The 53618-nt window shown below is 68.4% G+C and carries 60 protein-coding genes (2 of these 60 cut by a window edge); 26 read left to right on the forward strand and 34 right to left on the reverse strand.

What is annotated here, in order from left to right; all coding sequences use genetic code 11:
- The 3 genes from gcvPA to BGP17_RS09230 all read left to right on the forward strand — a co-directional run.
- Nucleotides 1–604, forward strand: the 3' portion of a protein-coding gene (gene gcvPA, locus BGP17_RS09220) for an aminomethyl-transferring glycine dehydrogenase subunit GcvPA (protein ID WP_286711766.1). The gene continues 755 nt to the left of window position 1, outside the view; the window shows 604 of its 1359 coding nt (coding positions 756–1359); the start codon falls outside the window, past its left edge; it ends in the stop codon at nt 602–604.
- On the forward strand, nt 601–2175 hold the full coding sequence (gcvPB, locus tag BGP17_RS09225) for an aminomethyl-transferring glycine dehydrogenase subunit GcvPB (RefSeq protein ID WP_286711767.1): 1575 nt from the start codon (nt 601–603) through the stop codon (nt 2173–2175). The genes gcvPA and gcvPB overlap by 4 nt, the downstream gene beginning before the upstream one ends.
- 206 nt (nt 2176–2381) lie before the next feature.
- Complete coding sequence (locus tag BGP17_RS09230; RefSeq protein WP_167301075.1) at nt 2382–2717, forward strand: phage tail protein; 336 nt, start codon at nt 2382–2384, stop codon at nt 2715–2717.
- Nucleotides 2718–2726: 9 nt separating this feature from the next.
- Here the strand turns inward: BGP17_RS09230 and BGP17_RS09235 are convergent, their stop codons facing one another.
- Nucleotides 2727–3200, reverse strand: coding sequence for a methyltransferase family protein (locus tag BGP17_RS09235; protein ID WP_167301074.1), 474 nt, complete (start codon nt 3198–3200; stop codon nt 2727–2729).
- 131 nt (nt 3201–3331) lie between these two features.
- Here BGP17_RS09235 and BGP17_RS09240 point away from each other — a divergent pair, with 131 nt between their 5' ends.
- Nucleotides 3332–3850: a CcdC protein domain-containing protein gene (locus BGP17_RS09240; protein WP_286711768.1), complete on the forward strand. Its 519-nt coding sequence runs from the start codon at nt 3332–3334 to the stop codon at nt 3848–3850.
- Nucleotides 3847–4428: a DUF938 domain-containing protein gene (locus tag BGP17_RS09245; RefSeq protein WP_286711769.1), complete on the forward strand. Its 582-nt coding sequence runs from the start codon at nt 3847–3849 to the stop codon at nt 4426–4428. Before BGP17_RS09240 ends, BGP17_RS09245 begins: the two co-directional genes overlap by 4 nt.
- 35 nt (nt 4429–4463) lie before the next feature.
- On the opposite strand, the gene BGP17_RS09250 is transcribed toward BGP17_RS09245, so the two are convergent.
- Nucleotides 4464–5369, reverse strand: a complete 906-nt coding sequence (locus BGP17_RS09250) for a DMT family transporter (RefSeq protein ID WP_167301072.1) — start codon at nt 5367–5369, stop codon at nt 4464–4466.
- A 39-nt stretch (nt 5370–5408) separates the two neighbouring features.
- Nucleotides 5409–6071 (reverse strand): hypothetical protein, encoded by a 663-nt coding sequence (locus BGP17_RS09255; RefSeq protein ID WP_286711770.1) that lies wholly within the window; start codon nt 6069–6071, stop codon nt 5409–5411.
- A 104-nt stretch (nt 6072–6175) separates the two neighbouring features.
- Here BGP17_RS09255 and BGP17_RS09260 point away from each other — a divergent pair, with 104 nt between their 5' ends.
- From BGP17_RS09260 to BGP17_RS09275, 4 genes are all read left to right on the forward strand, one after another.
- On the forward strand, nt 6176–7708 hold the full coding sequence (locus BGP17_RS09260; RefSeq protein WP_286711771.1) for an aminoacyl--tRNA ligase-related protein: 1533 nt from the start codon (nt 6176–6178) through the stop codon (nt 7706–7708).
- A gap of 62 nt (nt 7709–7770) precedes the next feature.
- Entirely contained in the window at nt 7771–8373 is a 603-nt protein-coding gene (locus tag BGP17_RS09265; RefSeq protein ID WP_286711772.1) for a TIGR02466 family protein, read from the forward strand.
- A 95-nt stretch (nt 8374–8468) separates the two neighbouring features.
- Nucleotides 8469–9044, forward strand: a complete 576-nt coding sequence (locus BGP17_RS09270) for a hypothetical protein (RefSeq protein ID WP_286711773.1) — start codon at nt 8469–8471, stop codon at nt 9042–9044.
- Complete coding sequence (locus tag BGP17_RS09275; RefSeq protein ID WP_286711774.1) at nt 9041–10042, forward strand: pectinesterase family protein; 1002 nt, start codon at nt 9041–9043, stop codon at nt 10040–10042. Before BGP17_RS09270 ends, BGP17_RS09275 begins: the two co-directional genes overlap by 4 nt.
- Nucleotides 10043–10115: 73 nt before the next feature.
- On the opposite strand, the gene BGP17_RS09280 is transcribed toward BGP17_RS09275, so the two are convergent.
- The 3 genes from BGP17_RS09280 to glpD are packed head-to-tail and all read right to left on the reverse strand — an operon-like array spanning nt 10116 to nt 12288.
- Nucleotides 10116–10448 (reverse strand): PilZ domain-containing protein, encoded by a 333-nt coding sequence (locus BGP17_RS09280; protein ID WP_086131100.1) that lies wholly within the window; start codon nt 10446–10448, stop codon nt 10116–10118.
- A gap of 47 nt (nt 10449–10495) precedes the next feature.
- Complete coding sequence (locus BGP17_RS09285; RefSeq protein WP_286711775.1) at nt 10496–10843, reverse strand: hypothetical protein; 348 nt, start codon at nt 10841–10843, stop codon at nt 10496–10498.
- Nucleotides 10840–12288 carry a glycerol-3-phosphate dehydrogenase gene (gene glpD / locus BGP17_RS09290; RefSeq protein ID WP_286711776.1) on the reverse strand — a complete coding sequence of 483 codons (1449 nt, stop codon included), beginning with the start codon at nt 12286–12288 and terminating at the stop codon, nt 10840–10842. Before glpD ends, BGP17_RS09285 begins: the two co-directional genes overlap by 4 nt.
- 54 nt (nt 12289–12342) lie before the next feature.
- On the opposite strand from glpD, the gene rnr reads away from it, so the two are divergent.
- Together rnr and BGP17_RS09300 are read left to right on the forward strand one after the other, a co-directional pair.
- Nucleotides 12343–14574 (forward strand): ribonuclease R, encoded by a 2232-nt coding sequence (rnr, locus tag BGP17_RS09295; RefSeq protein ID WP_167301063.1) that lies wholly within the window; start codon nt 12343–12345, stop codon nt 14572–14574.
- 141 nt (nt 14575–14715) lie between these two features.
- Nucleotides 14716–15033, forward strand: coding sequence for a hypothetical protein (locus BGP17_RS09300; RefSeq protein ID WP_286711777.1), 318 nt, complete (start codon nt 14716–14718; stop codon nt 15031–15033).
- Here the strand turns inward: BGP17_RS09300 and BGP17_RS09305 are convergent, their stop codons facing one another.
- Both BGP17_RS09305 and BGP17_RS09310 read right to left on the reverse strand, forming a co-directional pair.
- Entirely contained in the window at nt 15034–16203 is a 1170-nt protein-coding gene (locus BGP17_RS09305; protein WP_167301061.1) for a saccharopine dehydrogenase family protein, read from the reverse strand.
- A gap of 219 nt (nt 16204–16422) precedes the next feature.
- The gene (locus BGP17_RS09310; protein WP_286711810.1) at nt 16423–16860 is read right to left on the reverse strand and encodes a MarR family winged helix-turn-helix transcriptional regulator; all 438 of its coding nucleotides are present in this window, start codon (nt 16858–16860) and stop codon (nt 16423–16425) included.
- A 137-nt stretch (nt 16861–16997) separates the two neighbouring features.
- Between BGP17_RS09310 and BGP17_RS09315 the strand changes: the two genes are divergently transcribed.
- Nucleotides 16998–17423, forward strand: a complete 426-nt coding sequence (locus BGP17_RS09315; RefSeq protein WP_167301059.1) for an organic hydroperoxide resistance protein — start codon at nt 16998–17000, stop codon at nt 17421–17423.
- Nucleotides 17424–17533: 110 nt separating this feature from the next.
- Here BGP17_RS09315 and BGP17_RS09320 read toward each other — a convergent pair whose 3' ends face one another.
- Nucleotides 17534–19333: an ABC transporter transmembrane domain-containing protein gene (locus BGP17_RS09320; RefSeq protein WP_286711778.1), complete on the reverse strand. Its 1800-nt coding sequence runs from the start codon at nt 19331–19333 to the stop codon at nt 17534–17536.
- A gap of 274 nt (nt 19334–19607) precedes the next feature.
- Between BGP17_RS09320 and BGP17_RS09325 the strand changes: the two genes are divergently transcribed.
- Nucleotides 19608–20840, forward strand: coding sequence for a polyhydroxyalkanoate depolymerase (locus BGP17_RS09325; protein ID WP_167301057.1), 1233 nt, complete (start codon nt 19608–19610; stop codon nt 20838–20840).
- A gap of 43 nt (nt 20841–20883) precedes the next feature.
- On the opposite strand, the gene BGP17_RS09330 is transcribed toward BGP17_RS09325, so the two are convergent.
- Both BGP17_RS09330 and BGP17_RS09335 read right to left on the reverse strand, forming a co-directional pair.
- Nucleotides 20884–21258 carry a YkvA family protein gene (locus BGP17_RS09330; protein ID WP_167301190.1) on the reverse strand — a complete coding sequence of 125 codons (375 nt, stop codon included), beginning with the start codon at nt 21256–21258 and terminating at the stop codon, nt 20884–20886.
- 76 nt (nt 21259–21334) lie between these two features.
- Nucleotides 21335–22285: a glucokinase gene (locus BGP17_RS09335; RefSeq protein WP_286711779.1), complete on the reverse strand. Its 951-nt coding sequence runs from the start codon at nt 22283–22285 to the stop codon at nt 21335–21337.
- A gap of 241 nt (nt 22286–22526) precedes the next feature.
- Here BGP17_RS09335 and BGP17_RS09340 point away from each other — a divergent pair, with 241 nt between their 5' ends.
- Complete coding sequence (locus BGP17_RS09340) at nt 22527–23006, forward strand: hypothetical protein (protein ID WP_286711780.1); 480 nt, start codon at nt 22527–22529, stop codon at nt 23004–23006.
- Between the two features lie 479 nt (nt 23007–23485).
- Here BGP17_RS09340 and BGP17_RS09345 read toward each other — a convergent pair whose 3' ends face one another.
- The 4 genes from BGP17_RS09345 to BGP17_RS09360 form a co-directional block, all read right to left on the reverse strand.
- Nucleotides 23486–24664, reverse strand: coding sequence for an acetyl-CoA C-acyltransferase (locus BGP17_RS09345; protein WP_167301054.1), 1179 nt, complete (start codon nt 24662–24664; stop codon nt 23486–23488).
- 14 nt (nt 24665–24678) lie between these two features.
- A complete protein-coding gene (locus tag BGP17_RS09350; RefSeq protein WP_286711781.1) occupies nt 24679–25230 on the reverse strand; it encodes a carboxymuconolactone decarboxylase family protein in 552 nt (183 codons plus the stop codon).
- Nucleotides 25227–25682 carry a MaoC family dehydratase gene (locus BGP17_RS09355; RefSeq protein ID WP_380925246.1) on the reverse strand — a complete coding sequence of 152 codons (456 nt, stop codon included), beginning with the start codon at nt 25680–25682 and terminating at the stop codon, nt 25227–25229. The genes BGP17_RS09350 and BGP17_RS09355 overlap by 4 nt, the downstream gene beginning before the upstream one ends.
- A 172-nt stretch (nt 25683–25854) precedes the next feature.
- A complete protein-coding gene (locus BGP17_RS09360) occupies nt 25855–26466 on the reverse strand; it encodes a TetR/AcrR family transcriptional regulator (protein WP_286711782.1) in 612 nt (203 codons plus the stop codon).
- 101 nt (nt 26467–26567) lie between these two features.
- On the opposite strand from BGP17_RS09360, the gene BGP17_RS09365 reads away from it, so the two are divergent.
- Nucleotides 26568–27050, forward strand: coding sequence for a hypothetical protein (locus tag BGP17_RS09365; RefSeq protein WP_167301051.1), 483 nt, complete (start codon nt 26568–26570; stop codon nt 27048–27050).
- Nucleotides 27051–27054: 4 nt separating this feature from the next.
- Here the strand turns inward: BGP17_RS09365 and BGP17_RS09370 are convergent, their stop codons facing one another.
- From BGP17_RS09370 to BGP17_RS09395, 6 genes are read right to left on the reverse strand one after another with little or no spacing between them, the layout of a single operon-like run.
- The gene (locus BGP17_RS09370; RefSeq protein WP_286711783.1) at nt 27055–27456 is read right to left on the reverse strand and encodes a VOC family protein; all 402 of its coding nucleotides are present in this window, start codon (nt 27454–27456) and stop codon (nt 27055–27057) included.
- A gap of 12 nt (nt 27457–27468) precedes the next feature.
- Nucleotides 27469–28617 carry a mechanosensitive ion channel family protein gene (locus tag BGP17_RS09375; RefSeq protein ID WP_286711784.1) on the reverse strand — a complete coding sequence of 383 codons (1149 nt, stop codon included), beginning with the start codon at nt 28615–28617 and terminating at the stop codon, nt 27469–27471.
- Nucleotides 28614–29633 carry a DNA topoisomerase IB gene (locus BGP17_RS09380; RefSeq protein WP_286711785.1) on the reverse strand — a complete coding sequence of 340 codons (1020 nt, stop codon included), beginning with the start codon at nt 29631–29633 and terminating at the stop codon, nt 28614–28616. The genes BGP17_RS09375 and BGP17_RS09380 overlap by 4 nt, the downstream gene beginning before the upstream one ends.
- A gap of 58 nt (nt 29634–29691) precedes the next feature.
- Nucleotides 29692–30795, reverse strand: coding sequence for an acyltransferase family protein (locus tag BGP17_RS09385; RefSeq protein ID WP_286711786.1), 1104 nt, complete (start codon nt 30793–30795; stop codon nt 29692–29694).
- Nucleotides 30792–32144: a putative O-glycosylation ligase, exosortase A system-associated gene (locus BGP17_RS09390; protein WP_286711787.1), complete on the reverse strand. Its 1353-nt coding sequence runs from the start codon at nt 32142–32144 to the stop codon at nt 30792–30794. The genes BGP17_RS09385 and BGP17_RS09390 overlap by 4 nt, the downstream gene beginning before the upstream one ends.
- Nucleotides 32137–32289 carry a hypothetical protein gene (locus BGP17_RS09395; protein WP_167301045.1) on the reverse strand — a complete coding sequence of 51 codons (153 nt, stop codon included), beginning with the start codon at nt 32287–32289 and terminating at the stop codon, nt 32137–32139. Before BGP17_RS09395 ends, BGP17_RS09390 begins: the two co-directional genes overlap by 8 nt.
- An 87-nt stretch (nt 32290–32376) precedes the next feature.
- On the opposite strand from BGP17_RS09395, the gene BGP17_RS09400 reads away from it, so the two are divergent.
- Together BGP17_RS09400 and BGP17_RS09405 are read left to right on the forward strand one after the other, a co-directional pair.
- Nucleotides 32377–33621, forward strand: a complete 1245-nt coding sequence (locus BGP17_RS09400) for a TIGR04063 family PEP-CTERM/XrtA system glycosyltransferase (protein ID WP_286711788.1) — start codon at nt 32377–32379, stop codon at nt 33619–33621.
- Nucleotides 33618–34718: a hypothetical protein gene (locus BGP17_RS09405; protein ID WP_286711789.1), complete on the forward strand. Its 1101-nt coding sequence runs from the start codon at nt 33618–33620 to the stop codon at nt 34716–34718. The genes BGP17_RS09400 and BGP17_RS09405 overlap by 4 nt, the downstream gene beginning before the upstream one ends.
- 64 nt (nt 34719–34782) lie before the next feature.
- On the opposite strand, the gene BGP17_RS09410 is transcribed toward BGP17_RS09405, so the two are convergent.
- A complete protein-coding gene (locus tag BGP17_RS09410; RefSeq protein WP_286711790.1) occupies nt 34783–35100 on the reverse strand; it encodes a hypothetical protein in 318 nt (105 codons plus the stop codon).
- Complete coding sequence (locus tag BGP17_RS09415; protein ID WP_286711791.1) at nt 35097–35303, reverse strand: hypothetical protein; 207 nt, start codon at nt 35301–35303, stop codon at nt 35097–35099. The genes BGP17_RS09410 and BGP17_RS09415 overlap by 4 nt, the downstream gene beginning before the upstream one ends.
- Nucleotides 35304–35397: 94 nt before the next feature.
- Here BGP17_RS09415 and BGP17_RS09420 point away from each other — a divergent pair, with 94 nt between their 5' ends.
- Entirely contained in the window at nt 35398–36018 is a 621-nt protein-coding gene (locus tag BGP17_RS09420) for a S24 family peptidase (protein ID WP_286711792.1), read from the forward strand.
- A gap of 27 nt (nt 36019–36045) precedes the next feature.
- On the opposite strand, the gene BGP17_RS09425 is transcribed toward BGP17_RS09420, so the two are convergent.
- Complete coding sequence (locus tag BGP17_RS09425) at nt 36046–36231, reverse strand: hypothetical protein (protein WP_167301039.1); 186 nt, start codon at nt 36229–36231, stop codon at nt 36046–36048.
- A gap of 157 nt (nt 36232–36388) precedes the next feature.
- On the opposite strand from BGP17_RS09425, the gene BGP17_RS09430 reads away from it, so the two are divergent.
- The 4 genes from BGP17_RS09430 (at nt 36389) to BGP17_RS09445 (ending at nt 39869) form a co-directional block, all read left to right on the forward strand.
- Complete coding sequence (locus BGP17_RS09430; RefSeq protein WP_208413739.1) at nt 36389–36601, forward strand: hypothetical protein; 213 nt, start codon at nt 36389–36391, stop codon at nt 36599–36601.
- Nucleotides 36602–36677: 76 nt separating this feature from the next.
- Complete coding sequence (locus BGP17_RS09435; protein ID WP_286711793.1) at nt 36678–38450, forward strand: SLC13 family permease; 1773 nt, start codon at nt 36678–36680, stop codon at nt 38448–38450.
- A 14-nt stretch (nt 38451–38464) separates the two neighbouring features.
- The gene (locus tag BGP17_RS09440; RefSeq protein ID WP_167301037.1) at nt 38465–39439 is read left to right on the forward strand and encodes a quinone oxidoreductase family protein; all 975 of its coding nucleotides are present in this window, start codon (nt 38465–38467) and stop codon (nt 39437–39439) included.
- 16 nt (nt 39440–39455) lie between these two features.
- Nucleotides 39456–39869, forward strand: coding sequence for a VOC family protein (locus BGP17_RS09445; protein WP_286711794.1), 414 nt, complete (start codon nt 39456–39458; stop codon nt 39867–39869).
- Nucleotides 39870–39947: 78 nt separating this feature from the next.
- Here BGP17_RS09445 and BGP17_RS09450 read toward each other — a convergent pair whose 3' ends face one another.
- From BGP17_RS09450 to BGP17_RS09475, 6 genes are all read right to left on the reverse strand, one after another.
- Nucleotides 39948–40778: a hypothetical protein gene (locus BGP17_RS09450; protein ID WP_286711795.1), complete on the reverse strand. Its 831-nt coding sequence runs from the start codon at nt 40776–40778 to the stop codon at nt 39948–39950.
- Nucleotides 40775–42199 (reverse strand): aldehyde dehydrogenase family protein, encoded by a 1425-nt coding sequence (locus BGP17_RS09455; protein WP_286711796.1) that lies wholly within the window; start codon nt 42197–42199, stop codon nt 40775–40777. The genes BGP17_RS09450 and BGP17_RS09455 overlap by 4 nt, the downstream gene beginning before the upstream one ends.
- Before the next feature lie 77 nt (nt 42200–42276).
- Nucleotides 42277–43764, reverse strand: coding sequence for a PQQ-dependent sugar dehydrogenase (locus BGP17_RS09460; RefSeq protein WP_286711797.1), 1488 nt, complete (start codon nt 43762–43764; stop codon nt 42277–42279).
- A gap of 246 nt (nt 43765–44010) precedes the next feature.
- A complete protein-coding gene (locus tag BGP17_RS09465; RefSeq protein ID WP_286711798.1) occupies nt 44011–44463 on the reverse strand; it encodes a hypothetical protein in 453 nt (150 codons plus the stop codon).
- 153 nt (nt 44464–44616) lie between these two features.
- Entirely contained in the window at nt 44617–46029 is a 1413-nt protein-coding gene (gene glnA, locus BGP17_RS09470; protein ID WP_167301031.1) for a type I glutamate--ammonia ligase, read from the reverse strand.
- A gap of 93 nt (nt 46030–46122) precedes the next feature.
- The gene (locus BGP17_RS09475) at nt 46123–46461 is read right to left on the reverse strand and encodes a P-II family nitrogen regulator (RefSeq protein WP_086131131.1); all 339 of its coding nucleotides are present in this window, start codon (nt 46459–46461) and stop codon (nt 46123–46125) included.
- Nucleotides 46462–46739: 278 nt separating this feature from the next.
- Between BGP17_RS09475 and BGP17_RS09480 the strand changes: the two genes are divergently transcribed.
- Nucleotides 46740–46952: a hypothetical protein gene (locus BGP17_RS09480; RefSeq protein ID WP_086131132.1), complete on the forward strand. Its 213-nt coding sequence runs from the start codon at nt 46740–46742 to the stop codon at nt 46950–46952.
- A gap of 296 nt (nt 46953–47248) precedes the next feature.
- Here BGP17_RS09480 and map read toward each other — a convergent pair whose 3' ends face one another.
- Both map and BGP17_RS09490 read right to left on the reverse strand, forming a co-directional pair.
- Nucleotides 47249–48073: a type I methionyl aminopeptidase gene (gene map / locus BGP17_RS09485; RefSeq protein ID WP_167301030.1), complete on the reverse strand. Its 825-nt coding sequence runs from the start codon at nt 48071–48073 to the stop codon at nt 47249–47251.
- Complete coding sequence (locus BGP17_RS09490; RefSeq protein WP_167301029.1) at nt 48070–49017, reverse strand: MBL fold metallo-hydrolase; 948 nt, start codon at nt 49015–49017, stop codon at nt 48070–48072. Before BGP17_RS09490 ends, map begins: the two co-directional genes overlap by 4 nt.
- A gap of 46 nt (nt 49018–49063) precedes the next feature.
- Between BGP17_RS09490 and BGP17_RS09495 the strand changes: the two genes are divergently transcribed.
- Both BGP17_RS09495 and BGP17_RS09500 read left to right on the forward strand, forming a co-directional pair.
- A complete protein-coding gene (locus tag BGP17_RS09495) occupies nt 49064–49819 on the forward strand; it encodes a competence/damage-inducible protein A (RefSeq protein WP_286711811.1) in 756 nt (251 codons plus the stop codon).
- Nucleotides 49820–49838: 19 nt separating this feature from the next.
- Nucleotides 49839–51131, forward strand: a complete 1293-nt coding sequence (locus BGP17_RS09500; RefSeq protein WP_286711799.1) for an APC family permease — start codon at nt 49839–49841, stop codon at nt 51129–51131.
- Here the strand turns inward: BGP17_RS09500 and BGP17_RS09505 are convergent.
- The gene (locus tag BGP17_RS09505) at nt 51093–52682 is read right to left on the reverse strand and encodes a phytoene desaturase family protein (protein ID WP_286711800.1); all 1590 of its coding nucleotides are present in this window, start codon (nt 52680–52682) and stop codon (nt 51093–51095) included. The two genes, BGP17_RS09500 and BGP17_RS09505, sit on opposite strands and share 39 nt — an antisense overlap.
- 123 nt (nt 52683–52805) lie before the next feature.
- Here BGP17_RS09505 and BGP17_RS09510 point away from each other — a divergent pair, with 123 nt between their 5' ends.
- Nucleotides 52806–53213, forward strand: a complete 408-nt coding sequence (locus BGP17_RS09510; protein WP_167301026.1) for a VOC family protein — start codon at nt 52806–52808, stop codon at nt 53211–53213.
- A 50-nt stretch (nt 53214–53263) separates the two neighbouring features.
- Here the strand turns inward: BGP17_RS09510 and BGP17_RS09515 are convergent, their stop codons facing one another.
- Nucleotides 53264–53618 carry the end of an ABC transporter permease gene (locus tag BGP17_RS09515; protein ID WP_286711801.1) on the reverse strand. It continues 494 nt past the right edge of the window, so only the last 355 of its 849 coding nucleotides appear in the window; its start codon lies off the right edge, out of view — the gene reads right to left on this strand; it ends in the stop codon at nt 53264–53266.

Genomic DNA, 53618 nt, shown 5'->3' on the forward strand with positions numbered 1-53618 from the left:
GCCGGGCGAGATGGGCGCGGACATCGTGGTGGGCGAGGGCCAGTCGCTCGGCGTCGGCCTCCAGTTCGGCGGGCCCTATGTCGGCCTGTTCGCCTGTTCGGAGAAGCTGGTCCGCCAGATGCCGGGCCGCCTCTGCGGCGAGACGGTCGATGCCGAGGGCAAGCGCGGCTATGTGCTGACGCTCAGCACCCGCGAGCAGCATATCCGCCGCGAGAAGGCGACTTCCAACATCTGCACCAGCTCGGTGCTCTGCGCGCTCGCCATGTCGGTGCACATGACTTTGCTGGGCGAGAAGGGCCTGCGCCAGCTCGCCATGCTCAATCATGCCGGTGCGGATCAGGCTGCCGGCCGCTTGGCCCAGGTGCCGGGCGTCGAGCTGGTCACCCCGACCTTCTTCAACGAGTTCACGCTGAAGCTGTCGAAGGAAGCACGCCCGGTTGTGCGTCAACTCGCGGACCAGGGCATCCTCGCCGGCGTCTCGCTCGGCCGCCTCTATCCGGGCGCCGACGCACTCCAGAACGGCCTGATCGTCGCCGTCACCGAAACTACTACGCGGGAGGACGTCGAGACGCTTGCCTCCGCACTCGAGGAGGTGCTGGCATGAGCACGATCAACCAGTCCGGCTGGCGCCCCACCACCCCGGAAGCGGGCGAGGCCAGCGATATCTCGACCTTCACCGGCAACCGCGCACTGATGCTCGAAGAAGCGCTGATCTTCGAGATCGGATCGAGCGAGACCACCGGCGTCGATTTCGATTCGGTGCCGATCGGTAAGCCGCGCTTCGGCGATCTCTATCGCGACAGCGAGATCGGCCTGCCCGGCCTGTCCGAGCCCGAGACGGTGCGTCACTATACGCGTCTGAGCCGCCAGAACTATGCGATCGACCTGGGCCTGTTCCCGCTCGGCTCGTGCACGATGAAGCATAATCCGCGCCTCAACGAGCGCATGGCGCGGCTGCCGGGCTTTGCCGACATCCACCCGCTCGCGCCCGTCGACACGGTGCAGGGCGCGCTGGAAGTCATCGACCAGCTCGCGCACTGGCTGATCACGCTCACCGGCATGCAGGCGGTGGCGATGAGCCCCAAGGCCGGCGCGCATGGCGAGCTCTGCGGTATCCTCGCGATTCGCTCGGCGCTCGACGCGCAGGGCCAGCAGGACCGCAAGATCCTGCTCGTCCCGACCAGCGCGCACGGCACCAACCCGGCCACTGCGGCGTTCGCCGGCTTCTCGGTCGAGGACATCCCCGCCACCGAGGACGGCCGCGTCGACCTAGAAGCGCTCAAGGCGCGGCTGGGGCCGGACATCGCCGGCGTGATGATCACCAACCCCAATACCTGCGGCCTGTTCGAGCGCGACATGAAGGCGATCTCGGACGCGGTCCATGCGGCGGGCGGCTATGTCTATTGCGACGGCGCCAACTTCAACGCGATCGTCGGCCGGGTCCGCCCGGGCGATCTCGGCGTCGATGCGATGCACATCAACCTGCACAAGACCTTCTCGACCCCGCATGGCGGCGGCGGCCCGGGTTCGGGCCCGGTCGTGCTGTCGGCGGCGCTGGCGCCCTATGCGCCTTTGCCCTTCGTCGAGAAGCAGGGGGACAAGTTCCACCTCGTCGAGGAAGAGACCGCAGGCGAGCATCATGCCGGCACCTTCGGCCGCATGACCGCCTTCAACGGCCAGATGGGCATGTTCACGCGTGCGCTGACCTATATCCTCAGCCACGGCGCCGACGGCCTGCGCCAGGTCGCCGAGGATTCGGTGCTCAACGCCAACTATATCCTGCGCTCGATGGAGGACGTGCTCGACGCGCCCTTCGCCAAGTACGGGCCGTGCATGCACGAGGCGATCTTCAGCGACAGGGGCCTGCCCGAAGGCCTGTCGACCATCGACATCGCCAAGGGGCTGATCGACGAGGGCTATCACCCGATGACGGTCTATTTCCCGCTCGTCGTCCACGGCGCGATGCTGGTGGAGCCGACCGAGACCGAGAGCAAAGCGACGCTCGACCAGTTCATCGGCGCCTTCCGCAGCGTGGCCGCCCGCGCCAAGAACGGCGACCCGACGATCCGCACCGCGCCGCACTTCGCCCCGCGCCGCCGCCTCGACGAGACGCTCGCCGCGCGCAAGCCGGTGCTGGCGTGGAAGGCGCCGGCCGCAGCCGAAGCGGCGGAATAGTCCCCGGCATCCTCTTGCCTCGGGGGAGGGCCGAATAGCGAAGGGCCGGGGCTTCATGCCTCGGCCCTTTCTCTTGGGTGTCTGCTGCCGATAGGATATTTTCCTTTGCGCCGCAGACCGATAGCCCCGAAACCGTGCAAATGCGGTTTGCCCTGTCGCGTGCCGCCGGGGCAGCGTGCCGCGAAACGGACAAAGGGGAATCCGACATGAAGACCGCGCTGCTCGCCGCCACCGCCATCGCCGCCGCCACGTTTTCCGCGCCGATGCCGGCCTATGCGGGCAACGACCCCTTTGTCGGCGAGATCATGCTCTTTCCCGTCCGCTATTGCCCCGATGGCTGGGTCGAAGCCGATGGCCGGCTCCTGCCCATCCGCAACTATCAGGTGCTCTTCACGCTGCTGGGCAACAGCTATGGCGGCGACGGCAGGACGGACTTCGCGCTGCCCGACCTGCGCAAGGTGATCCCCGCCGCGGCGACCGACCCGCAGAAGCAGCTGCGCTATTGCATCGCGGTGCGCGGCGATTACCCCCGGCACCCCTGAGCGCCGGGCTCAGATCCAGCGGCGCACTGCGGACTTGTAGCTGAGATAGCGCTCGCCGAACTTGCGCGCGAGATAGCTTTCCTCGCGCTCGATCACTTCGCGCTGGATCACGATGATCAGCGGGAAGAGCAGCAGCAGGGCGATCAGGCTGTCCATCCAGATCGCCACGCCGGCATAGGCCAGCGCCATGCCGAAATACATCGGGTTGCGCGACCAGCGATAGACGCCGTCGGTGACGAGTGCGGTGGAGCGCTTCCACGGCTTGTGATCGGTGCCCGCGGCCCGGAACAGCCCCAGGGCGGAGAGCATGATCCCGATGCCGAGCAGGGTCGCCAGCGAGCCCAGGCCGCGCTCGGTCGAATGGGCGAGCGGCAGGTCGGGGCTGCCCAGCAGCTTGCCCAGTGCCAGCCCCACCACCAGCGTGCCAAGGAAAGCGGCCGGCGGTGCGAACTTCACCCCCGCGCTATCGTGATCGACGTCCATGAACCCTCCGGGCGCCCTGATGGACCGGCGTGGCCGCATGCGCAATCCTCTTGCCTTTGCCAACCAGTTCGGCTGGCATAGATGCTGTATTACTTGTATAGATCACTTGCAAGTTCCGGGGGTCTCGATCGATGCACACGCAGCCCGTCCATCCCAATCCGCTCTACCAGCTCATCCCGATCGCGATCATCCTCGTCGTGCTCGCGCTGCGCTTCCGCCGGCTCACGCGCGAACGGCCGTTGCGCATCGAGCGGCTGTGGATCGTGCCCGCGCTCTATCTGGCGATCACCGCTTTCACCTTCTGGAACATCCCGCCGGCGCCGATGACCTGGGCCGCGGCGGCGGCCGCCCTGCTCGCCGGAGCTGCGCTGGGCTGGCAGCGCGGCCGGATGATGCACATCCAGGTGAATCCGGAGACGCACGAGATTTCGCAAAGGGGCTCGCTTGCCGCGATGGCGTTCATCCTTGCGCTGGTCCTCATCCGCTCGCTGGCCCGCAACGCCGACTCGCTGGGCATCCCCGGCATGCATTTCGACGTGATGGCGATGACCGACGTGCTGATCGCCTTCGCGCTCGGCATGCTGACGGTGCAGCGGGTGGAGATGTTCCTGCGCGCCCGCCGCCTGCTCGAGCAGGCGCGCGGCGGGTGAGGCGTCACGCCCCCGCCACCGAACGGAACCGCGATCCGATCGCCGCGGTGCTGGCGGAGGAACTGCCCGCGCGCGGCCATGTGCTCGAGATCGCGAGCGGCAGCGGCGAGCATTGCGCCTTCTTCGCCGGGCGCTTTGCCGACCTGGTCTGGCAGCCCAGCGACCCCGATGCCGATGCGCTGGCCTCGATCGCGGACTGGTGTGCCGGGCTGGCCAATGTCCGCGCGCCGCTGGAGATCGATGCGGCGACGGGCGCCTTCCCGGCGGCGGACGCGATCCTGTGCGTCAACATGGTCCATATCAGCCCCTGGGAAGCGACGCTCGGGCTGCTCGCCGGGGCGGGCACGGCGCTGGCCCCGGGGGCGCCGCTGATCCTCTATGGCCCCTATCGTCGCGAAGGGGTGGCGACGGCGCCGTCGAACGAGCAGTTCGAGCTGTGGCTGAAGGACAGGGATTCCCGCTTCGGGTTACGTTTCGTGGAAGCCGTGACCGCGGCGGCCGCGCCGCACGGCCTGTCGCTGGAACGGCTGGTCGAGATGCCGGCGAACAATCTGATGCTGGTGTACCGGCGGGCCTAGGGCGCTCCGCCCTGGAGCGGAGGGGAGCGGCAGGATCACACCGGTTCCATCTCCGCGCTGGTGACCGCCGGGCCCACGCCGCGCTTGCGCTCCCGCCACACGATGTAGAGCCCGCTTGCGATGATCACCGGCGCGCCGAGCCAGGTCCAGGCGCTCGGCCACATGCCGAAGATCGCCCAGCCATAGAGCGTGCCCCAGATCAGGCTCGAATAGTCCATCGGCACCACCGCGCTCACCGGGGCGTGCTTCACCGATCCGGTCAACGCCAGCTGGCCGACTCCGCCGATCAGCCCGATTCCCACCAGCATCGCCCAGGTCACCGGGTCATGCGGCTTGAACGAGAAGGCATAGGGGATCGCCAGCACCGGCACGGAGAGGACCGAGAACCAGAACACCGTCGTCCCCGTCGCTTCGGTCTTGCCGATCTGGCGCAGCAGGATCGCCACGATCGCCACGAAAAGCGCGGCGAGCAGCCCCACCATCGCCCCGAACGCCGGAATATGTGCGCTCCCCGGCTGCGCAACGATCAGCACGCCGACGAATCCCGCGATCACCGCGCCCCAGCGATGCCAGCCGGTCGGCTCCTTGAGCAGCAGCGCGCCCAGGATCGTCGCGAAGATCGGCACGGTGAACTGGAAAGTCACTGCCTCGGCCAGCGGCAGCAGCAGCACCGCGCCGAAGGTGAAGACCATGCCGGTCAGTCCCACGGCCGTGCGCGAGACGTGTGCGCCGAAGCGCCGCGTCCGGATCGATCCCAGGCCAGGGCCCGCTGCCACCCAGGCGGTCACCAGCGGCACTGCCCAGAGCTGGCGATGGAACATCGTCTCGACCAGCCCGGCGCCGCGCATCTCGGCCAGCTTGATCAGCGCCGACATCGTAGCGAGGCAGGCGACTGCGAAGAGCCGCAGCAAGATGCCCTTCAATATCTGATCGCCCTGCACCTGTCCGCCTTTGCGGCAGGGGCGCGCGGGCGGCAACCCTCAATGGCCGGTGGCGAGCAGTTGCGGATAGACCTGTTCGAACCGCGCCGGAGGGAGCGCCGCGATCGCTTCGAGCGCGGCCAGCCCCGCGTCGCACGAAGCCGCCGGCCTCGCTTCCGCCGGTGAGGCCGCCCGGCCGGCGGGGTGATCGCGCGCCTCCCCCGCGGCTTCCCACAGCGCGATATTCTGCCGGAGATACAGTTCGCGCAGGTCGGGCGCGAACCAGCCGGCATCGTCCAGCGGGTCCGCGAAATAGGCGTCGCACCGCTCCGGCGATGTCGCAGCGAGCTTGCCGACCAGCGCGATCTCCGCCGCCAGATAGGCGCGCAGCTGCGGCGCCGGCGCCTGGATCAGGCCGGCGCGGTGGCGCCGCGTCGCCTCGCCGACGAACGCGCCTGCCGCCTGCTGGATGTCCTGCGGTCCGCCGCCGGCCCGGGCGCGCTCGGCCACCACCGTCTTCAGCGCCTCGAAATCCTCGGGGAAGGTCCGCTTGATGGTCGCGCTCAGCAGCCCGCCGGGCCGGTCGGCGAGCAGCTCGCGTTCCACCGAGGCCGGATCGGTGAGGGGGTTCTGCGGGCCCGCGGGTCGAACCTGGGTGATCGCCCAGGCCATCGCGCCGAGCACCACCAGCACCAGTGCCAAGGTCCGCCACCGTCCGCTCACTGCATCCCCCAAACCATCGACCCGTCCAACTGGCGCGGGAAGGGCTGCACAATCAAGTGTGTCTCCTCTTTGCCGCGCCAAGCTTTGCCGCTATCCGCCCGATCATGATCAAGCATGCGCTCAACGTCACCCGCGAAGCCAATTTCGCCGAATGGTACCAGACCGTCATCACCGAGGCCGACATGGCCGAGGAAAGCGGCGTGCGCGGCTGCATGGTCATCCGGCCGTGGGGCTATGGCATCTGGGAGCGGATCCAGCGCCTGCTCGACGATCGCATCAAGGCGACCGGCCACGAGAATTGCTATTTCCCGCTGTTCATCCCGCTCTCCTATTTCGAGAAGGAGGCCGAGCATGTCGACGGCTTCGCCAAGGAGATGGCGGTCGTCACGCATCACCGGCTGATCCACAAGGACGGCAAGATGATCCCCGATCCCGAGGCGAAGCTGGAGGAGCCGCTGGTGGTGCGCCCCACTTCGGAGACGGTGATCGGCGCCGCGTTCAGCCGCTGGGTCCAGTCGTGGCGCGACCTGCCGGTGCTGATCAACCAGTGGGCGAACGTCGTCCGCTGGGAGATGCGCACCCGCATGTTCCTGCGCACCGCCGAGTTCCTCTGGCAGGAAGGGCACACCGCCCATGCCAGCGTGGAGGAAGCGCGCGAAGAGACGATGAAGATGCTCGAAGTCTATCGCAGCTTCGCCGAGGAATGCGTGGCGATGCCGGTGATCGCCGGCGAGAAGCCCGAGAATGAGCGCTTCCCCGGGGCGGTCTCGACCTATTCGATTGAGGCGATGATGCAGGACGGCAAGGCGCTCCAGGCGGGCACCTCGCACTTCCTCGGCACCACCTTCTCGAGCGCGCAGGACATCAAGTTCCAGAATTCGGAGGGCCAGCTCGAGCTGGCCCAGACGACGAGCTGGGGCATGTCGACCCGCATGATCGGCGGCCTGATCATGACGCATGGCGACGATGACGGCCTGCGCGTGCCGCCTCGCGTCGCGCCCTGGCAGGTGGTGATCGTGCCGATGCTGCGCGACAATGACGACGACGCCGCGCTGATCGACTATTGCAAGGGCATCCAGCAGGAACTGGCGCGGCAATATGCGTTCGGCGAGCCCGTTCGCGCGCTGCTCGATCTGCGCGCCGCCAAGGCGGTCACCAAGCGTTGGGGCTGGATCAAGAAGGGGGCGCCGCTCGTCGTCGAGGTCGGCGGGCGCGACATGGCCGGCGGCAACGTCTCGGTCACCGTCCGCACCGACCTGTACAAGGAGGACGGCAAGCTCAATTCGGCCATCGTTGCGCGCGACGCGTTCCTCGCCGAGGCCATCGGCCGGCTCGAAGCGGTGCAGAAGGCGCTGTACGATGAAGCCAAGGCGCGCACCGATGCGAACATCGTCCGCGACGTCGCCGACTTTGCCGGGCTGGAGAGCTATTTCGAGGGCGCGGGCAAGTTCCCCGGCTGGGTCGAGGTCGAATGGGCCAGGCCGAGCGGCGCCGAGCTCGACAAGGTGGTCGAACGGTTGAAGGCGCTGAAGCTCACGTTCCGCAACGTGCCGAACGATGCGGCGCCCGCCGCCGGCACCTGCATCTTCACCGGCGCGCCGGCGGTCGAGCGCATCCTGGTGGCGCGTGCGTATTGAGCCTCGTCACGTCGGATCGAAATCCGCGCCCCGGCCTTGTGACGGGGTGACGGGATAGGGGCATGCGCACGCTCTTCCCCACCTTGCTGTACGAGCAGCCGCTGGGCGACTCCGATCTCCTGGAGGCGCTGGAGCAATCCTGCCTCCAGCTCGCCGAGGACGACATGGCCGGCCGCCGCTGGTGCCGTGAGCATGAGTATCGCGGCTACACCAGCTACGCCTCGCTGGACGACCTGCCGATCCGCGACCCCAATTTCGCCGATCTCAAGCGCCTGCTCGACAAGCATGTCGCGAAGTTCGCCAAGGCCTGCGCCTTCGATCTGGGGGGCAGGAAGCTCAAGCTCGACAGCCTCTGGGTGAACGTGCTCGACGGCAAGGGCGGGCACGGCGCGCACATCCATCCGCACAGCGCCGTCTCGGGCACGCTCTACGTGGCGCTGCCCCCGGGCGCGCGGGGCCTGAAGCTCGAGGATCCGCGCCACGCCATGATGATGGCCGCGCCCCCGCGCCTCGAAGACGCGCCCGAGGCACTGCAGGGCTTTGTCGAGATCGTGCCCGAGCCCGGCACGGTGCTGCTCTGGGAAAGCTGGCTGCGCCACGAGGTCCCGCCCGGATCGGGCAAGGCGCAGCGGATCAGCATCAGCTTCAACTATCGCTGGGGATGACTGCCGTCCGCTGGTGACGCGGGACAGCCATCGGTATATTCCGGAGGGCCGCACAGGGGTTTTCCAGGAGCGCGGTCATGGAGCTTCTCGCTATCGTGCTGGGCCTGTTCGGGGCTTCCGCCTCGGCGCAGGGCTATGATGTCGCGGCAAGCGGCAGGCTTGTCGACAGGGACAGCTGCTACAGCTTCCAGGTGCCGGCGGGATGGAAAGTTGTGGCGGGCAACCCCATTCCCTTGCTTGTCTCCGGGCCGCCTGGAGAACGCCCCTATTCGCTGCAGACCCTGCCAAGGGGATTTGCGACTCTTGCGATCGGCCGGCGATCCGACGAGGCGAAATCGATCGAGGAGCTGATGGAACTGCGGCGCCGGGCCAACGCATTTTCCTCGACGCGTAGCGTTTCCCATGCGTCGGTTACGGGCATCACGCGAGCCGTCGAGGCGCGGTCGACCGACAATGCCAACGAGCCGGGCGAGCAGACCATCGCGCTGTTCTTCGTATTTCGAGACCAGCCCCTCGCTGCCTATCTGAGCTTCTATCGGAGCGATCGAAGGCGCAGCCAGTATCCGATAGCCCTTGACCGGCTGCTCGCCAGCGTCCGGCCCTTGGCCGGTTCCACGGGATGCGCGGTTCCGGCCGGGCACAGGGCCGCGCGGAGAATCGGCGGAGGATGATCGCGCGGCGCACCCTGCTCGCCGGTGCGTTGGCGCTGCCGCTTTCGGCCCGGGCCGGCGAACCATGGGATGCGGTGGTCGACCCCGCCACCGGCACCCTCGGCGCTGCGCTGGCGCAGGCGGAGAAGGCGGGGCGCCCCTTCCGCATCCTGCTCCGGCCCGGCATCTTCACCGAGAAGCTGACGGTGCGCGCGCCCGGCGTCACTCTTCAGGGCAGCCCCGGCACGGTCCTCCAATATGGCACCGCGGCCGGCACGGCGAAGCCCGGTGGCGGCAGCTGGGGTACCGGCGGATCGGGGACGCTCGCCATCGCCGCGCCGAACGTGACGCTGCGCGGCCTCACCATCCGCAACAGCTTCGACTATATCGGTGCGCGCCGGGACGGCGCCGGCAATGGCGCGCAGGCAGTGGCGCTGGCGGTGGGCCGCGAGGCGGACCATATGATCGTCGATCGTTGCGTGCTGCTCGGCTATCAGGACAGCTTCTACCTCCAGGCTCGCAGCCTGATCACCGATACCCGTATCGTCGGCGGGGTGGACTTCATTTTCGGTGGCGCGGCGGCCTGGTTCGAAGGCTGCGAGATCGTCACGCGCTACGTCCCGAACGCCGATGGCTTCGGCTATGTCGCTGCGCCCAGTACTCCCGCCGCGCAGGAATTCGGCCTGGTCTTCTCTCGCTGCCGCCTGCGCCGCGAGGCCGGCGTGCCGGATGGCTCGACCTGGCTCGGCCGCCCCTGGCGTGCCGGCGGCAACATGGCGCTCACGGGCCAGGCGGCGTTCCTCCAATGCTGGATGGACGCCCATATCCGCCGCGAAGGCTGGACCTGGATGGGATATAAGGGACCCGATGGCGAGCAGCGCCGCCTGACCCCGCCCGAGGCGCGGCTATGGGAGTTCGGCAATGCCGGGCCGGGCGCGGCGCCGGCCGGAGCCGATCGCCGGTTGCTGACGGCGGAAGCGGCGAAGCGCTTCACTCGGGCCAATGTGATCGGGTTCTAGCCCGTTGCCGCCTTTCCGGCGGATGGCGCGGCCTTCGCGCCCTTCGGGAACCGACTCGGCCCGCCGCGCGGGATCAGCGGATCACCAGGGTCAGCTGCCGCACCAGGCTCCGCTCGATCGGGTCGTCGAACCGGCAGCCGATATGTGCGCCGTCATTCCAGACGATGGTCGCAGGCACGGGCAGATCGTCGCGCAGGCTGAGCCATACCTTGTCGCCTGCGCCGTGCGGGGCCGCGCAGGCGAGACGGCAGCCATAGACCGAGAGATCGTGGAGCATCGCCTCGACCGGCTTGTTGCCGCGCTTCGTCACCGTAGCGCGAGTGACGAGGATGCGGTGACGCGTCGCCGCGCGCTGTTCGACGAGCGCGGGTGTCACGGTCCGATATTGCGAGAATTTGGTCGCCATCTCTCTCCGCCCCGGCGCAACCCTGCCGCGGACGGTTTAACAAGCACTTAAGGCGGTCCTCCGTCGTAGCGATCGAGGCGGAGGCGGCCGGCGTGGGTGACGATCACTCTTTGCATCACGCCGGGCCGTTGCGGCTTCCGGGCACAGACGCGGAAGTCGCCATAGATGCTGGCGTTGAACAGATTGCCGGTCGGTGCCCAGAGCTTGCGGACATTGGCCGGCAACCGGTCGAGCAACAGATCCTCGTCGGCATCGATGCCGAGGATGCGCTTCGTGCCCACCACCCAGATGCGCATCGCGGGGTTGCCGTTCGACGCGAACAGCCGGCCATGGACGGTGCGGCAGAGCATCGGAGGGCTGCCGGCCAGGGTCAGGGCGAGCAGGGAGGCGATCATTTCTCCTCCAGCACCCGCGTCACCCGTTCCGCCAGCTCCGGCCCGGCATGCAGCCCCAGCTTGCTCCGCCGCCACAGCACGTCCTCGGCGGTGCGCGCCCATTCATGGTCGCGCATCCAGCGTATCTCGGTGGCGGTGAGCCCTGCGCCCAGATCCTCGCCCAGGTCGGTCAGGTCGCGCAGCATGTCGGCCAGGCCACAGCCATAGGCATGCGCCATCCGCTCGGCCCGCGCATCGCCCAGGAACGGCCAGCGTGCCTTGGCGGTGGCAACGAACCGGTCGAAATCGGCGATCGCGCCGCCGGGGAAGACGCGGGCACGCGTCACCGGCTCGACCTTCGCGCCGAGCACGGGCCCGATCTTCCCCAGCGCTTCCTCGGCCAGGGCGCGCGCCGTGGTGATCTTGCCGCCGAAGATGGAGAGCAGGGGCGGGCCGTCCTCGTCGAGCTCGAGCACATAGTCGCGCGTCACCGACTGGGCCCTGGCGGCGCCGTCGTCGTGCAGCGGCCGTACGCCGGACCAGCTCCAGACGATGTCGGCGGGCACGATCTGGCGCGTGAAATAGCGGTTCACCGCCTCGCAGAGATAGGTCCGTTCCTCCGGCGAGCACATCGCATCCTCGGGCCGGTCGACCGGGATGTCGGTGGTGCCGATTTCGGTGAAGCCGCCTTCATAGGGAATGGCGAAGACGATCCGCCGGTCGGGCTGCTGGAGGATATAGGCATGGTCGCCGTCATACAGCCTGGGCACCACGATATGGCTGCCCTTGACCAGCCGGGTCCGCGAATGATTAGCAATAGCCAGCGTGTCGAGGAGGCGCCGCACCCAGGGGCCGGCGGCGTTGACCAGCCCGCGCGCGGTGACGGTGCGGCCGTCGGACAGCTCGGCGCGCCAGGCCCCGCCTTCGCGCCGGGCGGCAAGCAGCTCGGTCCGCGTCGCGATCTCGGCGCCGTGATGCGCGGCGTCGAGCGCATTGGCCAGAGTGAGGCGGGCATCGTCCACCCGGCAGTCCGAATAGACGAAGCCGCGATGGGTGCCGGCCAGGGGACCGGTGAACGCCTTGTCCCTGGCACGCAGGCTCCGCGAGCGGGGCAGGGTGGAATCGCCGCCCACCGCCAGCGCGTCGTAGAGATAGAGGCCGAGCCGGACCATCCACCAGGGCCGCACCGCATGGGCATGGGGCAGCACGAAGGTGAGCGGGCGGATCAGGTGCGGTGCCGCCTCCAGCAGCCGCTCGCGCTCGTGCAGCGCCTCGCGGACCAGGCGGAACTCGTAGCTTTCGAGATAGCGCAGCCCGCCATGGATCAGCTTGGTCGAGGCCGAGCTGGTATGGCTGGCGAGGTCGTCCTTCTCGACGAGCAGCACCTTCAGGCCGAGCAACGCGGCCTCGCGGGCGATCGCGCACCCGTTGATCCCGCCGCCGGCGATGAGCAGGTCATATGCCACGGAGGCAGGTTACGGCGTTGGCAGCGAGCCCGCGAGTCCCTATCTTGGGGGTCAATGGCAAAAACCAAAATCAAAGCAGGGCTGCCCACGCGGCAGCAGATTCTCGATTTCATCACCAATTCCGATACGCCGGCCGGCAAGCGCGAGATCGCCAAGGCCTTCGGGTTGCATGGGCAGGACAAGATCCTGCTCAAGGCCTTGCTCAAGGACATGAGCGACGAGGGGCTGATCGACGTCGCCCCGGGCCGCGCCTTCCACAGGATGGGCGGCGTGCCCAAGGTCACCGTGCTGCGCGTCACCGATGCGGACGGCGACACCACCTGGGCGGTGCCCGAGCGCTGGGAGGCCGAAGGCGTGCCCGTGCCGCGGCTCCGCGTCCGCGAAGCGCGCGGCAAGCGTTCCGCGCTCGCCATCGGCGACCGCATCCTCGCTCGCACCGAAGAGGCCGGCAACGGCTGGATCGCGCATCCGATGAAGAAGCTCGCCCGCGGCGAGGAGCTGATGCTCGGCGTGCTCAAGGAAGAGGCCGGGCGGCTCTGGCTGCAGGGCGTGGAGAAGAAGGAGCGGCGCAACTGGCCGGTCTCCGATGCCGGCGGCGCCCAATCGGGCGACCTCGTCCTCGCCGAGAAGGCCGGCCGGCCGCCGCGAATCACCGCCAAGGTGGTCGAAGTGCTGGGCGATCCCTTCGCGCCGCGCAGCTTCTCGCTGATCGCGATCCACCGGCACTCGATCCCCAATATCTTCTCGCAGGAGCTGCTCGACGAGGCCGAGCGGGTGTCCCGCCTCGATCTGGGCAAGCGGGAGGATCTTCGCCACCTGCCGATCGTCGCGATCGACCCGGCCGATGCGCGCGACCATGACGACGCGGTCTGGGCGGCGCCCGACGAGGATCCGAAGAACGACGGCGGCTGGAAGGCCGTCGTCGCGATCGCCGACGTGTCCTTCTATGTCCGCCCCGGCTCGGAGCTGGACCGCGAGGCGCGCAAGCGCGGCAACTCGGTCTATTTCCCCGATCGCGTCGTGCCGATGCTGCCCGAGATCCTCTCGGCGGAAGTCTGCTCGCTCAAGCAGGGCGAGGACCGGGCTGCGCTCGCCTGCCACCTCCAGATCGGCAGGCATGGCGAGCTGAAGAGCTGGCGCTTCACCCGCGCCGTGGTCAGCATCGCGGCCAACATCGCCTATGAGGACGCCCAGGCGGCGATCGACGGCACGCTCGATCACCCGCTGACCGAGACGGCGCTCAGGCCGCTCTGGGACTGCTGGCACGCCCTCAATAAGGCGCGCGACAAGCGCGAGCCGCTCGACCTCGATCTGCCCGAGCGCCGGATCGTGCTCGACGAGATGGGCCGCATCCTATCCGTGGCGCCGCGCGAGCGGCTCGACGCGCACAAGCTGATCGAGGACTATATGATCGCGGCGAACGTCGCCGCGGCCAAGGCGCTGGAGGCGAAGAAGGCGCCGGTGATGTACCGCATCCACGAGCCGCCGGCCCGGGAGAAGCTGGTCGCGCTGCGGGAGTATCTGAAGACCTTCGGGGTGGAGTTCGCGCTGGGCCAGGTCATCAAGCCGGCTACCTTCAACCGCATCCTCGAACGGGTGGGGGAGAGCGACTTCCGCGAGCAGGTGATGCAGCAGGTGCTGCGCACCCAGACCCAGGCCTATTATGGCCCTGCCAATCACGGCCATTTCGGCCTGTCGCTGGGCAGCTATGCGCACTTCACGTCGCCGATCCGCCGCTATGCCGATCTGATCGTCCACCGTGCGCTGGTCGAGGCCTATGCCCTGGGCCCCGGCGGGCTGACGGCCGAGGAAGCCGCGGGAATGGAGCGGATCGGCGAGAGCATCTCCAGCCTGGAGCGCCGGGCGATGGAGGCCGAGCGGGAGACCATCGACCGCTATGTCGCTGCCTATCTCGCCAACCATGTCGGCGAAATATTGGAGGCGCGGATCACCGGGGTGCAGAGCTTCGGTTTCTTCGCCACGGTGGACGGCGTCGGCGGCGACGGGCTGGTCGCGGCGCGGGACCTGGGCACCGAATATTTCCGCTATGACGAGGCCGGGCAACGGCTGGTGGGCGACGAGAGCGGCGAGGAATTCACCCTGGGCCAGCGCCTCCGGCTCCGGCTGGTGGAGGCCAATCCGGTTTCCGGCGCGCTCCGCTTCGAACTGCCCGACGGCAAGGGCTCGGCGGGCCCGTCCGCCTTTGCCAGGGATCGCGGCAAGGGGCGCCCCCGCCCCATCAAGCGCCGCGGCCGGCCGCCCAATATCCGGCACAAGAGCCGTTGAGCGAGGACGATTGAACCGGCGGGCGCAGGGGTTTATGCTCGCATCCTAATATTCCGGGGGAACCGACCCGATGTCGACGCCCGTCCTCTTGGTTCCGGCCCGCGCCGCCTCACCGGCATGGGGCAGGCCGGGGATGTCCCGATGATGTTCAGGTCCCATGCGCCAGTCTCCATCGGCGCCCTGGCCATGCGGGCGCGGCAGCGGATCCGCGCGCATTTCTTTGCCCAGCACGCAGTGACCGCCGAGGAGGCGGTCTCCTTCGTGCCCCAGGACCGGATCGAGCGAACCCAGTTCGAGCGCATGCGCGGCGCCGGCCTCGTCCACGAGGTGGAGGCGGGGCGCTACTGGTTCGACCTCGCCGCCTTCCGGAAGCAGCTGGACCGTACCCGGGCGATCATGGTGCCGGTGGTGATCGTCCTCTGCCTCGCCGCCGCCGGGGTAACGATGCTGTTCTACTGATCAGTCGACCGCAAAGCTGAGGCCGGCATGCGCCTCCAGCCGCCTGGCCAGCGGCGCGGCCATCAGGCCTCCCGCCGTCCAGATGCCGCCCTTGCCCGCCGCCGGCACATCCTCGATCAGGCAGAGCGCGCTCTCGGCGATCATCTTGCTGGTCGAGCCATAGCCGGGATCCCGGTCCCCCTTCACTATGGCCGAGAGGCGCTGCCCGTCGGGCATCTCCGCCACGAAGGCGATGTCGTAGAAGCCGGTCTCGCGCTCCTCCTTGCTCGGCCCCTCGCCCGGTGCCGGGCCCTTGTCCGCCGCCATCGGATTGATCTTGGCCATCGCCTCGGCCGCGGCCTTGCCGATCTCGCCAAGGCCGGGAACGACCAGCATCTCGTCATATTGGAAGTCCGCGCCATAGGGCTGGCCGGCGAGGAAGTTCGAGCGATGGACGTTCTTGGTGTTGATCACTGCCATCATGAAGGGCGCGACCCAGGCGTCGATCGCTTCGTCATGATAGGGAACCATGCCGTTTGGCTGGGCGGGCCCCGCGAAGCCCGGCGTGAGCGCGAAGGGATCGAGCATCAGCTTGAGGATCGCGGGGTCCCTGGCCGCCGCGGCCATCGAGGCCTTGCCGCTGGCGAAGGTGCCGCCCGAGAAGGTGCCCTTCATCGCCCGCACCCGGCCCTTCACGCGCGGCGCCGGCCGGCCGAAGCGGGCGATCGCCGCCTGCTGCACGGTCCACACGCCGAGATCGAAGGGGATCGAATCGAAACCGCAGGAGAAGACGATGCGCGCGCCGCTGGCCTTGGCCGCGTCTTCGTATTTGCGGATCATCTGGCCCATCCACGCCGGCTCGCCGCACAGGTCGACATAGGCGGTGCCCGTCTCGACACAGGCGGCGAGCAGCGCCTCGCCATGGAGCTGATAGGGGCCGACCGTGGTGATCACCACCGTGGCGCGGGCAACCATCGCCTTCAGCGCGGCGGGATCATCGGCATTGGCGGTGAGCAGCGGAGTCGATGCCGGCGCGCCGATCTCGTCCCGGACCTCCTGCAGCTTGGTGAGCGAGCGCCCGGCCATCGCCCATTTCACGTCCGGATAATGGCCCGCAAGATATTCGGCGACGAGGCGGCCGGTGAAGCCGGTGGCGCCATAGACGATGATATCGAATTCGCGGTCTGCCATCTGCTCGTTTCCTGCTCCTTGACGTTCAACCGCGTAGTTGAACGATTCATTGATTCCGTTGACGCTCCCGATCGCACGTACGGGAGTGCCGCGCCTTGCCCTCTGCCCGAAGCGATGGCTCCGAACGGATTTGAGTGAAGCAGAGGAAGGTCAATATTGGAAGAGGCGGTATGGTGATCGAGCGCGTCGCCGCTGCTTCGCATCAAGCTGGCACGGCGTTCAGTCCCGCGCCTCGCGCAGCGCATTCCACAGCGTTTTCACGTCGCGGTTGAGCGCCCCCAGCTCCTCGCCGCGCATCCCCGAGCGGGCCAGCAGTTCCTCCGCCAGGCAGCCGCATTCCTCGCGCATGTGGCGGCCGCGATCGGTGAGGCGCACCTGGACCTGGCGCTCGTCCTGCGGATTGCGTTCGCGGGTGACGAAGCCTGCCGCTTCGAGCCGCTTCACCAGCGGGGTCACCGTGCTCGATTCGAGTGCGAGCCGATCGGCGATGGCGCCGACGGTGCGGCCGTCCTGCTCCCACAGCGCATGGAGCACCAGATATTGCGGATAGGTGATGCCGAGCCGGTCGAGCATCGGCTTGTAGGCGCGCGTGATCGCCATGCTCGTCGCGTAGAGCGAGAAGCAGAGCTGGTCGTCGAGGGGCATCGCGGCAGGCATGGTCGTCTCCTTGGCCGAGGCCGATATCATCAAAAACCATATCGCGATAACGAATTCGCTGGACAAGCCCCGATTCGCCCATTAGCTGAATGATATCGCGATAAACAATATCGCGAGCTTAAATGAGGAGATCGAGCATGTCGGTTGACGTAAAGTACAGCACCCGCGCCACGGCCACCGGCGGCCGCGACGGCGAGGCCCGCAGCGAGGACGGGCGTTTCGTCGCCAGGCTCTCGACGCCGAAGGAACTGGGCGGCGCGGGCGGCGAGGGGACCAATCCCGAGCAGTTGTTCGCAGCCGGCTATTCGGCCTGCTTCATCGGCGCGCTGAAGGTTGCGGGCGCGCAGCTCAAGATCAAGGTTCCGGCCGAAACCAGCGTGACCGCGACCGTCGGCATCGGACCGCGCGCGGCGGGCGGCTTCGGCATCGCCGCCGACCTGGAAATCAGCCTGCCCGGCGTGGAGCGCGCCGATGCGGAGAAGCTCGTCCAGGCCGCGCACCAGATCTGCCCCTATTCGAATGCGACCCGCAACAACCTCGATGTGGGCCTGACGATCGCCTGAGGCATCCTTCCGCCCGATCGCTGCCGGCCCGCCGGGGCTCGGAGCCCCGGCACCGTTGCGGGCCGGCAGCCGATCGGGATCGGCCGGTTCGGTCCGCCGCGAAGCCCGTGTCAGGCTTCGTGGAACTGCAACGCGGCCAGCCGGGCGTAGAGGCCGCCCCGCGCGACCAGCTCGGCATGGGTGCCGGTCTCGACGATGCGGCCTTCCTCCATGACGATGATCCGGCCGGCGGCGCGCACCGTGGCGAGGCGATGGGCGATGACGAGCGTGGTGCGGTGCTCCATCAGCCGCTCGAGCGCGTCCTGGACAAGGCGTTCGCTCTCGGCGTCGAGCGCGGAGGTGGCTTCGTCGAGCAGCAATATGGGAGCGTCGCGGAGCAGCGCGCGGGCGATGGCGACGCGCTGGCGCTGTCCGCCCGAAAGCCGCGCACCGCCTTCGCCGAGGAAGGTGTCGAGGCCCTGGGGCAGGTCGCGCAGGAAATCGGCGGCGTTGGCGGCTTCGGCGGCGGCCCAGATCTGGTCGTCGGTCGCGCCCCAGGCGCCATAGCGCAGATTGTCGCGCGCCGAGGCGCCGAAGATCACCGTCTCCTGCGGCACCATCGCCATGCGCGCGCGGATATCGGCCGGATCGGCCGCAGGGACCGGTACACCGTCGACACGGACTTCGCCGCCATCGGGATCGTAGAAGCGCTGGAGCAGCTGGAAGAGCGTCGACTTGCCGGCGCCCGAGGGGCCGACCACCGCCACCGTCTCGCCGGGGCGGACCTCGAGCGAGAAGTCGGTGAGCGCGGCGCTGTCCGGGCGGGTGGGATAGCGGAAGGTGACCCGGTCGAAGGCGAGCGCGCCCTGGGGCGGCTGGGGAAGTGGCACGGGACTGGCGGGGGCCGCGATGTCGGGCTGCTGATGGAGCAGTTCGGCGAGGCGGCTGGCCGCGCCCGAGGCGCGCAGCAGGTCGCCATAGACTTCGGTAAGCGCGCCGAACGAGCCGGTGACGAGGCCGGCGGTGAGGACGAACGCCATGATCGAGCCGCCCGATAGCCGGCCGGCGGCGACATCGGCCACCGCGGCCCATACGATCAGCGTGATCGCCGTGAACAGCGAGCCGATCACCAGCGCCGTCATGATCGCGCGCAGGCCGAAGCGGCGCTTGCCGGCTTCGAAGGTGCGGGTGACGGCGCCCTGGAAGCGCTCGGCCTCGCGCTGCTCCTGCCCGAAGGCCTGGACGATGCGCATCGCGCCCAGCGTCTCCGAGGCGATCGCGCCCACATCGGCCACCCGGTCCTGGCTGGTGCGCGAGAATTGCCGCACCCGGCTGCCCAGCCAGACGATCGGCAGGATGGTGACCGGGATGCCGACGACCAGATAGGCGGCGATCTTGGGCGCGAGCGCGAAGAGATAGATGACGCCGCCCGCGCCGGTGAGCAGGTTCCTGAGCGCGATCGAGACGGTGGAGCCGACCACCTGCTCGACCACCGCGGTGTCCGCGGTGAGGCGCGAGGCGATCTCGGACGGGCGGTTCTCCTCGAACCATTTGGGCGGGAGGCGGAGCAGGTTGCGGTGCACCGCCATGCGCAGGTCCGCGACGGTGCGCTCGGCCAGCCAGGAAACGAAATAGAAGCGGACCGCGGTGAAGGCCGCGAGCGCCACGACGACGAGCAGCAGCCCCTGGAAATAGATGCCGATCCGGCTGGTGTCCGCTCCGGCGGCGAAGCCATGGTCGACGATCTTCTGGAAGGTGCGGGGGATCAGCAGCGTCGTCAGCGACGAGCCGATCAGCGCGACGATCGCGATCAGCAGCTGAAGCGGATAGCGCCGCGTGAAGCCCCAAACGACCAGGAGATTGGAGATCTTGCGCCGCTGCGGCCCATCGGACGGGGGGAGCGCGGGCGCAGGCGGGACGGGTTCGGCCATGCGCGGCGGACTAGCGCGATTGGAGAGAGAGGGGAACCGTCCTTTGCCGGGACGGGTTGCCCGGATATCCACAGGAATTCCGGAACGGCCAGTTCGTCGTGTGTACAGAGGGGGTTAGCCGGATATCGACTGCGATTTCGTGGTTACGGTATGGGAGCTGCGCATCGTTCCGTCGCATTACGGCCTTGCCCGGCGTTGCGCCGCAGCACGGCTCGCCTATAACGCTAACATAGCCGCCGCCGTTTTTGGGGAGGGGGACGGCGGAAGGGACGCAATGCTGTACGACGCTTATGAGATTCAGCGCTCGCTTCTCGCAGGTGCGAGCGCGCTGGCCAATTTTTCCGCGGGGCTGTTGAACAATCCGGCCAATCCGTTCGCCTATTTCGGCGGCGGACCGGTGCTCGCCTCGGCGCTCGAAGTGTTCGCCCATGCCTCCGCTCCCCGCGGCAAGCCGGAATTCGGGCTCGATCATACGACGGTCGACGGCCGGCAGGTCGAGGTTCATGAGGAAGTGGTACTGCGCAAGCCGTTCGGCCAGCTCAAGCGCTTCGTGCGCACGGGCGTGGAAGGCGGCCCGAAGCTGCTGATCGTCGCGCCGATGTCCGGCCACTATGCTACGCTGCTGCGCGGCACGGTCGAGCGCATGCTGCCGGTGGCGGACGTCTACATCACCGATTGGCGCGACGCGAAGCTGGTGTCGCTCGCGCATGGCCGCTTCGACCTGGACGACTATATCGATTATCTGGTCGAGTTCCTCGCCTTCATCGGCAAGGACGGCGATCCGCGGCCGCATGTGCTGGCGGTATGCCAGCCCTCGGTGCCGGCCTATGCCGCCGTCGCGGTGATGAGCGCCGACGCGCATCCGAATCGCCCCGCGACGCTCACCATGATGGGCGGCCCGATCGACACGCGCGAAGCGCCGACCGCAGTGAACACGCTCGCCACCGAGCGGCCGTTCAGCTGGTTCGAGCAGAACGTCATCGCCACCGTGCCGATGAGCTATGCCGGGGCGGGGCGGAAAGTCTATCCGGGCTTCCTGCAGCTCGCGGGCTTCATGACGATGAACCTCGGCAACCACATGATCTCGCACTGGGAGATGTTCAAGCATCTCGTCCAGGGCGATGACGAGAGCGCCGACGCGACGATGAAATTCTACGAGGAGTACCGCTCGGTCTGCGACATGACCGCCGAATTCTATCTCCAGACGATCGACACGGTGTTCCAGGCGCATGCGCTGCCCCGGGGCACGATGACGCATCGCGGGCGCAAGGTGGATCCGGCGGCGATCCGGGATGTGGCCATCCTCGCGATCGAGGGCGAGAAGGACGATATTTCGGGCATCGGCCAGACCAGGGCGGCGCTGACCATCGCGACTGCGCTTCCCGAGGATCTGAAGCATTATCACCTCGCCGAGGGCGTGGGCCATTACGGCATCTTCAACGGCTCCAAGTGGCGCAATCGCATCGCGCCGATCCTGGAACAGTGGATGGCGGCGAATCCGGGCTGAGCGGCGTGGCTCTTCCCCTCCCTGGAACGGAGGGGAGACCGGATCAGTTATATTCGCTGGTCGCGACTATGCTCCAGATCAGCCAGGCGACGCCGATCCAGATCGCCAGGATGAGCAGCACGCCGGGCCAGCTGACCGGCCGCTGCGTCTCGATCTCGGCGCGGGCGCGGTGCTCGGCAAAGAGCGCGGGCGGGATCAGCTTCTCGAACAGCCAGACGCCGAGCGGAATGACGATCGCATCGTCGACGAGGCCGAGGACCGGAATGAAATCCGGGATCAGGTCGATCGGCGAAAGCGCATAGGCGGCGACCAGCACGCCGACCAGCTTGGCGAGCAACGGCGTGCGCGGATCGCGCACCGCGAACCAGATGGCGTGCGCTTCGGTGCGAATGCGGTGCGCTAGCGATGGGCCGGTCATGGAGACGGGGTGGCTCGGGCCGCTCCCAGCGTCAAGCGCCATCCATCACCCCGGCGGCGACACGCGGCAGATGGCGTCAGGCGTTCCCATAGGCGGCAGCCGCGCCGATCAGTTCGAGATCGTTGCGGTTGACCAGCACTGCCGGGACGTCGGAGAGCTGGCGGCGGAACGCGGCCTTGCCCTCCATCCGGCGGCGGAAGCCCGGATCCAGGAGATGGGAGTGGAGCGCGCGGCTGATCGCGCCGGTGAGGTAGACGCCGTCCCAGGCGCCGAAGGCGAGCGCGAGATCCCCGGCAAAGGCACCGAGGTGCTCGACGAACATGCGCACCACCGCCGCCGCGATCGGGTCGCGCGCGGTGCTGCGGGTGATGTCCTCGGGCGAGGCCATCCTGATGCCTCCGGACAATGCTTCATAGGCGAGGCACAGTCCCGGCGCGCTGACCAGCGTCTCCACGTCGAGCGCATGGCCGCGCTTCCGGCAGAACTCGGCGAACTTGCGTTCGTCCGCCGTCTCGGGCGCGAAGGCGATGTGGCCGGCCTCGCTCTGCACGGGGACGAGCCGCCCGCCCGCGCTGATCAACGCGGCGACGCCGAGCCCGGTGCCGGTCCCGATCACGACATAGGTGCCGCCGGGCTCCACTGCGCGCGGCGGCGGCCCGTGCAGCGGGGTGAAGGCGCTGGGCGGCAGGGTGGTGAGCGCCAGCGCATTGGCGGCGCATTCGTTGAGCGCGCGAGGCGGCGCGCGCAGCACAGCCTCGACGCCGGCGAGCGAGATGTACCAGCGGCTGCCGGTCAGGTTGATCAGGTCGCCGCGCGCCGCGCCGGCCACGGCCAGCACGCTCGGCAGCCGCGCGTCCTGAAGTCCCAGGCCGCTCAGATAGGAGACGAGAGCGCTGGTGAAGGTGGGATGCTCGCTGGTCGAGAACCGCCGGATGTCGCGTGGCGCCGGCCCCGCCTCGCCGCCGGTTAGCCCGAACCGCACCGATTGGCGGCCGATATCGGCCACCAACGCCAAGCCTTCGCCCATCGACGCACCCCCTGTCCGATCGGCCCCGCTTTGCGGAGTCCGAATACTGTTATCGCTAACAGTCACCCCATGAGCAACAAGATTGCGATTGGCAGCGTTGTCAGAGAGTAAAGCGAACAAAGCCATTCGTGCAAGCGGCTTTGTTACAAGCGAATTTACAGCGTTACACAGGGAGTTACAGGAGGACGGGGGCGTGGATTCCGACATATCCTCTCGCCGACCAACTTCGGGAGAGAGACGGATGAAGGTGCCTTTCGCGATTCTGCTGGCGGTGGGCCTTGGCCATGCTGCGCCGGCCCTTGCTCAGTCCGCCGCGCCGTCACCGCTGCTGGGCAGCTGGGCAGTGGATGTCGAGCGCTTGCCCATGCCGCCCGAGGCGCGGCCGAAGAGCGTGACGATCAGCTATGCCGATATCGGCGGCGGCAAGTGGCGGACCAGTGTCGACATCGTCGGCAAGGACTATGAGAACCACACGGCCGGCACCTACACGCCCGACGGGACCCCCTATGTCGTGGAGGGTAGCCCCGAGGCGGACATCGCCGCGGTGCAGCTGCCGGCGCCCAATGTGCTGGTGATGGTGCTGGGCAAGGGCGGGATCCCCGCCTCGACCCGGGTCTACACGGTCGCGCCGGACGGGAAGACGATGATCGAGACCGCCGGCTATATCGGCGAGGGCGGCAAGCCGGTGATGCGGACGAACTATTTCACGCGGGTCCGGTAGACATATCCATTACGGGCCAGTCTCGCCGCACGCGACCGCTCCGGATGTAGGGTTGGCATGGCGGCAATCCCGCCGCCGCAACAGAAAGGTGAACCTATGTCATTCGCCGATCTGTGCCTGTTCCTGGGCGTCCTGTTTGCCTTTGCGACTTTGGTCGTGAAGGCGATCGAGATGGCTCGAAAGAAATAGGTACACGGGCGGGGCTCGAGCTGACACTCGGGCCCCAAACGTTTGAGCCCCGGTTGCTGACACAACCGGGGCTCACAGAAAGGCGCCTATGTCATCGCCTGTCGGCTGGATACCATGGCGGGCGTCGATCTTCAATGAACAGCGACGGGAGGGGCTCGGCCTGCCAGCCGGGCCCCGAACGATTTGGGCCCCGGTCGCTGCCACGACCGAGGCCCATATCAACGGGACAAGCCCAATGAGTCTTGCGAAACCTTTGCAATCCCGCAGGCGTCAATTTTCAATGACGCGGCTCACAGCACCTCGAACAGGCCCGCCGCGCCCATGCCGCCGCCGATGCACATGGTGACGACCACATATTTGGCGCCGCGGCGCTTGCCTTCGATCAGCGCATGGCCGGTCATGCGCGCGCCGCTCATGCCATAGGGGTGGCCGATCGAGATCGCGCCGCCGTTCACGTTCAGCAGTTCGTTCGGGATGCCGAGCTGGTCCTGGCAATAGAGCACCTGCACCGCGAAAGCCTCGTTCAGCTCCCACAGGCCGATATCGTCCATCTTAAGGTTGTAGCGCTCGAGCAGTTTCGGGATCGCGAAGACCGGGCCGATGCCCATCTCGTCCGGCTTGGTGCCGGCAACGGCCATGCCGACATAGCGGCCGAGCGGGGTGAGGCCGCGCTTCTCGGCCACCTTCTCCTCCATCAGCACGCTGGCCGACGAACCGTCCGACAGCTGCGAGGCATTGCCGGCGGTGACGGTGCCGTTCGGCAGCACCGGCTGGAGCGAGGCCAGGCCCTCGGCGGTCGTCTCGGGGCGATTGCCCTCGTCCTTGGCGAGCGTGATCTCCTTCTGGGAGACTTCCTTGGTCTCCTTGTTGACGACGTTCATCGTCGCGGTGACCGACACGATCTCGTCGTCGAACTTGCCCGCGGCCTGCGCGGCGGCGGTGCGCTGCTGCGACTGCAGGGCATAGGCATCGCAACGGTCGCGGCCGATGCCGTAGCGGGCGGCGACCACTTCGGCGGTCTGCAGCATCGGCATGTAGATGTCGCCGTGCATCGCGAGCAGCTCGCGATCGGGCTCGACGCGCATCTGCGGGGTCTGGACCAGGCTGATCGATTCGAGGCCACCGCCAATGGCGATGTCCATATTGTCGACGATGATCTCCTTGGCGGCAGTCGCGATGGCCATCAGGCCCGAGGCGCACTGGCGGTCGACCGACATGCCGGCGACCGTGACGGGCAGGCCGGCGCGCAGCAGCGCGGTGCGGGCGATATTGCCGGCGGTGCTGCCCTGCTGGAGCGCGGCGCCGAACACGACGTCCTGCACTTCCGCCGGATCGATGCCGGCGCGCTCGACCGCGGCCTTGATCGAATAGGCGCCGAGCGTCGGCGCCGGCGTGGCGTTGAACGCGCCGCGATAGGCGCGGCCGATGCCGGTACGGGCGGTGGAGACGATGACTGCGGAGCGAGACATGGACTTATTCTCCTTCAGGCGGCGGGAAAGCGTGCCGCTTGGGTTTCAAGTGGAAGATCGAACGCGCCGCAGATGAGCGCCACGCCGTGGTAGAAGGCGACGAGCTGGACGATTTCGAACGCCTGCTCGTCGCTGAAATGTGCCTTGAGGTCGGCCCATGCGGCATCGCCCAGCCGGCGTTCGTCGAGCAAGGCGTCGACCGTGGCGAGGAGCACGCGCTCCGCCGGGCTCCATATCGACGCGTCGGCAGGCCCGTGCACGGTGGCGTGGAGCTGGGCCGCGTCCAGTTCGACGGCCGGCGCGAAGATCGCCGCATGAACGCCCCACTCATATTCGCAGCCGCACCGCGCCGTCGTGCGGTGGATGACGATCTCGCGCTGCCGAAGCGAGAGCGGGCCCTCGCGGTCGAGCAGCGAGCCGGCCGAGAATTTCGTCCAGGCGCGATCCGATCTGGCCAGCGTGGTGAACAGTCGCAGCGGCTCGGCGCCGCGCATCAGCACCTTCATCTGGGCATCGAACGCGGGCGGGAACGGCCTTTCGAGGGGGGCGATGCGGGGCGCGCTCATACATATACCAGCGCGATCCACTCGGCGATCAGCGCGGGCTTCGCCTCGCCCTCGATCTCGAGCGTATATTCCTGGACCTGTTCCCAGACGCCGGGCTTGCGCTCGGTGAATTTCAGCAATTTGAAACGGCCGCGGACGCGCTTGCCCGAGCGTACCGGCTGCATGAAGCGGACTTTATTACCGCCATAATTGACTCCCATCCTCGTGCCTTCGATCGCCGGCGCATCGGTGCGCGCGGCGAGCATCGGCATCAGCGAGAGCGTGAGGAAGCCATGGGCAATGGTGCCGCCGAACGGCGTCTGCGCGGCGCGGACGGGATCGACATGGATGAACTGGTGGTCGCCGGTCGCCTCGGCGAACTGGTCGATCATCGCCTGGGTCACTTCCACCCAGTCGGAAACGCGTTCGGTGCCGATGCTCTCGGCCATCTGCTGCACGGTGATCGTCGCCAAGATAGCGGTCCTCTCGCCTGTTTCGCGCCCATCTAGGGGCGGGGCGGGGCCTCCCGCAAGCCTCGGCCGACCGGAAATTTGAAAGATGGGGCTGACGTAGCGTCCGCTGGCAGCAAACCCCGGAGATACGGGGAGGAATTTCCGAACCCGATATTCGAAAGCGGTCAGCGACTCAGGCCGGGCCGTCGGCTAGTGGCCTGGCGCCGCGCCTTTCCAGATCGGCGAGCAGCACTTCGATCGCCCAGGTGCAGGCGGCGGCGGCCCCGGCGCCGTCCATGTCCCATTGGTCGCGCATCTCGCGCCAGGCGAAGCCGCTGCCCAGATATTGGAACATCGCGATCGCGCGGGTGCGATCGGGCTCGGCGAGCGCCTCGACCCGGGGGGCAAGCATCGCGCGGAAGGCGGCGACGCGTTCCTCCTTCATCACGTTGCGGATCGCGCGGCCTTCGGCGCTGGCCATCACCACCGTCATCGCATCCGCCTTGTCGTCGAAATTGGCGAAGCGCGAGGCCACGCCGCCGACGAATTCGCCGAGGGTCTTCGGAATGCCGCCGGCGGGGCCGATGCGCGCCCAGGCCGCCGCGCGCAGCGCCTCCTGATCCGGGCAATAGCGATAGACGGTGCGGCGCGAGACGCCCGCGCGCGTCGCGACCAGGTCGTGGTTGAGCCGGTCCCCCTCCGCCATCAGCGCCAGGATCGCATCGTCGATCCTCGCACGGGTATGGGCATTGTCGGGGCCTTCGGGCCTGGCCGGGTCGGCGAGCAGGAAATTCCGTTTGGACATGCCGATCCCATAGCCGTGGCACAAAAAGTGTCAAATATGGATTGACACAAATTGTGCCATGCGTATTGGATGAATAATACACAAACTCCGGGAGTGTGCGGATGTTGTTTCATGTTTCGATCGACGCGGACGATCCGCGACATGTCGCCGAAGTCATCGCCGAGCTGTGGGGCGGAGTGGCGTTGCCCTTTCCGCCGGTGATCGCGGGCAGCTGGATGGCGATGGCGGGCGACGACCGCCGCACCACGGTGGAGGTCTATCCGCGGGGCACCGAGCTGGTGGAGGCGGAGGGCGATGCCGATGCGATGGGCGTGATCGGCGGCAACGGCGCGCGCTCGGCCACGCATCTCGCCATCGCGACGGACAAGGGCGTGGAGGAGGTGCTGGCGCTGGCGAAGCGCGAAGGCTGGCCGGTGAAGTATCGCAAGCGCGGGGGCGTGTTCGGCGTGCTCGAGCTGTGGGTCGAGGGCAGCCGGATGATCGAGGTGCTCACGCCGGAGATGCAGGCCGAGTACCGGGCCGGGCTGACGGTGGAGAATTGGCGGGGCTTTCTGAGTGCGGCCGGGATGGCGCCCGCCGCCTGAGCGCTCACCCGCCGCTGTTGGCGTGGAGGATGTTGCCGTCCGGGTCCTTGAACCAGATGGCGCGGAAATCGCCGAGGATATGGACGCCGTCCTCCACCCGGTCGAAGCCGCCGGGATATTCCTCCAGCTTCACGCCCTTCCCGCGCAAGGCGGCGGCGATCGCTTCCAGATCGTCATGCACGTCGAAGACCACGGCATTGGCCTGGTTGGTGCCGGCGAAGTCGCTGCGATAGACGTTGAGCAGCGTGGTGCCGGTGCGCAGCAGCAAGACCTCGCCATGATCCGCCACCAGCGGCAGGCCGAGCGTCCCGGTGTAGAAGGCCTTGGCAATGGCGATGTCCCGGCAGGGGAGGATCGCGTGGCTGCTATGGTCCTTGAGCATGGGATCTTCACTCCAGATCGTCACCGGCGCGGGCGCTCAGGCCCTGGCTTCCGCCGGATAGGGCAGGATGAACTTGCCGCTGGGATCGGCGGTATAGCTGGTCTGGGTGGGATAGGGGATCGAGATGCCTTCCGCGGCGAACCGGCGCAGGATCGCGAACATGATCTTGTCGCGCACCAGCTGGGCGTGCGGCACGTCGTCGCCGGCCACGTCGAACTCGATCACGAAATCGATCGAGCTGGCGCCGAAGCCTTCCGTGCTGGCGCGCGAGAGCGTGCCGCCGGCCTGCTCGACGATTTCCCGGAACATCGCGGGCAGCGCCTCGAGCTTCTCGACCGGCGTTTCATAGGCGACGCCGATCGGCAGCTTGGTGCGGGTATGGTGGCGCAGCGAGAGGTTCTCGATCAGCTTGTCGAGCAGCTGCTTGTTCGAGAAGACCAGCTCCTCGCCGATGAACGAGCGGATGCGCGTGCTCATCAGGCCGATCGACACGACGGTGCCGCTGTTGCGGTCGAAGCGGATCTTGTCGCCGACGCGGAAGGGCCGATCGAAGAGGATGGTCAGCGCGGCGAAGAGGTTGGCGAAGATGCCCTGCGCGGCAAGGCCGATGGCGATGCCGCCGACGCCGAGACCGGCGACCAGGCCGGTGACGTTCACGCCCAGATTGCCGAGTACCATCACCGTCGCGATGGCGAAGAGCACCACCGTGATCAGGACACGGATGATGCCGAGCGCGCTGGCAAGGCCGGAGCCGTGATAATTGTCGGCCGTCGTCTTGCGCTCGATCGCGCCGAAGATCAGCTCGCGCAGCCAGATCGCGCACTGGAACGCGGCCGAGATGGTGAAGAGGAACTCGACTGTGCTCTCGACCATCCGGGGGGGATTGGCATAGCCGGTAACCAGCCGGATCGAGACCATCAGGATGAAGAAATTCCCGGTCCTGGCGACCGCGCGGCCGATGACCGCGTACCAGTTGGCCACGCCCTCGCCCTTCTTGCACACCCGCGCGCCCCAGCCCTTGATCGCCTGGAGGAGGAAGAACACCGCGATGGCGATGCCGGTGGCGATCAGGATCTGGAGCCAGTGCGACTGGGCCCAGGCCCAGCTGTCGTTGGCGAAGGCCTCTGCCTGGATCTCGAGGTTGTCGCTCTGCGGGAAGCCGGTGGCGGTGCGGTTGATGATCATGCGGCCTTTCGGGACTGTTGGTGCGCGGCGAGATCGTCGAGAAAGGCGATCAGGCCGCGTTCGTAACGATTGAGCCAGCGCGTGGCGCGGGGCAAGTGGAGACCGGCGCGCCACGCCGCCTGGGCCTCGCGATCCTTGGCGAGATCGACGAGCGCGGGGTGGACATAGGATTTGCGGGCGATGGCGGGCGTGTTGCCCAGCGCCGCGGTCACCGGCGCGAGCATCGCCTTGAGGCCGAGAGGGGCGCTCGCTTCGGCCAGCGCGCGGAAGGCGAGCACGCTGGCGCCCCAGGTGCGGAAATGCTTGGCGGTGAAGTCCTCCGCCATGGCCGCGCGGATATAGGCGTTGACGTCAGTCGAAGTGACCGGGTGCGCCTCGCCGGCTTCGTCGAGCCAGCGGAACAGGTGCTGCCCGGGCAGGTCCTGGCACTTCCTGACGAAACGGCTGAGCGAGCCGTCGGTGATCGTCAGCACGCGCAGCCGGCCCGACTTGGCGTGGAACTGCAGGCGGAGCGTGCGCCCCGTCACCCGGGCGTGGCGCTTGCGGAGCGTGGTGGCACCGAAGCTCCTGTTCGCCTGGACATATTGCTCGTTGCCCACCCGGATGCTGCCGAGGTCGAGCAGGCGGACCACGGCGGCGACGGCCTTTTCCTTGCACAGGCCGCGCAGGCCGAGATCGCGCGCCACCCGGGCGCGGAGCCTTGCCAGATGCGCGCCGAAATCGGCGCAGCGATCATATTTCGCGGCCTCCTGCGCCTCGCGGAAGGCGGCGTGGTAGCGATATTGCTTGCGGCCCTTCTCGTCCTGGCCGGTCGCCTGGATATGGCCGTGCGGATCCGGGCAGAACCAGGCATTCGCATAGGCCGGGGGCAGGCCGATCGCGTTCAGCCGGTCGATCGTGTCGCGATCGGCGATGCGCTTGCCGTCCGCATCCCGATAGCCCCAGCCGTGGCGCACCTTGCGCCGGGTAATGCCGGGCTGCTGGTCGTCGACATAGACGATCTCGGTATCGGGCATGGGCCTCCTCGCAATGTCCCGGTCAATGCGCGGCCTTTCGCTTCGTTCCGGACGCGGGCTAGGGGAGGGCCCGTTTCGGCGCGCGCCGGGGGAGCCCGGCCGCGTTCACCCAGCGCTGCGCCGGGCGCTCGACCAGATGGTAGAGCGCGATCGAGGCGAGGAGCACGAGCAGCAGGAATCCGCCGACCAGCGGCCAGGGTACGGCATGCTCGTTCTCGACAAAGGCGAGCTTGAAGGCGAACCAGAGGAGATAATGGGAGAGATAGGTCGCGTAGCTGATCTCGCCCAGATAATGGATCCAGCCCGCCTCGAGCGGATTGCCGCGGCGCGCGGCGGTGAGCCCCAGGGCGAGCAGCAGGGCGGCGAAAGCGGCGGGCGCGGCGAAGGTCTCGGGCAGGCCGAGTGCCCAGCCGATGCCCAGAGCGAACGCGAGCCCGAAGCCGGCCAGCGCGGGGAGGCGCCAATGGTCGCGCCAGCGCAGCCACAGCGCGGCGATCGCAGTGCCGGCGGCGAACTCGATCACGCAGCGGACCAGGCCCAGGCTGGTGATTTCCTGGCCGAGCGCCCAGGCGCCGCGGCTGGCGAAGATCGCATGGAGCAGGCCGAGCAGCGCGGCGATGGCGGCGATCACCGCCCAGCTCGGCACGCGGCGCCAGTCGATCGCAAGGGCGAGCAGCGGGAAGAGCAGATAGGCGCCCAGCTCGCAGGAGATCGACCAGGCGGGATCGTTCCAGGTCAGATGCTCGGTGAAGCCCCAGTTCTGGAGCAGCAGCACATGGAGCGGCAGCTCGTGCCAGGGGAACTGGTCGCTGCCCCGGCCGGTGAGTTCCAGCGCCGCCGCGATCGCCACGCCCACTCCGAGCATGAACAGGTGGAGCGGCCAGACCCGGGCGACCCGGCGCCGCAGGAAGCCGGGGATCGCCGCCGGCCCGCCGGCGCGGACGCGCTCGCTCCAGGTCATCCAGATGACGAAGCCGGAGAGCAGGAAGAAGAAGTCGACCGCCAGATAGCCCTTGGCGAGCAGGTGCAGCTCCGGATCGGGCAGGCCCAGCGCGAAGCGGATGTGGAAGAACACCACGAACCAGGCCGCGATGCCGCGGACGCTGGTCAGGGCCCTGAGCTCCCCCTTGACCTGTTCCCCCTTGGTCTGTTCCCCCTTCATGCCAGTGCCGGCCTTGCCTTGCGCAGCGGCCGCCAGCGCGCTTCCTCGCGCTTGCGGGCCATATAGGTGTCGAGCCCGATCTGTGCCCCGATCAGCATGTAGACGAAGGGCTGGAACGCGATGGCGATGAAGGTGGCGCCGAGCATGTAGACGATGTGCGCGGTCTGCAGCGCCGAGGCGAGCGGGGCGACCCATTCCTGGCCGGGCTCGGGCTTCTTGTAGCGCTGGCGCAGCACTTCCATGCGGAAGATGCCGAGCAGGTTGATCGTCAGCCACAGCGCCAGGCCGGGATAGCCCTGTTCGCCGAGCATCTCGAAATAGGCGCTGTGATAGGCGCGGGCCTTGTCCACCTCGAGGCTGCGGTCGACGGTCGCCTGGCCGGCACCGTCGTTCTCCACCGCCACCTTCTCGTAGCGGATATGGTTCTGGCGATAGGCTTCGAACCCGCCGCCCATCGGATGGGTCTTGGCATAGTCGATGGTCCATTGCCACACGGCAAGGCGCGTGGAGGCCGAGGCGTCCGCCTTGTAGGTCTTGATCGTGCCCATGCGCTCGGTGAAGGCCGAGGGCAGGAAGGGCACGGCGACGAGGCCGAGACAGCCCAGCGCGGCCAGATAGACGAACTTGCGCTTGGTATCGCGGAGCATCAGCAGCGCGACCAGGCCGATGCAAAGCAGGCCGGTGCGCGTCGAGGTGCCGATCGGGATCAGCAGGCAGGCGAAGATCAGCGCGACGCAGAACGCCTTCACTTTCCAGTCCGGCGGGAAGATCGTGCCGAAGCGCATGAACCAAATGATCAACGGGACGATCGCGATCGCCACGGTGGAGATGGTCGAGCCTTCGTAGAGGCCCGAATTGTTGGCGACCATCAGGTTGAGCTCGCCATAGCCGCCGCCCGAGCCGAGCGTCTTGATGCCCCCGACGATGATGATCGAGGCGGCGGAGAGGATCATGAAGAGCAGCAGGCTCTCGATGCGCAGCTTGGTGCGCAGCGTCAGCGGCAGGAAGGCGGCGAAGGCGAGCGCCTTCCAGACCCAGTCCCATTTGTCGAGCGCCTCGACTTTGAAGTCGGCATTCTTGGTCGTGTAGAAGCAATAGGCGAGGAGGAGGACGATCATCAGCTGGCGCGGGGCCACCCGCACGTCCTTCTTGTCGTCGATCGCCAGCCAGCCGAGCACCGACAGGCCCACTGCGATCAGCGAGATCGGCACCGAATTGAGCAGGAGATAGGTGAGCCGCTGCGGTGAGACGATGTCGATATAGGCGTAGACGAGCACGAAGAGGAACGGCTTGCGGAAGCCCATCCCGAAAAAGGCCAGCAGGAAGGCGACGAAGACGAGATCACGCACCGGGCTTGCCCCATCGGCTGGGCTTGGCCTTGGACGGCTGGTCGTCGGGGCCGGGTTCGTGGTCGAGATCGGGGCGGCGCAGCAGCAGGAAGGCCGCGAGCAGCATCAGCCCGTGCGAGATCGCGAGCGATAGATTGTCAATCATGTGCCCGTCGGCGCTCCTGCTTGTCGGGCCGGTGTAGCGGGATGCGGTTGACGCGGCGTTAAGTGCTCGCATGGCATGGGAGCCCCCATGCGGATCCTCCACATCCTCGATCACGGCCTGCCGCTCCACAGCGGCTATACCTTCCGGACGCGGGCGATCCTGAAGGCGCAGATGGCGCGCGGCTGGGACGTCGCCGCGGTGACCAGTCCGCGCCATGGCAAGTTCGACACCGACGAGGAGACGATCGACGGTATCCGCTTCTATCGGACGCCGCGCGTCAATTCCGGGCCGCCGGTGATCGGCGAACTGCGCGAGGTCGCGGCGTTCGCCAGGCGGATCGAAGCGGTGGCGCGCCATTGGCGGCCGGACGTGCTCCATGCCCATTCGCCGGTGCTGGGCGCGATGGCGGCCCAGCGCGTGGCGGACAAGCTCGGCCTGCCGCTGGTCTATGAGATCCGCGCCTTCTGGGAGGACGCGGCCGTGGGCAACGGCACGGGGACCGAAGGCAGCTGGAAATACCGGGCGACGCGCTGGCTGGAAACCCGGGCGGTGCGCAAGGCCGATGCCGTCGCGGTGATCTGCGAGGGGCTGAAGAACGACCTGGTCGCCCGTGGCGGGATCGATCCGGGCAAGATCATGATTTCGCCCAACGGCGTGGATCTGGGCGTGTTCGGCGAACCCCTGCCTTACGACCGGGCCTTGGCGAAGGAGCTGGGGATCGACGGTGCCGAGACGATCGGTTTCATCGGCAGCTTCTACGATTATGAGGGGCTCGACGTGCTGATCGAGGCGATGCCGGCACTGGTCGCCGCGCGGCCGAAGATGCACCTGGTGCTCGTCGGCGGCGGGCCGTGCGACCCGGCGCTGACGGCGCAGGCGGCAGCGTCGCCCGTCGCCGATCGCATCCATTTCGTCGGCCGGGTGCCGCACCAGCAGGTCGAGCGTTACTACAGCGTGATCGACGTGCTGGTCTATCCGCGCAAGCATATGCGCCTCACCGACCTGGTGACGCCGCTGAAGCCGCTCGAGGCCATGGCCCAGCGCCGGCTGGTCGCTGCGTCCGACGTGGGCGGGCATCGCGAGCTGATCCGCGATGGCGACACCGGGACGCTCTTCAAGCCCGACGATCCCATGGCGCTCGCACAGGCCGTGGCCCGGCTGTTCGCCGAGCGCGACGGATGGGATGCGCGGCGCGAGCGTGGCCGAGCCTTTGTCGAGGCGGAGCGCAACTGGGCGAGGAATGTCGGGCGTTATGACTCCGTTTACCAAAGACTCGCCAAAGTCGGGGCCATGGAAGACTCGTGGTCGCACACGCCCATGGTGAGCGCATGAACCTGCCGCTGGCGCCGTTGATCGCCGCGGTCGCGGGGGGGCTCGCCGCGCTTGGCGTGGCGATGATCCCCGTGCCTGCGCTCGAGGCGCTGGTGATGGATTCCGGCCTTCCCTCCATCCTCGCCGCGGCCGAGCCGCCGCTGGGCGCCACTGCCCGCCTCGCGGTGGCGCTGGGCACCGGCGCGTTCGTCGGCGCCTTCATGTGGCTCTCGGCCTTCATTCTGCTCGGCTCGCGCGGGCTGACCATCGGCGAGGCGGAGGATATCGCGCTCGATCCGGAAGAAGTGCCGCTGCCGGTGCTCCGCCGCGCCGATGCGCATCCCGACGCGCCGCCGCGCCCGCCGCTGCTCGCCACGCGCGACCTGGGCCGGCCGTTCCTCGAGATTCGCGCCGCAACGCCCGCGCCGCCGGCGCCCGCGCCGGAGGACGAGCATATCGATTTCGACGCGATCTTCCCGCCGCGCGCGATCACGCCGCCCAAGGCGCCGGAGCCGGTGGCACAGGCGCCCGAGCCCGTTGTGGTGCCGCTCGCGCCGGTGGAGGTCGCCGCGCCCGAGCCTGTGATCGCGGTACCGGAAGTTTCCGAAGCCTATCCCGAGCCGGCCGCGATTGCCGCTCCCGAGCCGATCGCCGAGGCGCCGGAAGGTCGCGAAAGCCGCGATGTCCACGCGCGGGCACGCCAGCCGCTCGCCGAGCAGGAATTGCCGGTCGATTTCGACCAGCCGCTCTCCGCCTTCGATCCGCAGGCCATTCCGGCCGTGCCCAAGCCCGCGCCGGTGCCGCTCGCCCCGCTACGCCGCGCGCCGCGCCCGTCGATCTTCGACGAGAGCGAGCGGTTCGAGATATTCGAACTGACGCCGGCGGTGCGCCGCCATGTGCCGGAACCCGCGGCCGAAGCCCCGGTGCTGCCGCCCAGGGGCGAGCGGATCGTGCGGCCGGAAACCGATGCCTCGATCCACGCGCTGCTCGAACGGCTCGAGCGCGGGGTAGCCGACAAGGGCCTGGCGCCCGCGACCCCGCCGACGTCGAAGCAGCATGAACGCGGACTGGAAGAGGCTCTGGTCACGCTGCGCAACCTGGCGCGCCGGACGGCTTGATACCGCGCCGGATCGTCTCTTTCGTCATCCGCGCGCGCCGGGATGACGGATCCCGGGTGAGCGCTCACCGCCCTTCCTCCACCGTCAGCACTTCGAGCGAGATCGTCACCCGATCGCCCGCGCGGCGGACATGATCGACTACCAGGTCCGCCACCAGGTGGCGGCGCAGGCGCAGTTCCGCATCGGGCAGGTCGGCGATCCAGGCGTCGAGCGCGGCCGAGGGCGGGGCGGCGAGCGTGAGGAGGTGGCGCGCGCCGGTAAAGGTGGCGCTGGCCCATCGCGTCCAATCCGATGCGACCAGCGCGGCGGGGCAGCCCGCCGCTTCCGCACTCGCCTCCAGCGCTCGGCGCAACAGCGCTTCCGCATCGGGGCCGCGGCTCATTGCCCGGCCTCGCCCTGCCGGGGCTGCGCCGGTTGCTGGGCGGCCAGGAACGCCTCGACTCGCGCGACGATGCGCGGGCCGGGTTCGCGACCGCGGCGCAGGTCGAGCACGAAGCGCGGGTCGCGCACTGCCAGCCGGCCGAACTTGGTGGGCGGCATGTCCGTCGCCCGAAGGAATTTCTCGATCTTGCGATGCACCGACATCCGCCTGTCTCCCGTCCGATTCGCTGAAGATCGTTCCTAATTTGTTCCGTATTTCCTACTTGTCTAGGAAAAATCCTACGGGTATGGAGATGTCATGGATCCGGAAGCGCAACGCGCCGCGCTGGAAGCGCTGATCGCGGAGAATGGCACGAGCCTTTCCGAGCTTTCGCGGCTGCTCGGGCGCAATCTGGCCTATCTTCAGCAATATGTGGTGCGCGGCACGCCGCGGCTGCTGGCCGAGGCGGACCGCGCGTTGCTGGCGCGCTATTTCGGGGTGCCCGAGGCGCGGCTGGGTGGGCCCGAGGTGGCCGGGATGGTCGCGGTGGCGCGGCTCGACGTGGGCGCCTCGGCGGGCCCTGGCGGCCTGGTCGAGGGCGAGGCGCGGCGGCGGCCGGGCAGCTTCTCGCCCGACGTGCTGCGCGCGCTGGGCGTGCGCGCCGAGGCCGCCTCGATGATCCGGGTGAAGGGCGATTCGATGGCGCCGACGCTGGAGGATGGCGACGAGATACTGGTCGATCGCGACCGGCGCCGTATCGAGGGGCGGGGCGGGGTGTTCGTGATCCGGCTCGACGGCGAACTGATGGTGAAGCGGCTGCGCACCGGAGTGGGCGGGATCGAAGTGATCTCGGACAATCCGGCCTGGGAAGCGCGGGTCGTGCCGGCGGCGCTGGTCGATGTGGTGGGGCGGGTGGCCTGGCTGGGCCGGGCGATCTGATCCTCTCCCTTCGGAGGAGGGGCCGGACTACCGCCCCGTCCGCATCCGATCGGCCAGCCACACCAGGATCAGCAGCGCGATGCCGACGCCCAGGCCGATGAGGAAGCCGAACGAAGCTTCGCCGCGGGCGATGCCGGCGAACACGCCGACGATCAGGCTGAGCGCGAGCAGGAAGCCGCCGGCCATCGGCGTCTTGGAGGGGGGCTTGGTCATGGCCGCTCCTCTGCCACGTCCCGGGCCGGGACGCCACCTGTGCCGAACCGGGGCAGGCGATACGGCATTTTCGGCATGGTTAGCGGAAATTCAGCATCATGTGGCGCGCGAAGCCGGGATTCCGCGGAACTGGCATGATGCGTGAGTGTCTGCGCGCATGAACATGATGCCTTATCTCGGCGATCGCCGCGAAATCGCCGACGCCAACGAACTCATCGCCCGATTCGGCGAGCTGGCCGGCAGCGAGGCCGCCGCGCTTGCCGATCGCAGCCGCGACCTTGGCAACCACATCCATTTCTGTCGCTGGCGCCAGATCGAGCGGCTGATCGTGCTGATGTCGGTCGGCCGGGCAGTGGGGACGGTGCACTGAGTGCATTCCCCTGCCCGGAAGGGCGGGGAGACGAAAGGGCACGGACCCGAAACCATCGCGCGGCGTTCCTCCAGCGATGAACACGCCCCAATTGCTCTCCGTCGGCGTGCTCGCCGGCATGATGCTGCTCTTCGTCTGGGGACGTTTCCGCTACGACATGGTCGCGGTGATCGCGCTGCTCGCGGCGCTGGCGCTGGGGATCGTTTCGCCCAAACAGGCCTTTACCGGCTTTTCCGACGACATCGTGATCATCGTGGCCAGCGCGCTCGTGCTTTCGGGGGCGGTGCAGCGCTCGGGCGTGATCGAGCGGGCGATGCTGGTGCTCCAGCGGCGCGTGACGCGGATCCGCTCGCAATTGCTGCTGCTCTGTGCCTCGGTCGGCTTCGCCTCCGCCCTGGTGAAGAATATCGGGGCGCTGGCGATGATGATGCCGGTCGCCTTCCAGATGGCCAAGCGCTCGAACATATCGCCGGCCGCCTATCTGATGCCGATGTCCTTCGCCTCGCTGCTCGGCGGGCTGATCACGCTGATCGGCACCTCGCCCAACATCATCGTCAGCCGGGTGCGCGAGGAGATGACCGGGCAGCCCTTCGGCATGTTCGACTATGCGCCGGTCGGGTTGGGGCTGACGTTGATGGGGCTGGTCTTCCTGCGCTTCGCCTATCGGCTGCTGCCGCGCGATCGGCGGGCGGCACCGACGCTGGGCGAGGCGATCGACATCCAGGACTATGTGACCGAGGCCGAGATTCCCGCCGGATCGCCGGCCGTGGACGAAACCGTCGCCGCCTTTCGCGCGCGCCACGACGATGCAGTGAAGGTCACCGCGATCCTGCGCGCCGGCATCCGCGCGACGCCCTTCCCCGACACGGTGCTGCGGGCCGAGGACCTGCTGATCCTCACCGGCGCGCCCGACAGCCTGGAGCGGGTGATCGCCGGCGACCGGCTGGCGCTCGAGGGCTCGCAGCGCGAGCGGCCGGAGGGCGCCGAGGGCGAGCCGGGCGTGATCGAGGCAGTGATCGGCACCGAGAGCCCGCTGATCGGGCGCAGCGCCGGACGGCTGGGGCTGCACGAGCGCTTCGGCGTGAACCTGATCGCGGTCTCGCGCCAGGGCGAGCGGCTGGCGAGCCGGCTGGGCGCGATCGTGCTGCAGGCGGGCGACGTGATCGTGCTGCAGGGCCCGCTGGAGCTGCTGTTCGAGCGGCTGGGCGAGCTGGGCTGCCTGCCGCTCGCCCAGCGGACGCTGCGGCTGGGCAGCGCCCGCAAGGGGCTGCTGCCCGTCGCCATCCTGGCCGCGGCGATGGCGGCGACCGCGCTCGGCTATGTGCCGGTGGCGGTGGCCTTCTTCGCGGCTGCCGGGCTCACCATCCTGCTCGGCGCCTTGCCGGTGCGCGAGGCGTACGACCATATCGAATGGCCGATCCTGGTGATGCTGGGCGCGCTGATCCCGGTCTCCGATTCGCTGCGGACCACGGGGGCGAGCCAGATCATCGGCGACTGGCTGGGCCAGCTCGCCGCGACCCTGCCGCCCTGGGGCGCGGTGGCGCTGATCCTGGCGGCGGCGATGGCGGTGACGCCCTTCCTGAACAACGCCGCGACCGTGCTGGTCATGGCGCCGATCGCCGCGACCTTTGCCGGGCAGCTCGGCTATCGCCCCGAGGCGTTCCTGATGGCGACCGCGGTAGGCGCGGGCTGCGACTTCCTCACGCCGATCGGCCACCAGTGCAACACGCTGGTGATGGGGCCGGGGGGCTATCGGTTCGGCGATTATGCCCGGCTGGGCGCGCCGCTCTCGGTGTTGGTGCTGGCGGTGGGAACGCCGCTGATCCTATGGGTATGGCCGGTATTCTGACGGGAGTCGCACATATGGAACGGATGGCGCGGATCGAGCGGACGGGCGGGCCCGAGGTGATCGGGTGGAGCGATGTCGCGCTGGCCCCGCCGGGCCCCGGCGAAGTGCGGATGCGCAACACTGCGGTGGGACTCAATTTCATCGACACCTATCATCGCTCCGGCCTGTACCCGGTGCCGCTGCCGAGCGGGCTGGGCGGCGAGGCGGCGGGCGTGGTCGAGGCGGTGGGCGAAGGCGTGACCGACTTCGCGGCCGGCGACCGGGTGGCGACCTTCGGGCCGGGGCTGGGCGCCTATGCCACCGCGCGCAACGTGCCGGCGAAGATCCTGTTCGCGCTGCCCGACGACATCAGCGACGAGACGGCGGCGGCGGCCCTGCTCAAGGGCGGGACGGTGGAGTTCCTGGTCGAGCGCTGCGCCCGGGTCGAACCGGGCTGGACGGTGCTGGTCCATGCCGCGGCGGGCGGCGTGGGGCAGATCGCGGTGCGCTGGCTGAAGGCGATCGGCGCGACGGTGATCGCGACGGTGGGGCATGGCGACAAGGTGGCGCTGGCGCGCGGGGCGGGGGCGGACCATGTGCTGCTGGCGCGCGAGGACGACATTGCCGCGCGGGTGCGCGAGATCACCGGCGGCGCAGGCGTGGAAGTGGTGCTCGACGGCGTCGGCAAGGCGACCTGGGAGGCATCGCTGGCCTCTGCCCGGCGGCGCGGGCTGGTGGTGAGCTTCGGCAATGCCAGCGGGCCGGTGGAGGGCGTGGCGCTGGGCGCGCTGGCCCGGGCGGGCTCGCTCTACGTGACCCGGCCGACGATGTTCGACTATTATGTGACGCCCGAGGAGCGCGCCGCGGGCAGCGCCCGGCTGTTCCAGATGCTGCGCTCGGGCGCGGTGCGGGTGGACGTCAACCAGCGATTCGCGCTGGAGGACGCGGCCGAGGCGCACCGGGCGCTGGAGGCCGGGCAGACGACGGGATCGACGCTCCTGCTGCCCTGAGAAAGGGGAGGTCATGATGAAGCTGCAAGGCCTGGCGCCGTTGCTTCAGGTGTTCGACATGGCGGAATCGGTGGCATTCTATCGCGACGTGCTCGGCTTCGAGCTTGTCGAGCATTCGCCCGAGATCGAAGCGGCGGAGGGGCGCTATTTCCACTGGTGCTGGCTGCGCAATGGCGGGGGCGAGCTGATGCTCAACACGCTGCACGATGCGGGCGAGCGTCCGCCGGCGCGCGATCCGGCGCGGACGGCGCGGCTGGGCGACGATATCTGCCTGTATCTCGGCTGCGCGGACCTGGACGGCGCCTGGGCGGAACTTCAGGCCAGGGGCGTGGCATCGGCACGGGCGCCGGTGACGACGCCCTATGGCATGCGCCAGCTCTATCTTGCCGATCCCGATGGCTACGGCATCTGCCTGCAATGGAGGGCGTGAGATCCAGGCACGGCAAATGGCCGCCACCGTCATCCCCGCAAAGGCGGGACGACGGGGTTTGCGGATCGGGTCGCGACCCTAGATGCTGTTCGGATCGACGCGCTGCTGGATCGGGCGGCGCTCGACCCTTTCGGTGGTGGTGCGCGTCTCGGTCCGGCCGTTGCGGGTGATCGTCCAGGTGACGATGCGCGTGCGGCGGCTGACGGTGCCGGCCAGGTCGATCGTCACCTTGATCGTGCCCGAGACCTGGTCGCCCGCATGCGCCTTGCGGGCAGCGTCGAGGGTAAGTTCCTGCCCGCCGATCTCGGCTGCCGCGACATCGGCCCGGGCCAGTTCGTCGCGGATGGCGGCGGGGTCGACCGCCAGCTCGGCGGTGAAGCCCTTGCCGTCGGGCCTGGCCCTGAGCGGTGCGGGGCGCGCCGCCTGGGCATCGGCATAGGGGGCGCCGTCGACGAGCTTCAACTGGCCGATCGCAAAGGCATCCACCGTGCGCAGCGCCGTGTCGGGGTCGCACTCGATGCGAAAGGCGGTCCAGCCGGCAACCCAATGGCCGCACGCGGCGCGCGTCAGGTTGGCGTCCTTCAGCCATTTGTCGATGCGGGCCTCCAGCGCGGCGCGGTCGCGCAGCTGGAGCGCGCCGCCCTGGGGCTGGAACACGCGGACCGGGAAGGTCCAGTCGCCCCCCTGGCTGCCGGGCGGCAGGCCGTATTCGAGTTCGACCCCGGCCGGCGTCACCGCGACGATGCGCTCGATCAGTGCGTCGCTGTTCTGCGAGCTGCGCATCGTGCCGGGGCCGCGCTGCTCGACCAGGGTGGTGCGGACGAGCTGGAACTGGTCCCCGGCCTGCTGCGCCGCCGCAAAGGACGGCGCGAGCAGCCCGAAGGGGAGGAGGAAGGCCGCGCGCATCATGCCAGCGCGCCGACCATCGCCTTCACTTCCATGAACTCGGCCAGGCCGAACTTGCCGTGCTCGCGGCCATTGCCCGACTGCTTGTAGCCGCCAAAGGGCAGGTTCGGATCCGGCTGGCCGCCATTCACATAGACCATGCCGGCGCGCAGCTGCGGGGCGACGCGCTTCACGGCGTCGGCATCGCCGAAGACGACCGCGGACAGGCCGTAATCGGTGTCGTTGGCGATGCGGACCGCGTCTTCCTCATCCTCGTACGGGATGATCGTCACCACCGGCCCGAAAATTTCCTCCCGGGCGATCGTCATGTCGTTCCGCACGCCCGAGAAGAGCGTGGGACGGACGAAATAGCCGGTCTCGACTCCGTCCGGACGGCCGGGGCCGCCCGCCTCGAGCTTGGCGCCTTCCTCCATGCCGCGGGCGATCAGGCCCTGGACCTTCTCCCACTGGGCCTTGTTGACCAGCGGGCCGATATGGCGGCCCTCCTCGGCCGGATCGCCGGTGTGGGTGGCCTTCATCACTTCGGCGGCGGCGGCGGCGACCTGTTCCTGCATGCCCTTCGGCACGAGCAGGCGCGTGGGGGCGATGCAGCTCTGCCCCGAATTCATCAGCACGCTGAACAAGGTGGTCTGGACCGCGCGGCCGAGATCGGCACCTTCGAGCATCAGCGAGGGCGACTTGCCGCCCAGCTCCTGATGGACGCGCTTCACCGTTTCCGCCGCATTCTTGGCGACGAGCACGCCGGCACGGGTGGAGCCGGTGAAGCTCACCATGTCGACGCCCTTGTGGCGCGAGAGCGCGGTGCCGACGCCGGGGCCGTCGCCATTGACCAGGTTGAACACGCCCTTGGGCACGCCGGCGGCGGCGAGCACTTCGGCGAAGATCATCGCGCAGCGCGGCGCTTCCTCGCTGGGCTTGAGCACCATGGTGCAGCCGGCGGCGAGCGCCGGCGCCACCTTGGAGACGATCTGGTTGAGCGGCCAGTTCCAGGGCGTGATCATCGCGACGACGCCGATCGGTTCGTGCACGACCAGGCTGTTGCCGATCTGCTCCTCGAACCGGAACTCGCGCAGCGCGTTGGCGGCCGACATCAGGTGGCCGAGGCCGGAGCCGACCTGCGCGGTTCTGGCCAGGCTGATCGGGGCACCCATTTCCTGGCTGATCGCTTCGGCCATGTCGCCGGCGCGCGCCTTGTATTCTGCGAGGATCGCTTCGATCAGCGCCACCCGCTCGTCGACGCTGGTGCGCGAAAAGCTCTCAAAGGCCTTGCGCGCCGCGGCGACCGCCTGGTCGACATCCGCCGCGGAGCCGAGCGTGATCTCGGTGACGGCTTCCTCGGTGGCCGGGTTGATCACTTCGTGCCGGGTGCCGCCCTGGCTCTCGACCCATTCGCCCCCGATGAACTGCTTCAGATAGCTGCGCATCACTCGCCTCTCCAATTCTCGAAAACCCGGTATGGTGCTTAGATGGACAGTTGCCATTCGCAACGCAAGTGCGCGACTCAGCCCGGCTGGACCATGAAGACGCTGCCGCCGATATCGACGAGGAACAGATTGCCGGCGGCGTCTTCCCCGAACGAGACCAGGCTGCCGATCGTACCGGCGTCGGGCGTGAAATCGAGGTTGCGCCGTTCGTAGCCGGCGGCGGGGAACAGCTGGCCCTGCACCAGCGAGGCCGCCGGCAGCGTCCAGATGTTGCCGCTCACATAGTCGCCGAAGACATATTGCCCCTGCAGCGAGGGCACAGGGCCGCGATAGACATAGCCGCCGATGATCGACGCGCCCTGCTTGGGGCCGTTGCCATGATCATATTGCGAGACCGGGGGCGTCAGCCCGCCCGGCGCGGTGCCGGTATAGGGCCGGGTGCCTTCGAGATAGCGCCAGCCGAAATTGAGCCCGGGCTGGTCCGGCCGCAGCACGTCGATCTCCTCGATCGCGCCCTGGCCGACATCGCCGATATAGAGGCGCCCGTCCGGGCCGAAGCTGGCGCGGAAGGGATTGCGCAGGCCGAGCGCGAAGACATAGGGATCGCCGCCGCTGCCGAATGGGAACGGATTGCTCATGGGCGGCGCGAAGAAGGTGGGGGCGGCGCCGGCATAGGGATCGGAAACGACGTTGATGCGCAGGATCTTGCCAAGCTGCGAATAGGGGTTCTGGGCATTGTTGCCGGGATCGCCGGCACCGCCGCCATCGCCGATTCCGACATAGAGATAGCCGTCGGGCCCGAAGCCCATCCAGCCGCCATTGTGATTGTTCGCTCCGGGATGCGGGATCACCATCCTGGCCAGCACCGTCGGCGGGAAGCCGGCGGCGCGGAAGGCATATTGGCGAAGCTCGATATCGCCGTTCGCCGCGGTGCAGAAGATCATGAAGCGATCGGCGTTGAGCGGATTGGGCAGCAGGGCCATGCCGAGCAGCCCGCGCTCTCCGTCGGTGCTGAGATCGCCCACCGTGAAGACGAGGGTGCGCGCGCCGGTGGCCGGGGCGAGGCGATAGAGGTTGCCGCCCTTCTCGAGCACGTACACGTCGCTGCTGCCGGGGATCCCGGTCACGAAGGTCGGCTGGTTCAGCCCGGTCGCGACCCGTTTCACCGCGATCCCCTCCCGGCTGTTGGTGACGGTCACGGCCAGGTCGAGCGTCGAGGCGGCGCTGCCGTCGCTGGCGCGCAGCTGGACGCGATAGACATTGTCGCCATCCGCGTCGGTCGGCGCCTCGAAATTGGGCGCCGCGACGAAGCTGAGCGCCCCGGCGGCGGTGATCGCGAAGCGCGCCGCGTCTGCACCGCCGGCGATCGAGAAGGTGATCGGGTTCCCCTCCGCATCGATCGCGGCCGCCTGATAGGCGGCGGTCCCGTTCTCGACCATGTTCGTGGCGGCCGGCGAAGTGAAGCTCGGCGCGGTATTGGCGGGCGTCGGCGTGCCGCCATTGCCGCCGCCTCCGCTGCACGCGGCGACGAGGAGCAGGGCAGGGATCGTCGAGAGGCTGCGCATGGCCATCATTCTAGGGACGATTGTTTAACTGGTGAGACGCGCTTTCTTTCCGTCTCCGGGAAAGGAACCGTTCCGGCGGCAAGGAAAGTCACGCGGTTTACGCCGCAACGCAACAGGGATGTCATGATCCGGGGCCAACGGCGTGGGCAAGCGGGCGGCAGGCGCCGACGAGTTAAAAGGGGGAATGCGCCCGGTCCTTCGGGGCCGGGCGTATTTTTACCAGCCGTAGCGCGTTCGGGCAGCGCGTCAGGAAGGCGGCGGGTCGTCCTTGTCCCCGGCGGCCGGCGCGGCTCCGGGCATGCCACCCGGTGTCGGCGCAGCGGAGAAGGGGAGGAGCGAGCCGAGCTGGCCTGCTATGCTCCCTATCTGGATGCCTGGCCCCGTCGCCCCCGGGTTGCCGGGATGGATGGGGAGCGCGGCGCCCAGCGGAGCGGCCGGGTTGCCGATCGGATGCCCGAAGATGCCCTGGGGCGCGGCCTGGGGCGAGACGGGCGGGAACGGCAGGCCGATGCCGGGGGATTGCGCCGCGATGCCCGTGATGCCGAGGCCTTGGGCGATCGCGTCCGCGGGCAGGCGGCCAAGGGGATTGGGCAGCGCGCCGATGGGCGGGATCGAGCCCAGGCCCGGAATCTCGAGCGGGGTCGCAGGCCCCGGCCCGTGCGGCGGCCCTTTGTCGTTGGGGCGGTCATCCTCGTCCATCTCGGCTCCTCGTTGCGGGGCGGGCAGATGGGGCCAGCCTAATGCGCACGGGCCGGTCGCGTCGAGTCCGGCGGCGGCGCGCGCGGCTCCCGAAACGGAAAGGGCGCCCGGGTTTCCCCGGACGCCCTTCCGAATCGTCCGATTTCCCGCGGCTCAGGCCGAATAGTACATGTCGTACTCGACCGGCGACGGCGTCATCTCCCAGCGGGCGACCTCGCCGCGCTTGATCTCGACATAGGCCTCGACCTGATCCTTCGAGAACACGTCGCCCTTGAGCAGGAAGTCCATATCGGCCTCCAGGCTGTCGAGCGCCTCGCGGAGCGAACCGCATACCGTTGGCACCTGCGACAGTTCGGCCGGCGGCAGGTCGTACAGGTTCTTGTCCATCGGGTCGCCCGGGTGGATCTTGTTCTGGATGCCGTCCAGGCCGGCCATCAGCAGCGCCGCATAGCAGAGATACGGGTTGGCCAGCGCGTCCGGGAAGCGGAACTCGACGCGCTTCGCCTTGGTGCCCGCGCCGTATGGGATGCGGCACGAAGCCGAGCGGTTGCGCGACGAATAGGCGAGGAGCACCGGCGCCTCATAGCCCGGCACCAGGCGCTTGTAGCTGTTGGTAGTCGGGTTGGTGAAAGCGTTGAGCGCCTTGGCGTGCTTGATCACGCCGCCGATGAAATAGAGGCACGCGTCCGACAGGCCGGCATAGCCATTGCCCGCGAAGGTGTTGGCGCCCTTCTCCCAGATCGAGATATGCGTGTGCATGCCCGAGCCGTTATCTTCCTTGATCGGCTTCGGCATGAAGGTCGCGGTCTTGCCATAGGCATGCGCGACCTGGTGCACGACATATTTGTAGATCTGCATGCGGTCGGCGGTCTGGACCAGCGTGCCATAGGTCAGGCCCAGCTCGTGCTGCGCCGCGGCGACTTCATGGTGATGCTTGTCGCAGGGCAGGCCCATTTCGAGCATCGTCGCGACCATCTCGCCGCGGATGTCGACGGCGGAGTCGACCGGGGCGACGGGGAAATAGCCGCCCTTGGCGCGCGGACGGTGGCCGAGATTGCCGGCCTCATATTCCTTGCCCGAATTGCCCGGCAGCTCGATGTCGTCGATCGCGTAATAGCTGGTGGAGTAGCTGTTCTCGAAGCGGACGTCGTCGAACATGAAGAACTCGGCCTCGGGACCGACATAGACGGTGTCGCCGATGCCGAGCGACTTGAGATAGGCCTCCGAACGCTTCGCGGTGCTGCGCGGGTCGCGGGCATAGAGTTCGCCGGTCGAGGGCTCGACGATGTCGCAGACCAGGATCAGCATCGGGGTGGCGGAGAAGGGATCGATCCACACCGCGTCCAGATCCGGCTTCAGGATCATGTCGGACTCGTTGATCGCCTTCCAGCCCTCGATCGAGGAGCCGTCGAACATCAGGCCGTCGGTCAGTTCGTCCTCGCCGATCACCTTGGCGACCATGGTGAGGTGCTGCCACTTGCCCTTGGGATCGGTGAAGCGGAGATCGATCCACTCGATCTCGTTGTCCTTCACCATCTTCAGAACGTCGCTGGCCGAATTCGCCATTGTTAAGCCCTTTCGCTCTCTTTCGTTGACCCGACGAATCGGGAAAGAATCTTGCCCAGATCGGGCGTTACATCGACGCTATGTTGCGGCGCGTCAAATCGCGTTCTCGTTGCGCTCGCCGGTGCGGATGCGGAGCGCCGTCTCGACCGGGATCACGAAGATCTTGCCGTCGCCGATCCGGCCGGTCTGCGCCGCGGCGGCGACCGCTTCGACCACGCGGTCGGCAAGCGAATCCTCAACCACCACCTCGAGTTTCACCTTGGGAAGGAAGTCCACGACATATTCGGCCCCGCGATAGAGCTCGGTATGGCCCTTCTGGCGGCCAAAGCCCTTGGCTTCGGTGACGGTGATGCCGGAGACGCCCACTTCGTGGAGCGCTTCCTTCACTTCGTCGAGCTTGAACGGCTTGATGATCGCTTCGATCTTTTTCACGGTTTCCCCCGAGGCACATGAGGCTTGCCTATCCGCGCGTCTGGCAAACTTCGTGCCAGAGGCGGGACTCGGCTCGCCCTCTCGGTTGCACGCGCCGCGCCGCTTTAACAAGTGCCTATCAAATGGGCAGCGCCGCATGCGGTGCCGGATTTGGGGGCAGCGGCGAAAGCGTTGCCCCGCGGCAACAAATTATCGGCGACCGGCTTGTGGAACCATTTCGGTGTAATCGCGTTGGGGGCGGCGAGCGTACCGGGGTGCGATGTATGCAGCCTATGCCTATGGACCTGCCCGCCGAACTGCATCGGCGTGGGAACGACCTGCCGGACGGCGATGTGATCGTCGCCACGGGGCCGCTTGTCATCATGGCGCACGGGTTGCTGGCCCTCGATCCCGAGGCGCGCAAGACCTGCTGGATCCACAGCGAGATCGGCGATCTGGATGCGGCGGCTGCCGAGGAGCAACTGTCGTTCTGGTCGCGCGCCGCGCACTGAGATGCGGCCTGCCTCAGTAAATATCATAATTTACGTAATAGCGTTTACTATTGCCGTGAAGTAATATTGTCCAAAATGGGAATAATGTCCCCAGGAAGTTGCATTGACTCCCCAGTCGATATGGGGATTCCTTGCACAAGTTGTTCGAATCGGTTCGCGCTTGACTATAAGCGAGCGAATGAGCCCCGGCGGCGGTGCGGCCCACTCCCTCCACCCGCCGCATGCGTCCGCCCGGCCTTCCGGCCGCTGGCGGACGCAACCCGTTGCGTAGCGCCCCAGGCAAGTTGCGGAACGCTTCAATAGGGCGGGTGGTCGAGGCCCCTGGGGCTCCTGGTGAAGATTTCGCAGCCGTCCTCGGTGATCCCGATCGAATGCTCGAACTGCGCCGAGAGCGAGCGGTCGCGCGTCACAGCGGTCCAGCCGTCGTCGAGCAGCTTCACGTCCGCCCGGCCGATGTTGATCATGGGCTCGACGGTGAAGAACATGCCGGGGCGCAGCTCCGGGCCGGTGCCGGGGCGGCCGACATGGACGACTTCGGGCGCGTCGTGGAAGATCTGGCCCAGGCCGTGCCCGCAGAAATCGCGGACCACGCCGTAGCGATGCTTCTCGGCATGGCGCTGGATGGCATGGGCGACGTCGCCGAGATGGTTGCCGGGCCTGGCCTGTTCGAGGCCGAGCATCAGGCATTCATAGGTCACGTCGACCAGGCGGCGCGCCTTGATGCCGACATCGCCGACCAGGAACATGCGGCTGGTGTCGCCGTGCCAGCCGTCGAGCATCGGCGTCACGTCGATATTGACGATGTCGCCGTCCTTGAGCGTCTTGTCGCTCGGGATGCCGTGGCAGACGACATGGTTGATCGAGATGCAGCAGCTGTGCGTGTAGCCGCGATAGCCGAGCGTGGCGGGCACGCCGCCGGCGGCGACGGTCATCTCGCGGACGATGTCGTCCAGTTCGGCGGTGGCGACGCCGGGTACGACATGGGGCACGAGCGCGTCGAGAATCTCGGCGCCGAGGCGGCCGGCGCGGCGCATGCCCTCGAAGCCTGCGGGGCCATGGAGCTTGATCGCGCCATCCCGGGCCTGGGGCATGTCGGCAGTAACGGTCACATATTCGGTCATCGCGGCGATATAGGCTGGTCGGCGCCGTTTTTCGAGAGGCAGAAACGCTCGCCGAGCCGGGCGAAGCCCGCGCCGCCGCGCTCCGCCGCCCGGCGCTTCGCCGCATCGGGGAAACGGGCCGGGTTGGTGTGGTTCAGATGGATGAAACGGACCTTCGCGGCGAGCACGGGCGGCAGGCGGCGGATCGTGTCGGCGATGCGGGGATGGGGAACGCTCTTCATCCGTGCGGGATCGCCAAGCTCGCTATCGTCGAAGAAGGTGCCGTCGAGATAGGCGACGTCCACCCGGGCCAGCATGTCCTCGAGCCGCTGGTCCCATTTCTCCCAGCTGTCGATGTCGGGAAGAAAGAGCGCGCTGCGCCCGGCGCCGGCGATGACGAAGCCGACCGTCTCGGAATATTCGTCGCGGTGGGGCACGAGATAGGGCGTGACCGTGATGCCGTCGGGCAGCCGGGTGGCGGTGCCGGCGGCGAGCGGCCGGAGCGCGATATTGTCCAGGCTGACCAGCTGGCTCCACGGGCCGTTGTTCTTCAGGAACTCGGCCATGCGCGGCATCGCATGGACGGGAACGCCCCGGGCGTTCGCCGATTCCCGGCCGAGGAACATCAGGCCGGCATAATGGCCGATATGCGCATGGGTGAGGAAGATGCCGTCGATGCCGAGGCCCGGCGTGCGCTTCGGATCGTGCACGTCGAGCCATTCCAGCTGCTCGCGCAGGTCGGGCGTGGCGTCGAACAGGTAGCGCGCACCGCTGGCATGATCGACCAGGGCGAGCGAGGCGGCCCAGGCCCGCAGCGCGGGATCGCGCCAGGCGGGGTCCTCCGGATGGCCGATCTGCGGGGTGCCGGCATCCTGCGAGGTGCCGAGCACGACCAGTTCGGCCTGACAGGGGGCAGGGGTGGAGGCGGCGGCGGAGAGCGCGAGGGCGGCGATGGCGAGCAGCATGACGGGGACGCTAGGCGCGGACGCCGCATGCGTCTATGCCGGGGATATGGGCGAACGCATCTGGACGGCTGGGCTGGCGGTGATCGGCGACGAGATTCTCTCGGGCCGGACGCAGGACAAGAACATCGCCCAGATCGCGACCTGGCTGAACGTGCAGGGCATCCGCCTGGCCGAAGTGCGCGTGGTGCCGGATGTCGAGGCGCGGATCGTCGAGGCGGTCAACGCGCTGCGCGACCGCTACGATTATTGCTTCACCACCGGCGGCATCGGCCCGACGCATGACGACATCACCGTCGACGCGATCGCCGCGGCGCTGGGCCTGGGCGTGGTGATCCACCCCCAGGCGCGCGCGGTGCTGGAGCGCTATTACGAGACGCGCGGCGGGCTCACCGATGCGCGGCTGCGCATGGCGCGGGTGCCGGAGGGCGCCGAGCTGATCCCCAACCGCATGTCCGGCGCGCCGGGTATCCGCGTCGGCAATCTCTTCATCCTGGCGGGGGTGCCGCACATCACGGCGGGCATGCTCGACGCGCTGACCGGCACGCTCGAGGGCGGGCGCCCGCTGCTCTCGCGCACGATCGGCGCCTGGGTGGCGGAGAGCGAGATCGCGGAGTTCCTGGGCGAGACCGAGCGCGCCCATGAAGGCGTGGCGATCGGCAGCTATCCCTTCTTCCGCGACGGCCGCACCGGCGCCAACTTCGTGGTGCGGGCGACCGAGCAGGCGCCGCTCGACGCATGCGGAGACGCGTTGCTCCGCGGGCTGGCCGAGCGGGGGCTGGAGGCGGTCGAAGGCGGGATCTGACTTTCCGGGGGAATGGGGCATGACGGAATCGAAGCGGCCGTTCGGCTTCTGGACGGCGACCGCGCTGGTGATCGGCAACATGATCGGCTCGGGCTTCTTCGCCTTGCCCGCGCAGCTCGCGCCCTATGGCTTCACCAGCGTGGCGGCGTGGATCGCGGCGATCGCGGGGGCGATGGTGATCGCCTGGGTGATCGCCGGCCTTTCGCGCGCGATGCCCGAGGCGACGGGCACGCTGGCGATCTGCGCGCGCGCGCTGGGGCCGCTCCCCGGCGTGCTGATCGCCTGGACGATGTGGGTCGGCGTATGGGCGGCGAACGCGTTCATCGCGCTCACCGCGATACGCTATCTGGCGGTGTTCTGGCCGCCCCTGGCCCAGTCTTCGCTCAGCCTGGTGCTGGCGGCGGTGGGGCTGCTCTGGGGGATCACGCTGCTCAACCTGCGCGGCGCACGGGCGGCGGGTGAGTTCCAGGTGGTCACCACGCTCGTCAAGCTGGTGCCCCTCGTCGCCATCGTGCTGCTGCTCGCCCAGCTCGGTGCGAAGGGCGACCTTGCCGCGAGCGCGCATCCGCACACGCCGTTCGATTCGAGCCAGCTGGCATCGGCGGTGACGCTGGCCTTTTTCGCGATGGTCGGGTTCGAATGTGCGGGCGTCGCGGCCGAGCGGGTGCGCGATCCGGCCCGAACCATTCCCCGTGCCACGCTGACCGGGGTGGGGCTGACCGGGCTGCTGTACCTGATCGCCTGTTCGGGGATCATCTTCGCGATGCCGCAAGGATCGGTGGCGGGCGCCAATGCGCCGGTGGCGCTGTTCGTCGAGGCCTTCTGGGGGCATTGGGCCGGGCTGGCGGTGGCGGGCTTTGCCGCGATCGCCGCGATCGGCGCGCTCAACGGCTGGGTGCTGCTGCAGGGCGAGGTGCCGCTGGGCATGGCGCGTGCCGGCGTGATCCCCGCCCGTATCGGGCGGACCAGCGGGCGCGACGTGCCGGTGGCGGCGCTGCTCGCGTCGAGCGCGCTCGCCAGCGTGCTGGTGCTCAGCAACGTCTCGCGCGATACCGCCGCCATCTACGACTTCATGCTGCGCGTGACGACGGCGGCGACGCTGTGGTTCTATGCCGGCACCTGCCTGTCCGCGCTGGTGCTGGGCGTCGTGCGGCCCGCCGCTGCGATCGGGCTGGTCTTCGCGCTCTGGGCGATCTGGGGCGCCGGCTATGAGGCGATCGGGCTCAGCCTGTTGCTGATGGCGACGGCGATCCCGCTCTACCTGATGCGCGGTTCAGCCGAGCAGGCGGCCGAGGAGGCTGCGATCCCTTAGGATCTCGTGCGCGGCATTGTGCCCCGGCGCGCCGGTGACGCCGCCGCCGGGATGGGTGCCGGCGCCGCACATGTAGAGCCCCCGGATCGGTCCGCGATAGTCGCCATGCCCCAGCACCGGGCGGGCGGCCCAGAGCTGGTCGAGCGACATGTGGCCGTGCATGATGTCGCCGCCGACCAGGCCGAACTTGCGCTCCAGATCGAGCGGCGAGTGTATCTGGCGCGCGATCACCGATGCCTTGAAGTTGGGCGCGTGCTTCGTGACGGTATCGATGATGCGGTCGGCGGCGGCTTCACGCGCCTGATCCCAGTCCAGGTCGGGCGCGAATTGCTGGCAGAACAGCGCGGCGACATGCCGGCCCGGCGGGGCGAGGCTGTCGTCCACCGTGGAGGGGATGGTCATCTCGACGATCGGCGCGTCGGACATGCCCCTGGCCCTGGCGCTGACATAGGCGCGGTCCATATAGTCGAGCGTCGGGCAGATCATGATGCCGGCGGTATGATGCTCGCCGGCGCCGGGCAGGACGGTGAAGTCCGGCAGCTCGGAGAGTGCGACGTTCATCCGGAAGGTGCCCGAGCCGGCCTTGTAATGGTCCATCCGCCGGGCGAAGTCGGCAGGCATGTCGGCGCGGTCGACGAGTCGTCGATAGAGCAGGGCCGGGCCGACATTGGCCGCGACGGTCCCGGCGGCGATCTCCTCGCCGCTCTCCAGCCGCACGCCGGCGACCCGGTTCCCGTCGACCAGCAGCTTCGCGACGGGAGCCTCCAGGCTGATCTCGACGCCGGCCTCGGTACAGGCTTCCGCCATCAAGCGGGTGATCGCGCCCATGCCGCCGATCGAATGGCCCCAGGCACCCTTCCTGCCGTTAACTTCGCCGAAGACATGGTGGAGCAGCACATAGGCGCTGCCCGGCGTATCGGGGCTGGCATAGTTGCCGACTACCGCGTCGAAGCCGAAGGCCGCCTTGACATAGTCGTTCTCGAACCAGCCATCGAGGAAGTCGCGCGCCGACTTGACGAACAGGTCCATCGTGTCGCGCTGCGCCTCGATCGGCATGCGCGCCAGCTTGCGCCCCTGCGCCGCGGCGGCGAGCAGCGCGCGGATGCCGCCGCCGACATTGGGCGGCGTCTTGAGGGCCATGTCGCGCAGCACCGCGGCGACGCGCTCCAGCGCCTCCTCGTAGCGCGGAAACGCCTCGGCATCCCTGGCCGAGAAGCGCGCGAACTCGGCGCGAGTGCGTTCATGTCCGCCGCCCAGCTTCAGATAGCCGCCCTCATGCGGCAGGAAGTTGGAGATCTGCCGCTCGACCACGCGCCAGCCGCGTGCCGGGAGCTTCATGTCGGCGATCACCTTGGGGCGGAGCAGGCTGACCGTATAGCTGGCCGTCGAGTTGCGGAAGCCGGGATGGAATTCCTCGGTCACCGCCGCGCCGCCGACGACATGGCGGCGCTCGAGCACACGGACCTTCAGGCCGGCGCGGGCGAGGTAGAAGGCGCAGACCAGGCCGTTATGGCCGCCCCCGATGATCAGGGCGTCGTATCTGGCGGTCATCGGCCTCCCTTTCCTGGCGCCATCGGCTTATACGGCGAACGGGCCGCAAGCGGTCCGCCGCGACGTTCGTGCACGGGCTGCCAGACCATGCGAAGGATCGTCCGGAAAGCAAGGAGAAGCACGATGCCGATCCCCGCGACGGTGGGCGCGTTCGCCATAGTTCCCCACAACGACCTCGGGGCCGCAATGCCGTTCTGGGAACGGCTGGGCTTCGCTCGCGTCGGCGGCGATGCCGCCTATGCGATCATGAGCGGCTGGGGGTGCGAGGTGCACCTCACCCAGGCGGGCCCGGGCCCGTGGCAGGTGCCGGAGGCGCACAACCCGTTCGGCGTCTTCATCCGCACCCCGGAAGTGGATGCCGTCGCCGCGCTGGTCGACGATCTGATCATCCGCCCGGGCGGCGTGCTGCGGCATCGCGAATGGGGCCTGTACGAAGTGGGTATCGCCGGCCCGGACGGCATGCTGATCCGCATCGGCTGGCCCTCCCGGCTGATGCCGGAGCCGGCCCCCGATGGCGGCGATCCGGCCTGAGCGGTTGGGTAGCGAGGCGAGCCCCGGGATCGAGCGGGGCGAGCGCTGCCTCAGTTGAGATCCTGCCGGAGGAAGCGGAGCTGCGTGGCGGCCGCTGCGGCGAGGATCCAGCCCATCAGCACGGCGAACGACATCGCCCAGGACATCGACACGACGGCATCCGGCCCGAGCGGCATCGTCAGGCCGGCACCGCTGGCCCAGGTCTTCAGATTGGCCAGGTGATAGAAGGGCAGCACCCTGACCAGCGTCTCCGTCAGCGCCGGCACATATTGATGGAGGAAGAGGCCGATCAGCGGCCAGAGCCCCTCGATCACGACGAGCGCGATCGACAGGATCACCGTCGCGAGGATCGACTGGGTGAGTATCGCGAACAGCCCGGCAAAGGCGATCGTGTAGACGATGGGC

The sequence above is a fragment of the Sphingomonas sp. 67-41 genome (assembly GCF_001899725.1).
Classification (GTDB): domain Bacteria; phylum Pseudomonadota; class Alphaproteobacteria; order Sphingomonadales; family Sphingomonadaceae; genus Sphingomonas; species Sphingomonas leidyi.

Bases quoted from the DNA above. Each gene is read 5' to 3' on its own strand.
- BGP17_RS09380 (WP_286711785.1), bottom strand. From the start codon at position 29,633: ATGCCCGATACCGAGATCGTCTATGTCGACGACCAGCAGCCCGGCATT.
- gcvPB (WP_286711767.1), top strand. From the start codon at position 601: ATGAGCACGATCAACCAGTCCGGCTGGCGCCCCACCACCCCGGAAGCG.
- BGP17_RS09420 (WP_286711792.1), top strand. From the start codon at position 35,398: ATGGATCCGGAAGCGCAACGCGCCGCGCTGGAAGCGCTGATCGCGGAG.
- BGP17_RS09260 (WP_286711771.1), top strand. From the start codon at position 6,176: ATGATCAAGCATGCGCTCAACGTCACCCGCGAAGCCAATTTCGCCGAA.
- BGP17_RS09315 (WP_167301059.1), top strand. From the start codon at position 16,998: ATGTCGGTTGACGTAAAGTACAGCACCCGCGCCACGGCCACCGGCGGC.
- BGP17_RS09425 (WP_167301039.1), bottom strand. From the start codon at position 36,231: ATGACCAAGCCCCCCTCCAAGACGCCGATGGCCGGCGGCTTCCTGCTC.
- BGP17_RS09280 (WP_086131100.1), bottom strand. From the start codon at position 10,448: ATGGCGACCAAATTCTCGCAATATCGGACCGTGACACCCGCGCTCGTC.
- BGP17_RS09235 (WP_167301074.1), bottom strand. From the start codon at position 3,200: ATGGACGTCGATCACGATAGCGCGGGGGTGAAGTTCGCACCGCCGGCC.
- BGP17_RS09500 (WP_286711799.1), top strand. From the start codon at position 49,839: ATGACGGAATCGAAGCGGCCGTTCGGCTTCTGGACGGCGACCGCGCTG.
- BGP17_RS09460 (WP_286711797.1), bottom strand. From the start codon at position 43,764: ATGCGCAGCCTCTCGACGATCCCTGCCCTGCTCCTCGTCGCCGCGTGC.
- map (WP_167301030.1), bottom strand. From the start codon at position 48,073: ATGACCGAATATGTGACCGTTACTGCCGACATGCCCCAGGCCCGGGAT.
- BGP17_RS09480 (WP_086131132.1), top strand. From the start codon at position 46,740: ATGGACCTGCCCGCCGAACTGCATCGGCGTGGGAACGACCTGCCGGAC.
- BGP17_RS09350 (WP_286711781.1), bottom strand. From the start codon at position 25,230: ATGAGCGCGCCCCGCATCGCCCCCCTCGAAAGGCCGTTCCCGCCCGCG.
- BGP17_RS09230 (WP_167301075.1), top strand. From the start codon at position 2,382: ATGAAGACCGCGCTGCTCGCCGCCACCGCCATCGCCGCCGCCACGTTT.
- glnA (WP_167301031.1), bottom strand. From the start codon at position 46,029: ATGGCGAATTCGGCCAGCGACGTTCTGAAGATGGTGAAGGACAACGAG.
- BGP17_RS09285 (WP_286711775.1), bottom strand. From the start codon at position 10,843: ATGATCGCCTCCCTGCTCGCCCTGACCCTGGCCGGCAGCCCTCCGATG.
- BGP17_RS09505 (WP_286711800.1), bottom strand. From the start codon at position 52,682: ATGACCGCCAGATACGACGCCCTGATCATCGGGGGCGGCCATAACGGC.
- BGP17_RS09265 (WP_286711772.1), top strand. From the start codon at position 7,771: ATGCGCACGCTCTTCCCCACCTTGCTGTACGAGCAGCCGCTGGGCGAC.
- BGP17_RS09360 (WP_286711782.1), bottom strand. From the start codon at position 26,466: ATGTCCAAACGGAATTTCCTGCTCGCCGACCCGGCCAGGCCCGAAGGC.
- BGP17_RS09435 (WP_286711793.1), top strand. From the start codon at position 36,678: ATGAACACGCCCCAATTGCTCTCCGTCGGCGTGCTCGCCGGCATGATG.
- BGP17_RS09275 (WP_286711774.1), top strand. From the start codon at position 9,041: ATGATCGCGCGGCGCACCCTGCTCGCCGGTGCGTTGGCGCTGCCGCTT.
- BGP17_RS09335 (WP_286711779.1), bottom strand. From the start codon at position 22,285: ATGGGCGAAGGCTTGGCGTTGGTGGCCGATATCGGCCGCCAATCGGTG.
- BGP17_RS09395 (WP_167301045.1), bottom strand. From the start codon at position 32,289: ATGATTGACAATCTATCGCTCGCGATCTCGCACGGGCTGATGCTGCTC.
- rnr (WP_167301063.1), top strand. From the start codon at position 12,343: ATGGCAAAAACCAAAATCAAAGCAGGGCTGCCCACGCGGCAGCAGATT.
- BGP17_RS09320 (WP_286711778.1), bottom strand. From the start codon at position 19,333: ATGGCCGAACCCGTCCCGCCTGCGCCCGCGCTCCCCCCGTCCGATGGG.
- BGP17_RS09345 (WP_167301054.1), bottom strand. From the start codon at position 24,664: ATGTCTCGCTCCGCAGTCATCGTCTCCACCGCCCGTACCGGCATCGGC.
- BGP17_RS09300 (WP_286711777.1), top strand. From the start codon at position 14,716: ATGATGTTCAGGTCCCATGCGCCAGTCTCCATCGGCGCCCTGGCCATG.
- BGP17_RS09240 (WP_286711768.1), top strand. From the start codon at position 3,332: ATGCACACGCAGCCCGTCCATCCCAATCCGCTCTACCAGCTCATCCCG.
- BGP17_RS09385 (WP_286711786.1), bottom strand. From the start codon at position 30,795: ATGAAGGGGGAACAGACCAAGGGGGAACAGGTCAAGGGGGAGCTCAGG.
- BGP17_RS09465 (WP_286711798.1), bottom strand. From the start codon at position 44,463: ATGGACGAGGATGACCGCCCCAACGACAAAGGGCCGCCGCACGGGCCG.
- BGP17_RS09445 (WP_286711794.1), top strand. From the start codon at position 39,456: ATGAAGCTGCAAGGCCTGGCGCCGTTGCTTCAGGTGTTCGACATGGCG.
- BGP17_RS09450 (WP_286711795.1), bottom strand. From the start codon at position 40,778: ATGATGCGCGCGGCCTTCCTCCTCCCCTTCGGGCTGCTCGCGCCGTCC.
- BGP17_RS09305 (WP_167301061.1), bottom strand. From the start codon at position 16,203: ATGGCAGACCGCGAATTCGATATCATCGTCTATGGCGCCACCGGCTTC.
- BGP17_RS09430 (WP_208413739.1), top strand. From the start codon at position 36,389: ATGAACATGATGCCTTATCTCGGCGATCGCCGCGAAATCGCCGACGCC.
- BGP17_RS09495 (WP_286711811.1), top strand. From the start codon at position 49,064: ATGGGCGAACGCATCTGGACGGCTGGGCTGGCGGTGATCGGCGACGAG.
- BGP17_RS09440 (WP_167301037.1), top strand. From the start codon at position 38,465: ATGGAACGGATGGCGCGGATCGAGCGGACGGGCGGGCCCGAGGTGATC.
- BGP17_RS09415 (WP_286711791.1), bottom strand. From the start codon at position 35,303: ATGTCGGTGCATCGCAAGATCGAGAAATTCCTTCGGGCGACGGACATG.
- BGP17_RS09410 (WP_286711790.1), bottom strand. From the start codon at position 35,100: ATGAGCCGCGGCCCCGATGCGGAAGCGCTGTTGCGCCGAGCGCTGGAG.
- BGP17_RS09490 (WP_167301029.1), bottom strand. From the start codon at position 49,017: ATGCTGCTCGCCATCGCCGCCCTCGCGCTCTCCGCCGCCGCCTCCACC.
- BGP17_RS09365 (WP_167301051.1), top strand. From the start codon at position 26,568: ATGTTGTTTCATGTTTCGATCGACGCGGACGATCCGCGACATGTCGCC.
- BGP17_RS09325 (WP_167301057.1), top strand. From the start codon at position 19,608: ATGCTGTACGACGCTTATGAGATTCAGCGCTCGCTTCTCGCAGGTGCG.
- BGP17_RS09405 (WP_286711789.1), top strand. From the start codon at position 33,618: ATGAACCTGCCGCTGGCGCCGTTGATCGCCGCGGTCGCGGGGGGGCTC.
- BGP17_RS09510 (WP_167301026.1), top strand. From the start codon at position 52,806: ATGCCGATCCCCGCGACGGTGGGCGCGTTCGCCATAGTTCCCCACAAC.
- BGP17_RS09330 (WP_167301190.1), bottom strand. From the start codon at position 21,258: ATGACCGGCCCATCGCTAGCGCACCGCATTCGCACCGAAGCGCACGCC.
- BGP17_RS09455 (WP_286711796.1), bottom strand. From the start codon at position 42,199: ATGCGCAGCTATCTGAAGCAGTTCATCGGGGGCGAATGGGTCGAGAGC.
- BGP17_RS09340 (WP_286711780.1), top strand. From the start codon at position 22,527: ATGAAGGTGCCTTTCGCGATTCTGCTGGCGGTGGGCCTTGGCCATGCT.
- BGP17_RS09310 (WP_286711810.1), bottom strand. From the start codon at position 16,860: ATGCCTGCCGCGATGCCCCTCGACGACCAGCTCTGCTTCTCGCTCTAC.
- BGP17_RS09400 (WP_286711788.1), top strand. From the start codon at position 32,377: ATGCGGATCCTCCACATCCTCGATCACGGCCTGCCGCTCCACAGCGGC.
- BGP17_RS09375 (WP_286711784.1), bottom strand. From the start codon at position 28,617: ATGATCATCAACCGCACCGCCACCGGCTTCCCGCAGAGCGACAACCTC.